This is a genomic window from Streptacidiphilus jiangxiensis (assembly GCF_900109465.1).
Taxonomy (GTDB): Bacteria; Actinomycetota; Actinomycetes; order Streptomycetales; family Streptomycetaceae; genus Streptacidiphilus; species Streptacidiphilus jiangxiensis.
Genome location: NZ_FOAZ01000015.1, coordinates 56,044 through 110,922, shown reverse-complemented (window position 1 = coordinate 110,922; position 54,879 = coordinate 56,044). Strand labels below are relative to the sequence as shown.

Sequence of the window (54,879 nt, the reverse complement as noted above, 5' to 3'; positions counted from 1 at the left end):
GCCCGCCGGACCCCGCCTTCGTCGGGGAGCGCTGGCTTCCCCTGTGGCGCGAGCGCCTGGAACACCTCGACCCGCTGGTCCACACCTGGCTGGCCCACCAGCGGCGCGACGCCTACTGGCGGCACGGCAGCGTCTGCGAGGACTACGACGCGATCACCGCGCCGGTGCTGGCCGTCGGCGGCTGGGCCGACCCCTACCGCGACACCGTGCTGCGCCTGGTCGAGCACCTGCCGCCGGAGCGGGTCCGCGGCCTGCTGGGCCCCTGGTCGCACCAGTACCCCGACCGCGGCCTGCCGCCGGGCCCCGCGATCGGCTTCCTGCAGGAGACGCTGCGCTGGTGGGACCACTGGCTGCGGGACGCCGACAACGGCGCGATGGACGAGCCGCTGCTGCGCGCCTGGATCAACGAGTCCGCGCCGCCCGCGACGACCTACCCCGAGCGGGAGGGCCGCTGGGTGGGCGTCGACGCCTGGCCGTCCGAGGATGTCGAGAGGGCGATGTATCGACTCGACGGCACCATGCGGCACGGCGAGCCCGGACCGGTCGAGGTCGTCTCCCCGCAGCAGACCGGCGTCGACGCCGGGCGCTTCTTCCCGTTCGGCAACGACGCGGACCTCCCGCCGGACCAGCGCGAGGAGGACGGCCGCTCGGCCTGCTTCGACACCGCCGCGCTCGGCCACCGCGTCGAGATCCTCGGCCGCGCCGTGGTCCGGCTGCGGCTGACCTCCCCGGCCCCGCGCGGCCAGGTGATCGCCCGGCTGTGCGACGTCGCCCCCGACGGCTCCTCGACGCTGGTGACCCGCGGCGCGCTGAACCTGCTCAGTCGGGACGGCCGGGAACGCACCAGCGAGTGGACGCCGGGCGCGACCGAGGACGTCTCCCTCGAGCTGTGGGGTGTCGGCCACGCGTTCCCGGTCGGGCACCGGATCCGGCTGGCGCTCTCCTCCGCCTACTGGCCGTGGGTGTGGCCCCACCCCGACCCGCGCGGGTTCACCGTCGATCCGGCGGCGAGCGCGGTGGAGCTGCCGGTCCGCGATCCGGCGGTCGACCGGGGACGCCCGCCGGTCTCCTTCGAGCCGCCCGAGCAGGCGCCGCCGCTCGGCGTGGTCTTCGCCGACCCGACGGAGCAGCCCCGACCGGAGCGGCTGGTCCGCCGCGACGTCGCCCGCGGGATGTGGACGCTGGAGGTCGACCCCCGTTACGGCGGCTCCCGCACCTACCCCGACGGCCTGGTCTTCCGCGAGGACGCGCTGGAGCGCTACACGATCCAGGAACGGGACCCGCTGAGCGCCCGCACCGAGTCCCGCTGGACCTCCGGCCTGGCCCGGGAAGCGCTGGGCTGGGACGTGGAGATCCGAACCCGCTCGGAGATCCGCACCAAGGCGGCTCCGGAGGGCGCCGACTTCCTCACCGAGAACCAGGTCACCGCCCTGAGCAGCGGCGAAGTGATCTTCGAGCGGACCTGGCGGCAGCGGATCCCCCGCGACCACGGCTAGGGCTCGGCTAGGGCCTGTCCGGGGCCCACGTTCGCGTGATGCATCTCTCGGAGCCTTGGCGAAACCAGCCTGAACCCGGACAGTGGAGGAAGAAACGCCCCTGCCGTCTGCCCGGAAGAGCCCCTTATGACCGACCGCCGCATCCGCACCGCACCCGCAGCCGCGGCGGCGCTGGCCGCCGTCGCGTCGGTGGCCCTCGCCGCCTGCGGCGGCGCCGCCTCCACCGCCAAGGCCGGCGCCGCCGCACCCGCCGGCACCCCTTCCGGTGCGAGCGCCACGGCGAGCGCCGGGAGCAGCGCGGGGGCGAGCACGGCCCCGCACGCCGCACCCTCGACGCCCCGGACGCAGCCGACCAAGAGCGCCTCACCCACGTCCGGCTCGCAGGACGTGGCCGCCTGCACCAACACCTCCAAGCTCGCCGGCTGGTCCGACCGACGGCTGGCGATGCTGACCCTGGCCGTGCCCGTCGACGAGAACAGCACGTCCGACGTGACCTCGGAGGTCGCCGCCGGCGCGGGCGGCGTCGTGCTGTTCGGCAACTCGGCCCCCGCCGACCTCGGCGCGCGACTGGCGGCGCTGAAGGCGAACGTGCCCGGCCATCTCGGGCTGCTGGTGATGACCGACGAGGAGGGCGGCGGCATCCAGCGGATGGCCAACCTCGTCGGCAACCTGCCCTGGCCGGCCTGGATGGGCGGCAACTGGAGCGCGGCGCAGATCCAGCAGGCCACGACGGCGGTCGCCCAGAAGATGGCCGCCGCCGGCGTGAACATGGACCTCGCCCCCGTCGTCGACGTCGACGGCACCGACGCCGCGCCCAGCGCCACCAACCCCGACGGCTGGCGCGCGTTCAGCGGCGACCCGTCGGTGGTGTCGCAGGACGGCGTCGCCTACCTCAAGGGCATGATGGCCGGCGGCGTGATCCCCGTGGTCAAGCACTTCCCCGGGATCGGCGGCTCCAACTACAACTCCGATCTCGGCCCCGCGCACACCATCCCGTGGTCGAGCGAGCAGCAGGTCGGCATGCCCCCGTTCGCGGCGGCGGTCGCCGCCGGCGCTCCCGCGGTCATGGTCTCCAACGACACCGTCCCCGGTGTGACGTCGACGCCGGCCGGGCTCTCGCCCACGATCATCAACGACGAGCTGAAGGGCCGACTGGGCTTCCACGGGCTGGTCGTCACCGACGCGCTCGACGCCAAGGCGATCTCGGCCGCGGGCTACTCCGTCCCCGCTGCCACGGTCCAGGCCCTGCGGGCCGGCGCGGACATGGTGATGTTCAGCCTCGGCCCGGACGTCCCCGGCGTCACCTCGGCCACGGCGACGGCGATCACGACGGCGGTCGCCGACGGCCAGCTGTCCCGCGCCCGCCTGATCGACGCGGCGAACGCGGTCCTGACCGCCCGCCACGTGAACCTCTGCCAGGGATAGTGGCGCAGGCGAGGTAGTTGCACCCTCCAGGGGCGCGGGGCTCTTCCGATATGCGGCTCCGCCGCGTGGGCGCGACAAGCCACTGCGAGCGGATGGTCCCCCAGTAACAGGCCCATCCGCACAGGGTGGTTGCTCGCGCAGTTCCCCGCGCCCCTGGAGGTGCAACCAGAGGTAGGCTGACCAGCGATGTCCTCCTCATCCGCCGGCTCCGCCTGGTACCGCTCCTGGTACCGCTCGCTCAAGACCGCGACGCGGTCCGGGCTGACGGTGGAGCGGGCGACCAACCAGCCGCTCGCGGCGCTCCGCGGGGCCGTCGGGGTCGCGATCGCGCTCTTCGGTGCGCTCGCGATCGGTGGACCGGCGATGGCGACGTCCGCCGCGCTCGGCGCGCAGCTGTCCGGGATGGCGACGTTCCAGCGCAGCTACCGGCCGCGGCCCTGGCTGGCGTTGGCGACTGCGCTCGCGCTCTCCGTCAGCACCTTCGTCGGCTACTGCGCCTCCCCGTACCACGTGCTCTTCCTCGCGGTGCTCGCGGTGTGGGCGTTCGCGGCGGGCATGGCCTGGGTCGCGGGTCAGACCGCGGGCATCCTGGCCTCGATGGCGGTCACCGTGATGCTCGTCGTGGTGACCCTGCCCGCGAGCGTGCCGCAGGCGGCGCAGCATGCTGGTGTGATCGCGGCGGGCGGGCTGGTCCAGGCGCTGCTGGTGCTCGTCTGGCCGGTGGACCGGTGGGGCGCGCACCGGGAGGCGCTCGCCGAGGCCTGCGCCTCGATGGCCGACTACGCGCGGCGGCTGCGGCACGACCCGTTCGCCGCGTTCGACCCCGATCCGCTGATGCTGGCGCGCGAGGCCGCGATCGTGACGCCCGGTCAGGCCCGGAGCCGGCCCAACGAGCTGACCGGCGTCCGCTCGCTGGTCGAGCGCCTGCGGCCCGCGCTCGCCGCGCTCGCCGATCCGCGGGTCGGCGCCGCCGAGGAGGGGCGCGAGCGGGACCGGGCGCGCGAACTGCTCGCGGCCGCCGCCGAGATCCTGGACGCCGCCGCCCGGTCCATCCGCAGCGGCGAGGGTGCGCAGGTCCCCGAACGCACCTACCGCGCGCTCGCCCTGCCGCCCGACGGACCCGTCCTGCAGGGCCTGGCCCGGCACACCGCGCTACGCCTGATCGGCCTGCTGGCGGAGGTCACGGACGCGCTCGACTCCCCCGCCGACGACGACCAGCCGCGCTTCCTGCGCCGCCCCGGCGTCCGCGCGCTGCTGCCGCTGACGGTGGAGGCCGTGCGCCGTCACTGGACCCGGCGCTCGCCGGTCATGCGGCACGCGGTGCGCGTCGCGGTGGTGGTGACGCTGGCCGAGGCCATCGGCATGGCGCTGCCCTTCGGGCACGGCTACTGGGCGGCGATGACCGTCATGATGATCATGCGGCCGGAGTTCTCGCAGACCTACAGCCGCGGGGTGGCCCGGCTGGCCGGCACGGTCATCGGGGTGGGCCTCGCCTCCGGCGTGATGGTGCTGGCCAAACCCGCGCCGTGGGTCTGCGGCCTGCTGGCGGTGATCGCGGTCGGCTGCGCGTACCTGACCATGCGGGCCGGCTACATGGCGCTGAGCGCGCTGGTCTCCGTCTATGTCGTCTTCCTGCTCTCCATGGACGGCCTGGTCCTCCGCTACACCGCGGAGGAGCGCGTCGGCATGACCCTCCTCGGTGGTCTGCTCGCCTTCGCCGCGTACGCGGTCTGGCCGACCTGGCAGACGGTCCGCCTGCCGGACCGCCTCGCCGACTACATCGCCGCGGCGGGCGACTACTCCGCCGCCACGCTGGAGGCGTACGGCGAGCCGTCCGCGCAGACGCGCCGCGCGCTGCGCGAGGCCCTGCTCGACCACCGCGGCGCGAGGGCGGCGCTCGCCGCGACGGAGGCCTCCGCGGCGGCGGAACCGGTCCGGGACCGGGGCCTGCGCCCCTCCCAGCTGACCGACGCACGGGCGGCGATCTCCGCCGTGGGCCGGACCTCCATGCTGATCGAGGCCCATGTCCCCGCGGCGCAGGGCACTTGCCCCGGTGCGACGGCCTTCGCCTCCGTCGTCCGCGAGGAACTGTCCCGCGCGGCCCTCGCGGTCCGCGCGGGCGGCCCCGTCGACCTCGGCGGCGTGCAGGCCGCGTTCCTCGCGTGGTCGGACGCGGCGGACGGCACACCCCCGGAGATCATCTTCGACGCGTCGATCCTGACCGAGGCCGTCACCGGTCTCGGGGACGCCCTGCAGTAGCAGCGGCGCGGCATAAATAGAAACCTGGCCTTGCAATGTCGGACTTGGAATCCTAGTCTTCTATTCATGGACGCCCGTGATGCCCTGAACCAGTCCACCGCCACCGCGATCCGGGTGGCGGTGGGGATGATCAAGCGCCGCACCCGCGAGGTCGTGGACGGGCAGTTGACCACCCCCGAGTGGTCCACCCTCGCGCAGATCGCCCGCAGCGGTCCGTGCACCGTCGCCGGTCTCGCGCGTGAGCAGCAGATCACCCCGCAGGCGATGGGCTCCACCGTCGCGTCCTTGGAGAAGCACGGGCTCGTCACGCGGTCCGCCGACCCCGACGACCGGCGGCGGTCGCTGCTGACCGTCAGCGACACGGGCGCCGCCGCCCTCCGCTCCGGCCGGGACGCCCTGTCCGACCGCATGGCCGCCGCGCTCGGCGAGTCCTTCACCGACGCGGAGGTCGCCACGCTGGCCGCCGCGGCCCCCCTGCTGGAACGCCTGGCCCAGCACTTCTGACCCACTCGTACGCCCCAGCTCCCACGCCACGCGTGCGGAGGCGATGACGCACGCCCTCGCCCAGCCGCGCACACCGCTCCGAAGGAGCGCGCATGTCCGTGACCCAAACCCAATCCGCGATAGTGCCCGCTGCCGGGGGGCGCCCGTTCTCCTGGCGTTTCACCACCCCTCTGTTCGTCGGCTCGGCGCTCAACCCGATCAACAGCTCCCTCATCGCGACGGCGCTGCTGCCGATCGCTCACGGCCTGGGCATCCAGATCGGTCGGACCGCCGCCCTGGTGGCCGCCCTCTACCTGGCGAGCGCGACCGCCCAGCCCACGGCGGGCAAGGCCGCCGAGGTGTTCGGGCCCCGACGGGTCTTCATGTCCGGCATCGCGATGGTCGCCCTCGGGGCCGTCCTCGGCGGCCTCGCGCAGGGCCTGTCGATGCTGATCCTGAGCCGGGTCGTGATCGGGCTGGGCACCTCGTGCGCGTACCCGACGGCGATGCTGCTGATCCAGCGTCGGGCCCGGGACGCCGGCCTGACCAAGCCGCCGGGCGGCGTCCTCGGCGGACTCATGATCGCCGGCATCGCCACCGCCTCGCTCGGCCTCCCCCTGGGCGGCGTCCTGGTGAACGCCCTGACCTGGAGAGCCGTCTTCCTCGTCAACGTGCCGGTCGCCGTCATCGCCTTCGTCGCGGCGGTGGCCTGGATCGAACCCGACCCGAAGCGCGCCGAGCGGATGTCCGCGCGCGAGCTCGCGTCGAGGCTCGACCTGCCCGGCATCGTCGGGTTCGTCTCCGGCATGCTGACGCTGCTGGTCTTCCTGTTCGACCTGCCGACCGCGCGCTGGTGGGTCCTCGCCCTGTCCCTCGCGCTCTGGGCGCTGCTGGTGCTCTGGGAGCTGCGAGCCCGGACCCCCTTCCTCGACGTGCGACTCCTGGCCGCCAACAGCGGACTCGCCAACACCTACCTGCGTTTCGGGTTGACCCAGCTCTGCGTCTACGTCGTCCTGTACGGCATCACCCAGTGGATCGAGAGCGTCCGCGGGTTCAGCGAGTCCGCCGCCGGACTGCTGCTGCTGCCGATGACCCTGGTCTCCGGTCTGCTCATCGCGCCGCTCTCCCGGCGCGGACTCGTCCGGGGACCGGTCCTCGCCGCCGCGGCCACCTGCCTGCTCGGCTCGGTCGGCGTGCTGGCGCTCGGCTCCGGCAGCTCGATCGGGGTCGTGGTCGCGGTGACGCTCGTCTTCGGTCTCGCCATCGGCTTCTCGACGGCCGGCAACCAGATCGCGCTCACCGAACACGCACCGGCGGACCAGTTGGGCACCGCGTCAGGACTGCTGCGCACCTTCGGGTACGTCGGCTCCATCGGCGCCAGCGCCGTCACCGGCCTGGTCTTCCACCACAACGTCACCGACCAGGGCGTGCACCGGATCGGCTGGATCATGACGGCCGTCAGCCTCGCCCTGGTGGCGCTCACTCTCGCCGACCGCACCCTGCGACCGGCCCGGCACCACTGAACCGAGAAGGAGATCACCCATGCCCATCACCACGATCGACCCCACCACGGCCCTCGTCGTCGTCGACCTCCAGGGCGCCGCTCCGCACATGCCGACGGTCCACCCGTTCGACCAGGTCCTCGCGAACGCGGTCGAACTGACCGACGCGTTTCGGGCCAAGAAGCTGCCCGTCGTCCTCGTCAACGTCGCGGGCGGCGCCCCGGGCCGCACCGAGCAGGGTTTCGCCGCCTCTGCGGCGGCTCTCCCCGACGGCTGGACGGACCTGCTCCCCGAGCTGGGGGCGCAGCCCGGCGACAAGACCGTCACCAAGTACACCTGGGGCGCGTTCCACCGCACCGATCTGGCGGAGCACCTCCGCGGCCTCGGCGTCACCCAGGTCGTCGTCTGCGGCATCGCCACCGCGATCGGCGTCGAGTCCACCGCCCGCCAGGCCCACGAGCACGGCTTCCACGTGACGCTGCCGCTCGACGCCATGACCGACCTCGACGCGGCGGCGCACGAGAACTCGGCCACCCGCATCTTCCCCCGCCTCGGCGAGACCGGCACCACCTCGGAGGTTCTGGCTCTGATCGGCGCATAGTCGCACTGCCCCTCGGGCGTGCACCTACCCGCCGAGTTTCGCGAACAGCGGGGTCGATTCCGGCAGGACGCCGTTCACCGGCGTGCAGCGGCGGACGACCCGGTCCGCGGCGGCCGGGAGGAACGGGCTGAGTTCCTCCCCCAGCGCGCGGCAGGCCGCGACCAGCGCGGCCAGTGCCGCGTCCAGCGCCGCGGAACGCGCGCCACCGCGCTCGGACTTGGCGAGTTCCCACGGACGCGTCCGGTCGATGCAGCGGTTGGCCTCCTCGACCAGGGTCCACACCGCTGCTGCCGCCGCACGGTAGTCGAACGCGTCCAGGGCCGCGTCGACCCGGCCGGAGGCCCGCGCGCAGACCGCCCGGAGTTCCGCGGTCGCCGTGGTCTCCACCGTGGGCTGCGGGACGACGCCGTCCCGGTAGCGGTGGACCATGGTGACCACCCGGTGCACGAGGTTGCCGAAGCCGTCGGCCAGGTCCGCGTCCGCGCGGGCGACGAGGCGTTCCTCGGTGAAGTCCGCGTCCCCGACACGCGGGACCTCGCGCAGCAGCCACCAGCGCACGGCGTCGGTGCCGTAGCGGGCGACCAGCGCCGCCGGGTCGACGACGTCGCCGGACGACTTGCTGATCTTGCGTCCGGAGACCGTCAGGTAGTCGTGCACGAGGACCCGCGTCGGCAGCGGCAGCCCCGCCGACAGCAGCATCGCCGGCCAGTAGACGGCGTGGAACCGCAGCACGCCCTTGCCGACCAGGTGCACGCGCTCGCCGTCCCCGGCCCACCAGCGCGCGAAGTCCTCCGTCGGCGCGTCGTCGCCGAGGCCGAGGCTGGTCACGTAGTTGCCGAGCGCGTCCCACCACACGTAGACGACCTGGTCCTCGTCGCCCGGCACGGGGATGCCCCAGCCGCGCGCCCGGGCGCGGCTGCGGGAGACGGAGAAGTCGCGCAGGCCGGAGTCGATCAGCGCCAGCACCTCGTTGCGGCGTGAGACGGGTTCGATCCGCAGTTCGCCGCTGGTGACGAGCTCACGCAACCGGTCCTGGTACCGGGAGAGGCGGAAGAACCAGTTCTCCTCGCTGACGGTCTGCGGCTCGGTGCCGTGGTCCGGACAGCGGCCGTCGACGAGCTCGGCCTCACCGTAGAAGGCCTCGCAGCCCACGCAGTACAGGCCGGTGTAGGCCTTGCGGTAGAAGTCGCCGGCCTCGGCGCAGCGCTGCCAGAGCTGGGCGACGCCCTCGCGGTGGCGCGGGTCGCGGCTGGTGCGGATGAAGTCGTCGAAGGAGAGCGCGAGCGGCGTCGCGAGTGCGGCGAAGGCGGCGGCATTGCGGTCGACGAGGTCCTGCACGGCGACGCCCTCGGCCTCCGCCGCGAGCACGTTCTTGAGGGAGTTCTCGTCGGTGCCGCTGAGGAAGCGCACCGCGCCGCCGCGGGCTCGGCGGTGGCGGGCGAGGACGTCCGCCTGGACCAGTTCCAGGGCGAAGCCGAGGTGGGGGCGGGCGTTGACGTAGGGGATGGTGGTGGTGACGTAGTAGCTCATCGGGCTGCTTCTCCTGCGCCGGGCGGGAGGGGCCTCATGCCGACATGCGAAAGGCCCCTGGGTCGGGGCCTTGGTCACACACACGCGCGCGTGCGTCGCTCAGCAGCCCCGGGAGGGGCGCATCATTCGACGGGACGGCGCGTAGATCATGAACGCAGGCTAGCAGAGCCCGCTGCGCGCGGGCCCTGCCTTTTCTGCCGTTCCGCCGTGTGGGCTACAGGTGGCCGCGGATGAAGGCGCCGACCTCGGCGGCCCAGTGGGCGTACTCGCCGCGCATCGCGGCGTCGCCACCGCAGAGCTTGGCGACCTGCGGGTCGGTCATCCGGTCGGCGTCGTCGGCGGCCAGCATCTCCGACAGACGCCGCATGGTCTCGGCGAGTCGTTCGGCGTCGTGGTGGCTCAGCATGACCAGCCGCTCGGTGCGGCCGATGGTGGTGGAACCGGGCATGGATGCCTCCCGGGGTGGCTGCGAGGTGCCTCGGATCGTTCCCCCACCACGGTAGATCCGCTCGGTAGGGTGTGCACGCCGCGACGGAGCGGCACCGACGGGAGGGGCGGTATGGGCGCGGTCACGCTCTTCGCGATGGGCGGCACGATCTCCATGTCCGGTCTCGACCGACTGGACGGAGCGGCGCTGACGGCGGCCGTCCCGGGGCTGGAGACCCTTTCGGCGCCGCTGGAGATACGGGACCTGGAGCCGATCGGCAGCGGGAGCCTCACCTTCGAACGCGTGCTGTCGGTCGCCGCGGACGCGGCCGAGGCCGTAAGGGCGGGCGCACCGGGCGTCGTGATCACGCAGGGGACGGACACTCTTGAGGAGACGGCCTACCTGCTGGACCTGGTCTGGGCCGAGGACGCCCCGCTGGTGGTGACGGGCGCGATGCGCAACCCGACGCTGGCCGGCCACGACGGTCCGGCCAACCTGCTGGCGGCGGCGCGGGTCGCCGAGTCGCCCGCGGCGCGCGGGCTGGGCGTGCTGGTGGCGTTCAGCGACGAGATCCACGCCGCGCGCTTCGTCCGCAAGACGCACAGCACCTCGACGGCGACGTTCGCCTCCCCCGACGCGGGCCCGATCGGGCACCTCGTCGAGGGCCGGGTGCGGCTGCTGACCGTTCCGCCGCGCCAGCCGCCGCTGCCCCCGCCGACGGCATCGGCGCGGGTCGCCCTCTATACCGTCACCCTCGACGACGACCCGGCGACGCTGGCCGCGCTCGCCGCGGGGCAGGACGGACTGGTGGTCGCCGGGTTCGGTGTCGGGCACGTCCCCGCCGTGCTGGTGGAGACGCTGGGTGAGCTGGCGGCGCGGATGCCGGTCGTGCTGACCTCCTGCACCGGCGCGGGATCGGTACTGCGCGGCACCTACCACGCGCCGGGCTCGGAGATCGAGTTGCTGGGCCGGGGCCTGATCGACGGCGGGTTCGTCCACCCCTACAAGGCCCGGGTCCTGCTCAAGGTGCTGCTCGGCAACGCCGCGACCCGCGAGCAGGTCGCGGCGGCCTTCGAGCTCCGCTGAGCGGACGTCAGGCGACGTCGATGTAGCTCATCATCCCGTTGTCCTCGTGGGCCGCGATGTGGCAGTGGAACATGTAGCGACCGGTGAAGTCCTCGAACGCGATCCGGATGACCACCACGCCGGGCTTGCCGTTCTGCTCGTACGGCACCGGGATGATGTCCTGCCGGTTGGTGTAGGGCTGCGGCACCCCGTTGATCGACATCACCTGGAAGTCCGAGGTGTGCAGGTGGAAGGGGTGGATCTCACCGGAGGTGTTGTAGATGGTCCACTCCTCGACCGTGCCGAGCCGGGCCGGCGTGGCGAAGACGGAGCCGTTGCCCATCATGAACTGCTGCCCGTTCATGTAGAAGCTGTTGCCGTCGGCGCTCTCCGACAGGACCAGCTTGCGGTGCTGCGCGATCTTCGCGTGCGCCAGGTCGGGCTGGGCGGTCGGGATGCGGCCGCTGACGCCGGGCAGCCGCGTGGTGCCGGCGCCGTGCACGTCGAGGCGGAGCAGCCGGGTGTCCGGGTAGTTGTCACCCTGCGGGCCGTTGGAGTAGGCCAGTGTGCGCAGCCACGTCGCGCCGGCGTGGGCGCCGGCGGTGACCAGCACGTCGAAGCGCTTGCCGGGCGGCAGCAGCAGGTCCGACTCGGTGCGGACCTTCGCGACGGGGGTGCCGTCCTCGCCGATCACGGTGAAGCGGTAACCGTCGAGGTGGAGGCGGTAGAAGATGTCCGCGCCGGTGTTGGCCAGCCGCCACAGCTGGGTCTCGCCGGGACGCATCGAGAGCACCGGGCGCAGCTGGCCGTTGACCAGGCGGACGGTCGGGGCACCGGAGTTGATCGAGGTGGTGGCGGTGTTCTGCACCAGCGCGCCGCCGGCGTCGATCTGCGCGTCCTTGAACACCAGCGTGTGCGTGGTGATGTGACGCAGCTTCGGCGGCAGCAGGGTGCGGTCGTCGCCGACGATGAGGGCGCCGGACAGGCCCGCGGAGATCTGGTTCTCCACGTCCCCGGGCATGAACGGCATGGGCTTGGCGACCGAGGGCGACGAACCGGGCGCCATGGCGGGCATGTCGCCCATCGAGTCGTCGACCATCTGGCCGGGCTTCGGGCAGGTCGTGCCCATCGCGTGGCTGTGGTACCAGAAGGTGCCCTGCGGGTGGTTCTTCGGGATCGCCAGCTCGTAGGTCAGCGACCTGCCCGGGGCCACGCACAGGAACGGGTCGTCGGAGACGCCGGTGGGCGACACGTGCAGACCGTGGAAGTGCAGGTTGGTGGCCACCTTGAGGTGGTTGACCAGCCGGATCGACACCGAGGAGCCGGGGGCGACGCGGATGGTCGGGGCCACGAAGGAGCCGTTGTAGGACTCGCCCCGGACGCTGCGGCCGGAGAGGTCGAAGCGGGTGCGGTGCGCGTCGAGCGTGATGGTGATCCGCTGGGTCGCCGAGGTGTCGGCGTCCACCGGGTCGTGGAAGGGACGGCCGGCGACCATGCCCTTCTCCTGCTGCGCCGTGGTCGGCGGCTTCGGCGTGGACGAGGCCAGCGCCTGCCCCCCGAACACCGCACCGGTCAGGACCGCGGCGGCGGTCAGCGCCTGGACGAGGCGTCTCGGCTGTCGTATTCGTCGCATCGCGGGCACGGCGGTGCCCGTGGACTCACTGCCCATCATGTCCCCCCAAGGACTGGAATCCGGGCAGGGCTGATGAGCCCCCCGGCTCAGAAGAATTTCAGAGAAAGCATGACAACAGTTGGCTGCACAGACAAGACTCAGCTGGCTCCTGAACACTCCCCGGGCGTTGACAGCGAGCCGTCATGGTCTTCGTTGCGGCGTCAACGCGTGTCCGGTTCAGGCGGATCCGCCGCCACCAGCCCCTCCGCAACCGGTTCTCCGCCTTCTAGGCTGGCCGACGTGGCAGACCTGACCTCCTCCCCCGGCCGACTCCTCGCGACCTGGAACACCGCGCTGGCCCGGTACCGGGGTCTCGTCGGTCTGCTGCTGACCCAGGCGCTCTCCCTCACCGGCACCCGCGTCTCGGCGGTGGCACTGCCGTGGCTGGTGCTGACGTCCACCGGCAGCACCGCGCTGACGGGCCTCACCGCCTTCTGCGAACTCGGCCCCTACGTGCTGGCCAAAGCGGCGGCCGGGCCCTTCATCGACCGCATCGGTCCGCGCCGGATCAGCCTGCTCGGTGACCTGGTCAGCGCGGCGGCGGTGCTGGCGGTACCGATCGCGCACGCGGCCGGCGCCCTGCCGATCTGGCTGCTGCTGACACTCGTCGCGATCACCGGCTCGGTACGTGGCCCGGGCGACGCGGCCAAGGTCGCGATGACCCCCGACGCGGCGGACGACGCGCGGGTGCCACTGGAGCGGGTCACCGGCCTGTCCGGCGCGGCCGAGCGGCTCGCCATCACCGCCGGGCCCGCGCTGGGCGCGGCGGCGGTCGCCGCGTTCGGCCCGGCGACGGCCCTGGTCTTCAACGCCGCCACCTTCCTGCTCAGCGCCGCCGCCACGGCCGCGGCCGCGCCACGCCGCCGCGAACAGCCCGCGACGCCGCTCGCGGACGAGGACGCGGGCTACTGGAAGCGGCTCGGCCAGGGCTTCACCTTCCTGCGCACCGATCCGCTGCTGGCCACGGCCGTGGGCCTGACGGTGGTCACCAACTTCCTCGACGCCGCCTGGTCGGCGGTGCTCGTCCCGGTCTGGGTCCATCAGCACCAGCTCGGCGTCGGCGCGGTCGGCGCGATCTTCTCCGTCATGAGCGCGGCGTCGGCGGCGGCCGGCCTGTGCGCGGCCTGGCTCGGGGAGCGGCTGCCGCGCCGGGTCACCTTCCTGGCCGGCTTCGTCGTCGCGGGCGCCCCACGCTTCCTGATCCTCGCCCTGGGCGCCCCGCTGGCCGCGGTGCTGACGGTCAGCGCTGTCTCCGGCTTCGCCGCGGGCTTCCTCAACCCGATCCTGGCCGCCGCCGTCTACGAGCGCATCCCCCGGGACCTGGTGGGCCGGGTCATCTCCGTGGCCGACGCGGTCTCCTGGGCCGCCGTCCCGCTCGGCGGGCTGCTCGCCGGCGCGGCGCTCGGCTCCGTCGCGCTCGCCCCGGTGGCCGCGGTCGCCGGACTGGCCTACTGCGCCGTCACCACCCTCACGGGCCTGCGCCCGCAGTGGCGCGAACTCGACGCCACCCCCCAGCCCGGCCTGCGCCCGGTGCCGGCCGGCACCGGGTGACGTGCCCGCCGGGTCAGGTGCGGACGGCGGCGTCGACCTGGGCCTTGACGGTGCCGGTGAGGGAGCGGTGGCTGGTGGCCGTCGCGGTGCCGGTGCCCCCGGCCCGGACGTTCTCGACGGTGACGACGTCGACGTCCAGGATGTTGCCGCTGCTGTCCCGGAAGGAGACGGTGACCAGGAAACTCGCCTGCGAGCCTGAGGAGTTGGTGACCTTGACGGTCGAGCTGACCTTGCCGCCGGAGGCGGCCGCGGGCTCGCTGACGGTCACGTCCTTCTTGACGTCCAGCCCGGCCGCCGCGGAGGCCAGGGCGGAGGAGACGGCCGCGCTCGCCGAGGCCAGCGCGCTCTGACCGGCGGACTGCGCCGCCGAGACCGCGGCGGAGGCGGCGGCGGACGCGGCCGAGGCGGCGGCGCTGCCCGCGGGGGAACTACTGCTGCAGGCGCTCGCCGAGGCCAGGGCCGTGACGGCGAGGACCAGGGCCGCTGTCGTCCGCTTCGCATCCATGGGAGAACCTCCTCGCTCCTCACCGCAACGCTAACCGCCGTCGGCGGCCCCGGCCGCCCGAGCGCGGCCGGCAGGGGGAAGGCGAGAGCGGCGGCCCCGCGCTCCGCAGTGCGCAGGGGCCGCCGCTCGTCCCGAGGGCCTGTCCGGCGTTACCGGATCGGCAGGCCGGAGAGGGTGCGGGCGATGACCAGGCGCTGGATCTCGCTGGTGCCCTCGAAGATGGTGTAGATCGCGGCGTCGCGGTGCATCCGCTCGACCGGGTACTCGCGGGTGAAGCCGTTGCCGCCGAAGATCTGGATGGCCTGGCCGGTCACCCACTTGGCGGTCTCACCGGCGTAGAGCTTGGACATCGAACCTTCGGCGGCCTCGAACGGCTGGCCGGTCGCGGCCATCCAGGAGGCGCGCCAGACCAGCATGCGGGCGGCGTCGATGCGGGTGCGCATGTCCGCGATGGTGAAGGCGATGCCCTGGTTGTCGATGATCGGGCGGCCGAACTGCTCGCGGGTCTTGGCGTACTGCAGCGACTCCTCGTACGCGGCCCGGGCCAGGCCGACCGCCTGGGCGCCGACGGCCGGACGGGAGGCCTCGAAGGTGGCCATCGCGGCGTTCTTGACCTGCTCGACCCGCTCGCCGCGGGCGACGGCGGCGGCCCGCTCGCGGGCCTTGGCCAGGCGCTCGTCGAGCTTGTCCTTGCCGCCGAGCAGGCAGTCGTTCGGCACGCGCACGTTGTCGAGGACGACCTCGGCGGTGTGCGAGGCGCGGATGCCGTGCTTCTTGAACTTCTGGCCCTGGCTCAGACCCGGCGTGTTCGGCGGGATGATGAAGGAGGCCTGGCCGCGCGCGCCCAGCGCCGGGTCGACGGTGGCGACGACGACGTGGACGTGGGCGATGCCGCCGTTGGTGGCCCAGGTCTTGGTGCCGTTGATGACCCACTCGTTCGTCGCCTCGTCGTAGACGGCGCGGGTGCGCATCGCGGCGACGTCGGAGCCGGCGTCCGGCTCGGAGGAGCAGAAGGCGGCGAGCTTCGGGTCCTCCGGGGTGCCGAACATCTCCGGCGCCCAGGTGCCGACCTGCTCCGGCGTGCCGTTGGTGACCACGCCCGCCGCGGCGAGCGCACTGCCGACGATCGCGAGGGCGATTCCGGCGTCACCCCAGAACAGCTCCTCCATGGCGATCGGGATGCCGAGACCGGTGGGGTCGAACTGCTGCTGGGCGAAGAAGTCCAGCGAGTAGATGCCGACCTTGGCCGCCTCCTGGATGATCGGCCACGGGGTCTCCTCGCGCTCGTCCCACTCGGCGGCGGCCGGGCGGATCACGTCACGCGCGAAGCCGTGCAGCCAGTCGCGGACCGCGATCTGGTCGTCGTTGAGAGCGAGGTTGAAGCCGGTCATAGGTGTGTCTCCCCGGGCGCGACGCGCTGGCTGGATTGTGGACCGCGAGGTGTTACCGTCGGTAACGTGACCACAGTTTGTTACTAGGCAGTAAGGATGTCAAGGCATGTCGAGCCCCGACCGCGCCGACCGCGCCGACCGGCGCGAGGAGCTGCTGGACGCCGCGGACCGAGTGATCCGGCGGGAGGGTCCGCGCGCGAGCATGAACGCCATCGCGGCGGAGGCGGGCATCACCAAGCCGATCCTCTACCGGCACTTCGGGGACAAGAACGGCCTCTACCGCGCGCTGGCCGAGCGCCACAGCTCGACGCTGCTGACCCGGATCCACGAGGCCCTGGAGGCCCCGTTGGGCCGGCGCGAGCTGGTGGAGAACGTCATCGACACCTACCTCGCCTCGATCGAGTCCGCCCCCCAGGTCTACCGCTTCCTCGCCCACCCCGACCCGGCCTCGGAGGGCCTCTCCCCCGCCGGCCCGCTGGCCCCGACGCTTCAGGCGATCGCCACCGAGCTGAGCGCGGCGATCGCCGGGCAGATCGACCTCGGCCCCGACCGCGCGCTCCTCGCGGAGGCGTGGGGCCAGGCGATCACCGGCATGGTCCTGGCCGGTGGCGACTGGTGGCTGGAGCAGCGCGACTACCCCCGCGAACGCATGGTGCAGACCCTCGCCGACCTCCTCTGGGGCCGCCTCGCCGCCGCCGCGGACAACCCGGCCGCGACCAACAACCACAACGGCACTCACGCAACGGACGGCTGAGGTGCGCTGCGATGTGTGCGGGCACGAGATGTCCCTGTGGCCGACGGACGAGGAGCTCGATTCCGTTCCTTTGATGGACACCTGGACGTGCCTTTGGTGCCACGCCGACACTTTCCGCCACGTCGAATCCGGCAAAATCGAGCGGGTGCCCTATTGGCCTCTCGATTCACGATGGGAACGGGCGGTCTTCCCGCACTTCGACTCGGCGGGAATCCATGCGCGGGCTTTTGCCACCACAACCCTGTGTGGAATCGAAGCGGCGGACATGCTGAGTGATGACTCCATCATGTGGAATCCCGACGAGTCCGCTTCATGCCAGGCATGCAAAGAGATGGCTGAGCTCGTCGATTCCCGGTGGCCGCGGAACCTCCGCGGCCTCGAGGACCGCGGCTGACTACCGCGGCAGCCTCATGGCGACCGTGCTGTGGGCGTGCGTGAAACCTGTGCGTTCGTAGAGGGCGCGGGCCGGGTTGCCCTCCGTCACGGTGAGCACCAGGGACGGGGCGCCCTCCTTCGCGGTCAGGGCCAGCGCCCGGCGGAGCAACGTGCCGCCCACCCCCGGAGGGGCGTGCTCGGGGTCGCGGAAGAGGTCGACGACGGCAGGCCCGGTCAGGGCGAGGTCGGCGACGGAGTGGCCGGCGCGTGGGAGGACCGAGGCGGAGAGGGAGGAGTCGCCGTTCTCCTGGCCGATCATGATCGCGGCCACCGGGCGGCGCCCGACCAGGGCGACCGCGCTGCCGGGCAGCAGGCCGCCGAACAGCTCACCGCCGGCCAGCTGCGCGACCCGGTCGAAGTCCCCGGCGGGGTGGTCGGGGTGACTGCGGGGATACGCACGGCGGTGGACGCGGTGCAGGCGCCGGGGGCTGACCTCCTCCGGCGGGGCCAGCGTCAGCTCCGGCGGGAGGGCCGGCTCCGCCCACGCGGGGTCGGGGGCGTGGAGCGCGAAGTCCCAGACGTAATGGTGCGCATACCGGCCCCGGCTCAGCGAGGCGTCCAGCAGCAGCCGGGCGAAGGCGTCCTGCGGGCCGGTGACCCGCAGCTCCGCCATCCAGCCGGGCAGGCGCCGCAGCACCGCGCCCGCCGCCCGCGCGGGGTCCACCCCGGCCACCGGGCGCAGGTCCGCCGCCCACCAGAAGTCGTGGCCGCCCAGCACTCCGCGGACCTGGACGAAGTCGGCGACCGGCGCGCCGTCGTCGTCGACGACCGACCAGCGTTCGGGGGAGGCGTACCACTCGTCCGTCACGCGTCGTGCCTACCCTCGACGGCCGGGACGTACCACTCGGCGCGCCGCATCGCGCGCCGTGCGCGGGCGCGGCGCCAGCCGCCGAGCTCGTCGAGGAAGACGCCGCCGTCCAGGTGCGCGGTCTCGTGCAGCAGGCAGCGGGCGAAGAAGCCGGTGCCCTCGATCTCGATCGCGGCGCCGGTCAGGTCCTGGCCGCGGACCACGGCACGGTCGGGGCGGGGCGTCTGCGCGCGCAGGCCGGGCAGCGAAAGGCAGCCCTCCTCACCTGCGACGACGACGCCGTCCGCCTCGACCAGGACGGGGTTGACGACGTGCCCCAGATGGCGCTCGTCCTCGTCGTCGGGGCAGTCGTAGACGAAGACCCGCAGGCCGACCCCGATCTGATTCGCCGCCAGCCCCACCCCGTCCTCGGCGTACATGGTCGCGAACATGTCCTCCACCAGTCGGGCCAGCTCCGCGTCGAACGACTCGACCGTCGCGCAGGGGGTGCGCAGCACCGACGAGGCCCAGGGGGTGACGGGGTGCACGACGCCGGCGCTGCCGGGGATACGGGAGAGCATGGGAGGACTCTATGGCTCCGGAACGACCTCGGAACGCGCCCCCGGGTCCGGGTCGCTCCGTGGACGCCATCGACGCCCGAACCGATCGTGCCGGTAGGCTACGGGCAGCCGGGGGCACACCTGTCCCGCAGGCCGGTCCCGCAGGAGGAAAGCAACCGATGTCAGCGCATCCCGATTCGGCCGCGCCCTCGGGCTCGCTGAACGCCCGTGCCAAGCTCGCCGTGACCGCAGGCAAGGCCGCGGCCGCCGTGTCGCGCGCCGCGGGACGCGGCAGCGGATCGGTGATCGGTGGACGCGTTGCGCTCAAGCTCGATCCGGACCTGCTGCGCCAGGTCTCCGCGGGCCTGGACGTCGTGCTGGTCTCCGCGACCAACGGCAAGACCACGACCACGCGCCTGATCGCCGAGGCCCTGAAGGCTGCCGGTCCGGTCGTGTCGAACGCGCTGGGCGCCAACATGCCGGCCGGCATCACCTCGGCGCTGGCCGACAGCGGCGAGGCGCGCTTCGGCGTGATCGAGGTCGACGAGAAGTACCTGAACATGGTCGCCCGGGACACCAACCCGAAGGCGATCGCGCTGCTCAACCTCTCCCGCGACCAGCTGGATCGTTCCTCCGAGACGCGCATGCTCGCGGAGAAGTGGCGCGAGGGCCTGGCCGGCACCGAGGCCGTGGTCATCGCCAACGCCGACGACCCGCTGGTCACCTGGGCGGCCTCCTCCTGCAAGAAGGTCATCTGGGTCGCGGCCGGCCAGGCCTACAAGGAGGACGCCTGGTCCTGCCCGAGCTGCGGCGGCGTCATGCAGCGCCCGGACGAGGAGTGGTTCTGCCCCTCCTGCGGCTTCCGCCGCCCCCAGCCGCACTGGGCGCTCCAGGGCGAGTTCGTGGTGGACCCGCAGGGCCAGCCGTGGCCGATCCGGCTGCAGCTGCCGGGCCGGGCCAACCTGTCCAACGCGACCAGCACCGCCGCCGTGGTCTCGGTCTTCGGGGTGCACCCGCAGATCGCGCTGCAGCGGATGGAGTCGGTGCAGGCCGTCGCCGGCCGCTACGAGTCGGTGCTGGTGAACGGCCGTGAGGTGCGGCTGCTGCTGGCGAAGAACCCGGCCGGCTGGCTGGAGACGTTCAGCCTGATCGACCCGGCGCCCGCGCCGGTGGTCCTCTCCGTCAACGCGCTCTCCGCCGACGGCACCGACACCTCCTGGCTGTGGGACGTCGACTACGAGCGGCTGGTCGGCCACCCGGTCTTCGTGATGGGCCAGCGCAAGCTGGACCTCGCGGTGCGGCTGGAGGTCGCGGGCGTGCAGTTCCAGGTGATCGACTCGATCCAGCAGGCCGTGGCGATGGCGCCGCAGGGCCGGATCGAGGCCATCGCCAACTACACCGCCTTCCAGCAGCTGCGTCGCGACGTCGCGACGCCGAACTGACGCCGCCCGGGACACCAAGGGACTAGGAAGAGGACTCCCCGCCATGACTGACAGTGCCCTGCGGCTCGTCTGGATCTACCCCGACCTGCTGTCCACCTACGGTGACCGCGGCAACGTGCTCGTCGTCGAGCGCCGCGCCAAGCAGCGCGGCCTCCAGGTGGAGCGCATCGACGTGCGTTCCGACCAGGCCGTGCCGACCAGCGGTGACATCTACCTGATCGGCGGCGGCGAGGACCGTCCGCAGCGGCTCGCCGGAGAGCGGCTGCGGCAGGACCCGGGCCTGGGCCGGGCCGTGGAGAACGGCGCGATCGTGTTCGCGGTCTGCGCCGGCTACCAGATCCTCGGTCACGAGTTCATCGACGACCGCGGCGAGCGCACGGCCGGTCTCGGCCTGCTCGACGTCTGGTCGACCCGCGGCGAGGGCAAGCGCAACGTCGGCGACATCGTCGCCGAGCCGGACCCGCGCCTGGGCGTCCCGACGCTGACGGGCTTCGAGAACCACCAGGGCATCACCCACCTGGGTCAGGGCGTCTCGCCGCTCGCGCAGGTCTCCGTCGGCGGCGGCAACGGCACCGGCGACGGCACCGAGGGCGCCTGGCGCGACACCGTCTTCGGCACCTACCTGCACGGCCCGATCATGGCGCGCAACCCGCTCGTCGCGGACCTGCTGATCAAGCTGGCCCTCGACGTCAGCGCGCTGCCCCCGGCGGACAACACCTGGTACGACGCCCTGCGCGCGGAGCGCATCGCGGCGGCCCAGGCGACCGCCTGACCGCAGCGCCCCCGGAGCGGCAGCGCGGCCGCACCCACCACAGACCTGGAGCACCGGCCCACCCAGCCGGGGCTCTAGCACACACCCTCACACTCCCCCGCAGGGCGCCGACGGCGCCGCCCTGGCGACCGGGCCGGCCTGACCGGAAGCCGACGCTCGGTATCATCGCGATAGGGTTGTTTTGTCCGATTTCCGGTCACCGCGCTCTGCTCGGGAGTAGTTGAACGATGCGTATTGGTGTGCTGACCAGTGGTGGGGACTGCCCCGGTCTGAACGCCGTGATCCGATCCGTGGTCCATCGCGGTGTGGTGGACCACGGCGACGAGATCATCGGCTTCGTGGACGGCTGGCGCGGTCTGCTCGAAGAGGACTACCGCGAGCTGACGCTGGACTCCGTCTCCGGCATTCTCGCGCAGGGCGGCACGATCCTGGGCTCGACCCGGGTGCAGCCGAGCAAGCTGCGCGAGGGCGTGCCCGCGGCGAAGGCCATGTGCGAGCGCCTCGGCCTCGACGGCATCATCCCGATCGGCGGCGAGGGCACCCTCAAGGCCGCCCGGATGCTGTCCGACGCGGGCCTGCCGATCGTGGGCGTGCCCAAGACCATCGACAACGACATCGCCTGCACGGATGTCACCTTCGGCTTCGACACCGCCGTCTCGGTGGCGACCGAGGCCCTGGACCGCCTGAAGACCACGGCCGAGTCGCACCAGCGCGTCATGGTCGTCGAGCTGATGGGCCGCCACACGGGCTGGATCGCGTTGAACGCGGGCATGGCCGCCGGCGCCCACGCGATCGTCGTCCCGGAGCGCCCGTTCGACATCGACAAGCTGACCGCCGTCGTCGGCGAGCGCTTCCAGCGTGGCAAGAAGTTCGCCATCGTGGTCGTCGCCGAGGGCGCGAAGCCCGAGCCCGGCACCATGGAGTGGGAGCAGGGCAGCATCGACATCTACGGCCACGAGCGCTTCGCGGGCGTGGCCACCCGCCTCTCCGGCGAGCTGGAGCGGCGCCTGGGCAAGGAGGCCCGCCCGGTCATCCTCGGCCACGTCCAGCGTGGCGGCACCCCGACGGCGTACGACCGCATCCTCGCCACCCGCTTCGGCTGGCACGCGGTGGAGGCCGTCCACAAGGGCGCCTTCGGCCACCTGACGGCGCTGCAGGGCACCAACATCAACCTGGTTCCGCTGGCCGACGCGGTCGCCGACCTGAAGACCGTCCCCGCGGAGCGCTACGCCGAGGCCGAGACCGTCATCTGAGGACGCACTCGGCGGGCGTTGTGCGAAATGTCCGCTTAGCGTGGCCTCATGGAGATCCTCGCGTACGGCGTCCAGGCCGACGAGAAGCCGTTGCTGGAGGCCGCCTGCGCCGGCCGTCACGAGGTGCGGTGTCTGGAGGTGTTCCTCAACTCCGACACCGCACCGCTGGCCGCCGAGCACGAGGTGATCAGCACCAGCGTCAACGCCGAGCTCGACGCGACGACCCTGCGCACCCTCGCCAAGGGCGGCACGCGGATGATCGCGCAGCGCTCGACCGGCTTCAACAACATCGACCTGGACGTCGCGGCGGAGCTCGGCCTCACCATCAGCCGGGTCTCCTACTACTCCCCCTACTCGGTCGCCGAGTTCGCCTGGACGCTGGCGCTGTCGGTCAACCGCCGGATCATCCGCGCGGCCAACCGCACCCGCGAGTTCGACTTCCGCCTGGACGGCCTGATGGGCGCGGACGTCCACGGCACGACCGTCGGCGTGGTCGGCACCGGCAAGATCGGCGAGTGCTTCGCACGGATCGCGCACGGCTTCGGCACGCGCCTGCTCGGCTGGGACGTCGCGGAGAACGCGTACTGCCGCGACAAGCTCGGCATGGAGTACACCTCGCTGGAACGGCTGCTGGCCGAGTCCGACCTGATCTCCCTGCACGTCCCGCTGCTGCCGGACACCCATCACCTGATCGACGAGTCCGCGCTCGCCCGGATGAAGCACGACGCGATCCTGATCAACAGCAGCAGGGGCGGACTGGTGGACACGCACGCCCTCGTCGAAACCCTCCGCGCCGGGCGACTGCGCGGCGTCGGGCTGGACGTGTACGAGGAGGAGACCGGCCTGTTCTTCTTCGACCGCTCGCTGGAGGGCGTGGCGGACGACACACTCGCCCGGTTGATGACGTTCCCCCAGGTGCTGGTGACCTCGCACCAGGCCTACTTCACCGCCACGGCGGTGGGCCAGATCATCGAGACGACGGTCGACAACGTCGACGACTACGTGGCGGGTCGTAGGACGGAGAACACTCTCGTCCCACGCTAGGTCGCACTTTGCCAGGGGCGCGAGGAACTGCGCGAGCAACCACCGGCGTGCGGATGGCCCTGCGCGTTGAGGACCATCTGCTCATCAGTGGTTGCTCGCGCAGTTCCTCGCGCCCCTGAGGTACCCGGTGACTGAGGACAATCCGGGCAGTTCTACTCTGGTGCGGTAGCTGTACGCACCGCCACGCAGGAAGCAGGAACCGCCATGGGCGACATGCCGGGGATGGGCCACGAGCTCGCGCCCTTCACCTTCGGCCGGGCTCTCGCGTTCCACCCCTCCGTCGACTGGGCGTTCCTCGCACTCGCGACGCTGCTGCTGGTCGGCTACGTCGGCGGCTGCGTCCGGCTGTGGCGCCGTGGCGACAAGTGGCCCGTCGGGCGGCTGATCGCCTGGGTGCTGGGCCTGGCCACGATGGTGATGGTCACCTGCACGGGGCTGGCCCAGTACGGGATGGTGCTGCTCAGCGCGCACATGATGCAGCACATGATCCTGTCCATGCTGACGCCGATCCTGCTGCTGCTCGGCGCGCCGATCACGCTCTCGCTGCGCGCCCTGCGTCCGGCCGGGAAGGGCAAGCGGGGGCCGCGCGAGCTGCTGGTCGCCCTGCTGCACTCGCGCTACGTCAAGGTGATCTCGCACCCGGCGTTCACCATCCCGCTCTTCATCGCCAGCCTCTACGGGCTCTACTTCACGCCGCTGTTCGACTTCCTGATGAAGTCGCAGTGGGGCCACTTCGCGATGATGGTGCACTTCCTCGCCGTCGGCCTCGCCTTCTTCTGGCCGATCATGGGCGTGGACCCGGGCCCGCACCGACCCGGCTACGTGATGCGGATCCTCGAGCTGTTCATGGGCATGCCGTTCCACGCCTTCTTCGGCGTGGCGGTGATGATGGCCTCCGGCCTGCTGGTGAACACCTTCGCGCACCCGCCGGCGTCGCTCGGCGTCAACCCGCTGACCGACCAGCACCTGGCCGGCGGGCTCGCCTGGGCGTTCAGCGAGATCCCGACGGCCGTGGTGCTGATCGCCCTGACCTTCCAGTGGGCGAAGTCCGAGGAGCGCGTCTCACGCCGCAAGGACCGCATCGCGGACCGCAACGGCGACCAGGAGCTGGAGGCCTACAACGCCTACCTGGCCCGCCTGGGCCGTCAGGGCTCGGCGGGCTGACCGCACACTCCCGCGTGCTCAGCCGCTGATCATGCTCTCGTAGGGGACCTGCCGCAGGTAGAGCGCGCCGCAGGTGTGGCAGACGGGCTCCTTGGTGTGCGACCAGGCCGAGTCGTGCTCCAACGGGGCGGCGGCGTCGAGGTCGTGACCGCACAGGGCGGTCAGGGCGCCGTCCTTCATCATGTGCCAGGTCTTCACCGACCCGTCACGGCCGAGTTCCGCACGCATTCCGTAGACGTTCATGGGCGAACCTCCTTCGCACCAGCATGCGCCTCAGTCGAAGGTGCGGCCAGCCTGGGCGACCAGCCCGTCGAGCAGCAGGTCGAGGCCGAACTCGAAGCGCTCGTCGCCGACGTTGCGGGTGAGCGGCCCGGCCATCGCCACGATCAGCGGGTAGCGCTCCGCCGGGAGTGATCCGAAGAAGCCACGGATGCCGTCCAGGTACGGCTGGGCCGACCCCTCGCCGCGCTGTTCGCCCGGCTTGGTGCGCGAGCTCTCCTCCACCGCGGTCGCGACCATGTAGAGGCTGATCACGTCCACGCCGTAGGCGCAGACCTGCTCGGGCAGGCCGCCGGCCCGCAGCAGCGCCAGCATGGCCTCCGCGGAGTCGAGCGCGGCGGGTGAGGTGGGGATGTTCTGCTCCATCGCGGCCCGGGCGAGGTCGCCGTGGGCGACGAGGTTGTTCCGCGCCTGCCGCAGGAAGTCCTTGGCCTGCTCGCGCCAGCGCTCGGGGTCCGGCGCGGGGTGGCGCAGGTCTGCGTAGACGCGGTCGAGCAGCAGCGAGAGCAACTCGTCCTTGTTGGCGACGTGCGCGTAGAGCGAGGCGGCGCCCGTCCCGAGCTCCTGCGCGACGCGGCGCATGTTCAGCGCGTCCAACCCCTCGGTGTCGACCACCCTGAGGGCGGTCTCGACGATCAGCTCACGGCTCAGGGTGCGCTTCTTGCGCTTGGGCTCCGTACCGAAGGAGCCGGGCCAGGTGGGCGCGGAGGTCATGGCCCCACCCTACTTGACACGAACAGCGTTCGTAAGTAGAACGGTGTTCGTCATCACGAACACCGTTCGTCCAACCGAGGAGAGCCTCCCATGTCCACCACCACGGTCCGCGCGGATCCCCGACCCGCCGTCGCCGGGCACCCCCTGCGGCGGTTCGCACTGGGCGCGATCCTGCTCGCGGAGATCATGGATCTGCTCGACACCACCATCGTCAACGTCGCGGCGCCCTCCATCCGCCACGCCCTCGGGGGCGGCGACAGCCAGATCCAGTGGGTCAGCGCCGCCTACACCCTCGCCTTCGCCATGCTGTTGATCACCGGCGCCCGCCTGGGCGACCTCGTCGGCCGCAAGCGGATGTTCCTGCTCGGCACCGTCGGCTTCACGCTCTGCTCCGCGCTGTGCGCGGCCTCCGACGGGGCCGGGATGCTGATCGGTGCCCGCGCCTGCCAGGGGGCCTTCGCGGCACTGGTCATCCCGCAGGGGCTCGGCATCATCCGCGCCGTCTTCCCCGCCGAGGAGATGGGCCAGGCCTTCGGGGCCTTCGGCCCGGTGCTGGGCCTGTCCTCCGTGCTCGGCCCGACCCTCGGCGGACTGCTCGTCGGCTCCGACCTGTGGGGCACCGGCTGGCGCATGATCTTCCTGATCAACCTGCCGGTCGGCCTCGCCGCCACCCTGCTCGGCGCCCGCGCCATCCCCGCGGACCACGGGACGGCCGGCGCCCGACGCCTCGACCTGCCCGGAGTGGCCGTCCTCAGCGCGGCCATGGTGCTGCTGGTCTACCCGCTGATCCAGGGACGCGAGCTCGGCTGGCCCGCCTGGACCTTCGCCTCCATGGCCCTGTCGCTGCCCCTTTTCGCCGGCTTCGCCGCGCTCCAGCGCCGCCGAGCCGGGACCGGTCGCGCACCGCTGGTCGAGCCGGGCCTCTTCCGGGGCCGGGCCTTCCGCTCCGCCATCGTCGTCGTCGCACTGTTCTCGGCCGCGATGTCCGGCCTGATGCTCACCTTCACGCTCACCCTCCAGCTCGGCGCGCACTGGACACCGCTGCACGCCGGGCTCACCTTCGTCCCGATGTCGGTGGGCATCGTCGCCGGAGCGGTCGCCAGCGGCGCCGTCCTCGGCGCACGCTTCGGCCGCCGGGTCATCCACGCCGGCGTGGTCGTCATGGTCCTCGGCGTGCTGGGCCTGTGGGCGAGCCTCGGCCACTGGGGCCTGACCGTCACGACCTGGGAGCTGCTGCCCGCCCTCCTGGTGAGCGGCGTCGGCATGGGCCTGCTGATGGGTCCGCTCTTCGACATCGCCCTCGCGGGCGTCGCCGAGGAGGAGTCGGGCTCGGCCTCGGGCGTCCTCAACGCCCTGCAGCAGCTCGGCGGCTCGGTCGGCGTCGCCGCACTCGGCACGGCGTTCCTGTCCTGGGCGCCGACGCACGGCCCGGTCACCGCGGCCGGATGGACGCTCGCCGCGACGGCCCTCGTCCTCGGACTCGTCGGCCTCGCCGCCTTCGCACTGCCGCGCATGCCGCGCGCCGAGCAGCAGCACTGAGCATCGACGCGGGGGGCGTCAGGCGGCGGTCGGCACGGGCTCCGGGTCGTGCTGGTGCAGGGCGGCCCGGCGGGGCAGCAGCAGCGGGGTCGCCAGCATCAGCGCACCGACCAGGGCGATGACGCTGCGCGGCCCGATCGCGGCCGCCAGCAGGCCGCCGAGACCCGTCATCAGCGCGACCGAACCCTTGGTCCCGACCGACCAGGCCGAGAGGGTCCGGGCCACCCGGTCCGACGGGGTGAGCTCCAGTCGGGTGGTCGCGAACACCGGGTTGTAGACCGCACTGCAGGTGATCAGCCCGAACTCGACCACCATCACCAGTGCGAGCCCGGCCACGCCGGGACCGACGAACGCCAGGCCGAGACTCCAGCAGGCGCGCAGCACGCCCGAGACCCGCAGCACGCGCGCCCGACCGTAGCGGGCGACGAGCGGCCGGGCCAGCCGGGAGCCCAGCAGCCCGCCCAGGCACGGCAGGGCGAAGGCCAGCGCGTACTGCCACGGCGCGAAGCCGAGCCGGCCCAGCATCAGCACCGCCAGCAGTGGCAGGCTCGCCATGATCAGCCCGTTGACCAGCAGGTTGTTGAAGAACAGCGGCCGCATGGTGCGGTGCCCGAGGATGAACCGCCAGCCCGCCAGCAGGTCCGCGCGCGACAGTCCCGGCGCCGCGGCACGCGTGGGTGGCGGTTCGGAGGTGCGCATCGCGCTGATCCCCAGGGCCGAGAGCAGATAGCTGACGGCATCCGCCAGCAGGGTGACGACCGGGCCGAACATCCCGATCATCGCACCGCCCAACGGCGGCCCGATCACCGAGGAGGTCCACATCGTCGACTCGAACCGGGCGTTGGCGCGCAGCAGGTCTGCGCGTGGGAGCAGCGCCTTGAGGCAGGCGCCGCTGGCGGCGTTGAAGGTGATGTCCGCCGCCCCGACGACGACCTGGGCGAACAGCAGCTGCCCGAAGCTCAGCCATCCGAACACGTAGGCCAGCGGCAGGCTGACCAGCACGACGAACCGGATCAGGTCCATCGCGACCATCACCGGCCGCTTGCGGCGGAACTCCACCCACGGCCCCAGCGGCAGCGCCAGCGCCGCGCCGACCGCGGGCCCGGCCGCGGCCAGCAGCGACACCTCGACGGCCCCCACGTGGAGCGCCCGGATCGCGACGATCGGGAACGCCTCGAAGGCGAGCCACGTCCCCATCGTGCTGACCGCGTACGCGGTCCAGAGCCACCCGAATGCCCGCCCCAGCGACCCGCGTTTTCCGTCCGACACGGGGATGCACTCTATGCCACGCCACTGACAACCCCGGCCGGCGTCCCGACGGGCCGCTACCGGTCGGGCCATCCCTCCGGCGGTACCAGCCGGCCGTCGTGGACGGTGAAGCCGAGGTCGCGCAGGTAGGGACGGGCCTGTTCGAGCAGGGACACGACGCGGAAGCAGGTGCGGAAGCAGAGCGCCGCCAGCGGCAGTTCCACCAGGCAGGCCATCAGCAGGGCGACGACCGTGTCCTGGGTCGTCGCGGCGAGCATCACGTCGAACCACGCGTCGGTGACCAGCAGCGTGCCCGCGACCGCCGTCACGATCGCGCTGCGCGGCGACAGCCGCAGGATCCGGACGGCGCAGCCGGTGAAGACGACGATCAGCAGCGCGTCGAAGCCGCCCCAGGCGACGTCCCAGTGGGCGGCGCGCTCCCGGCCGGGGAGGGTGAGGAAGAGCAGCACGGTCCAGGGGACGAGCCCGACGGCGGCGCAGAAGTAGAGAAGCGCCAGCCGTGGCCGCACCACGCGCTCGCTGTGCTCGAGGGCGGGGGTCAGGAACGCCGGAGGCTGCAGGAAGCGCGGCAGCCGACGTTCCCAGTGCTCAGTGTCCATCGCGACGGTCTTCCGGGTCGGGGCCCGTGTGGTTCGGCACGTAGCCGAGGTCGACCGCCGTGGCCGGCGGGCCGTCACGGCGCAGGTCCGCGAGGAGGGAGACGAGCTGGGGCGGCCACAGGGTCTCGGTGACCTCACCGAGCTCCTGGGGGGTGAACCAGCGGCAGCCGAGGATGCCGTCCGCGGCGAACGACTCGGTCAGGTCGCCGACCGGGTCGCGGCGCGGCGCCGAGGCCAGGAAGATCACCTCGTGCTGGCGGACCAGACCCACGTCGCCGCGGTGGTAGTCGTGTTCCCAGCGCCACAGCTCCGGGCCGGTCACGACGTCGGTCCAGCCGGTCTCCTCGGCGGTCTCGCGCAGCGCGCCCGCGAGTGGGTCCTCGCCCTCGTGCAGACCGCCGCCGGGGAGGACCCAGTGCGGGCCGACCTCGGCGTCGTGGTGACGCTGCAGGAAGACCGCGCCGTCGGGGTCCAGGACGAGCAGGCGCGCGGCGGGACGGCGGGGACGCTCGGCGAGCGAGGGACGCTCGGCGAGCAGGAATCCGTAGCCGTCCATGACGCGGTCGGAGCCGTAGCGCTCGCGCAGCTCCGCCTCGCCGGTCTCGTGGACCAGCCAGCCGTGGCGCCGCAGCCACTGCGCGTGGTTCTGGCGCAGCCCGCCGCGCCACAGGCGCGTCGCCGCACTCATCGACGGGTCGTGCAGTGCGAGTTCGCGGGTGCGACGCAGAGAGCCGTCGCGGACGAGCGACAGGCGGCTGCCGGGGGCGGAGAGTTCGCCGATCCGCTCCAGGAGCGCGGCGGCGTCCGCGGCCTCCAGGTAGACGAGCAGTCCCTCGACCAGCCAGGCGGTGGGCTGCGCGGGGTCGAAGCCGGCGGCACGCAGCGGCGCGGCCCAGTCCTCGCGCAGATCGGCCGTCACCACGTGGCGCTCGACCCGGGGTCGGGCTCCCTTCTCGGCGAGCGCGCGCTCCTTGAAGGCGACCATCTCGGGCAGGTCGAGCTCGAAGAGGCGGACTCCGGCAGGCCAGTCGAGGCGGAACGCGCGCGCGTCCAGGCCCGCCGCGAGCAGCACCACCTGGGTGCAGCAGCCGTCCGGGCCGACGGCCTCGCGCAGGTAGTCGTCGAACCAGGCGGTACGCAGCACCAGGTGCGCGGACATGGCCACCCACGCCTCGCTGCGCTCCTCGGGGCGGCTCCGGGGGCGGTCCTCGGGGCCCGGCACCCAGGAGGCGACGGCGGCGCGCAGGAAGTCGGCGGCGTAAGGGTCCTCGAAGAGCCGGTCCGGGCGGGCGGACTCGGCCGCGCGGGCCATGGCGACGCCGAGCGCGGTGCGCCCGACCCCCTGCGGAAGCGGGCTCTCCGTCTGTCGATCATCAGTCACATGCCCCAATCTAGGCGGCGTGTCGCGCGCCACGGAAGGGGAACCGGATCCAGCCACTCGGGGGCCACCGAACGGCGTGGACCGTTCGAGTGAATGCATTCTTCCGATTGCCGCATTTCCGCAGGTCATTGAATGTTCCCAGCTCGGAAAACCGATTTATGCAATCCGTTCGGCGTTACTCCGGACGCCGCAAGAATTGCGACCCAAACGTTGCGTGACAAGAATCACAAAGGTCCGGCGTAACGTGAAGACGGCATAAAAACATGCCAATACTGTCCGCCGAACGAACAAGTCCTCGCCACCCTGGCGGGGCGGTCCGGCCGGACGCCTAGTCTCGCCACCGGTCGGACGCCAGGTGCTCACACACACCTGACAGGCGAGAACGGGAGACCCAGGCACGACGGCACGGCGTCAGGGAAACGCCGAGCCTTGGGGTGAAGCCGAAACGCACGGACGGTGCGCGGCCGGGCAGCTTCTGGAGCCCGAACCCGACAGGGACAACTTTCGTAGGCGGTTCCGGAAGGGCTTCCGCATGTCCGCGTCCCATGATTCCGCGCGCCACCATGCCCTGAACGAGATCCAGAACCACCATTCTCGAGGGCCCCGCCGCGGTCGCCATGCCCGCCCCTCGCAGCACGGCGTCAACCGGCTTCTCGGCGTCCACCACGGCTCGACCGGTCGGCGGCTCAAGACGGGGCTGACCACCCTCGCAGCCACCGGCGCCTTCCTCGGCGCCACCGCCGTGGCAGCCCCCTCCGCCGACGCCGGCGCGCTCACCATAGGGCAGAAGGCCCTCAGGATCGCCGAGTCCAAGCACGGCGACCCCTACCGCTGGGGAGCCACCGGCCCCAACTCGTTCGACTGCTCCGGACTGACGTACTACGCGTTCCGCCACGCCGGCCGCCACCTGCCGCGCACGGCGCAGGACCAGTACAACCGCGTCCAGCACATCTCGTTCCGTCAACTGCGGCCCGGCGACCTGATCTTCTTCCACTACGGCTCGTACGTCTACCACGTCGGCATCTACGCCGGGCACTGGGAGATCTGGCACGCGCCGCACTCCGGCAGCTACGTGAAGCTGGAGCACATCTGGACCGACTCGGTCTGGTTCGGCCGCGTCAACTGACGTCGTCAGCCGAGGTCGTCGGACGGCGCGGTGGCGAGCAGCACGGAGAGCAGCCGCCCGAGCGCGTCCGGGTCCTCGCCCGCCGCCACGAGCGGCGCGAGGAACCCGCGCTCGACGTCCGCCCGGACGGCCTCGGCATGCAGCAGCAGGGCCGCGCCGCCCTCCGTGACATGGAGCGCGTTGCGGCGCCGGTCGGTGGGGCTGCGTCGACGCTCGACCAGCCCCTTGGCCTCCAGGGCGTCGGCCAGCGCCACCATCGTGGTGCGGTCGACGCCGAGGGCAGTGGCGGCCTCCGCCTGCGACAGCGGCTCCCCCCGGTCACCACCCCCCAGCACGGCGAGGACGGCCAGCTCGCGCCCGTCGATGCCGAGCGGCGCGAGCGCGCGGGTGCTCGCCTCGGCGAAGCGGTGGTGGGCGTGCTTGAGCAGGTAGCCCAGGCGGGCCCGCAGGGCGTTCGGCGTCGCGTCGTCGGTCATGGCCGTATGGTAATCGCCTTGACTGATAGTCAGTGGCGCTGATGATTGGCTAGGCTGACGGCATGGAGCTGAGCTTCGGTCTCAAGACCACCCCCATGCGCGTCGACTACCACGAGATCCTGCGCGTCTGGCAGCAGGCGGACGAGGCATCGGAGATCCAGGACGCCTGGCTCTGGGACCACCTGATGCCCGTCGCCGGCCCCCCCGACGGCGCGATCCTCGAGGGCTGGACGCTGCTGAGCGCCCTGGCCGCGCAGACCCGCCGCCTGCGGCTCGGCCTGCTGGTGACCAGCAACCGGATCCGACCGCCCGCCGTCCTGGGCAAGATGGCCACCACCGTCGACGTGATCTCCGGTGGGCGCCTGGTCATGGGCCTGGGCGTCGGGGGCACCCACCAGCCGCCGGGCACCGGCGGGATCGCCGGCCCCAACCCGGCGGAGGCGGAGTACGCCGCCTACGGCATCCCCTTGGTCTCCCCGGGCGAGGGCATCACCCGCCTGGAGGAGACCATCGCGATCCTGCGCGCCATGTGGCGCGACGACTGCTTCGACTTCGCTGGCCCGTACACCAGCCTCACCAGCACCCGGAACGAGCCCAAGCCGGTCCAGGCGGGCGGCCCTCCCCTGCTGATCGGCGGCTGGGGCGACCGCACCCTGCGCGTGGTCGCCGAGCACGCCGACATCTGGAACATCCCCGGCCCACCGCACAACCCCGTCGAGCACCTGGCCCGACGCGCCCGCGTCCTGGACGCGCACTGCGCGGAGATCGGTCGCGATCCGCGGACCCTCACCCGCTCGGTGCAGTACATCGTCGACTACGCCGACCCCGCCGCCGACCGCGCTACCCTCGCACGCCTTGTCGAACTGGGCTTCTCGCACCTGGTGCTGAGCCTGCGCAGCCCCTATCCCCCGGACGTGGTGCGGTGGTTGGTCGACGAGATCATCACCCCGCTCCGCGAGTCGGGCTTGGGCCTGCGCGGGAACACGGTGTAACTGAACGACCAGAGGAAGTCGATCCCGAGGACGACACCCCAGGCGCCCATCCACTGCAGCAACGGCTGCGCACGGTGGACGTCCCCGATGACCGCCGTGTCGACCGCCACGAGCGCGGCGCCGATGCACCAGGCCAGCAGGTGCCGCAGCCACATCCGCCGCTCGTGCGCGGCGTGGGCGGGCCCGCTCTTCGGCGGGCGCCGCACGGCGGCAGCCGCCGCCTCCTCCGGCGTCCCGAAGCGGGCGGCGAAGCGGATGTCCGCCCAGCGCACCATCGTGGTGCCGAAGGCGAGCGAGACGGCGATGTAGACCGCCGCCAGCGCGTGCGCCTCGGTGGGCGCCGCACCACGCGCGAGGTCGACCAGCGAGGCCACGAAGAGCAGCAGGTCGATCACGGGCAGCCCGAGCAGCAGAGCCGCTCCGGCGCGGGGCCGCCGCAGCGGGTAGCGGACGAGCAGCGCCGCGCAGAGCACCACCCAGAAGGCGATCTCGCAGCCGGCGATCAGGAGGTAGAGCATTCCGGACGCACTCCCTTGGTAGTACGTGCGTACCAAAACAAGTTAACACGACTGTGCTAAAAAGAGGCATGCCCAAGGTCGTGGACCCCGAGCAACGCCGCGCCTCCGTCGCGGAGGCGGTCTGGCGCGTGGTGCTGCGCAACGGCCTGGACGGCGTCTCCGTCCGCACCGTCGCCACCGAGGCCGGCCTCTCGGCCGGCTCCCTGCGCCACTACTTCGCCACCCAGGCGGAGGTGCTGACCTTCGCCATGCAACTGGTCATCGATCGGGTCCGGGCGCGCGTCCACGTGGCGACCACGGTCCGCGACGTCATCGGGGAGCTGCTCCCCCTGGACGCGGAACGCCGCGCCGAGGCGGAGGTGTGGCTCGCCTTCAGCACCCGCGCCCAGGTCGACCCGACCCTCCGCGCGCTGCGTGACACCAGTTACGACCTGCTGGAAGCCCTCTGCGGTCGGCTGGTCGAGGCGGTGGCCCCGGGCGCGCAGGACGTCGAGGTGGAACGCCTCTACGCCCTCATCGACGGCCTGGTCCTCCACGCGGTGATGCGGCCGGACCGTGCGACTCCGGAGCTGCTCCGGACCGTCGTGGACCGGCATTTGGAGGAGCTTGTGCACTAAGGCCCAGTTGCACTGTCCAGGGGCGCGAGGAACTGCGCGAGTAACCACCCCGTGCGGATGGCCCTGCGCGTTGAGGACCATCCGTATATGGGTGGCTTGTCGCGCCCCGCGGCGGAGCCGCTCATCGACAGAGCCTCGCGCCCCTCACGCGGCTATCGCCGTGCGGTCTCGGCGATCAGGTCCACCGCCCAGGCGATCTGCTCGTCCGTCAGGTCCGCGCGAGCGGTCAGCCGGAGGCGGCTGAAGCGGTCCGGCACGGACGGCGGGCGGAAGCAGCCGACACCGAGGCCGCGGGCGCGGAGCTCCGTCGCCCAGGCCAGCGCCGCCTCAGGGGAGGGCGCGCGGACGCCGACGACCGCCGCGTCCGGCACGCTCGCCGCCAGGCCCCGCTCCAGCAGGCCCGTGGAGAGGGCGTGCGCGACCTCCCGCGCGCGCTCCGCGCGCGAGGGCTCTGCCCGCAGCGCCCGCAGCGCGCCCAGCGCGGCTCCCGCCGCGGCAGGGGCGAGGCCGGTGTCGAAGATGAACGTGCGGGCCGCCTGCACCAGGTGCTCGATCACCCGACGCGGGCCCAGCACCGCGCCGCCCTGCGAGGCCAGGGACTTGGACAGGGTCACCGTCGTCACCACGTCCGGCGCGCCGGCCAGGCCGGCCGCCGCGGTCGCGCCCGCACCGCCGGGGCCGAGGACACCGAGGCCGTGGGCATCGTCCACGACCAGCGCCGCACCGTGGTCACGACAGGCCGCGGCCAGGGCGGCCAGGGGCGCGGCGTCCCCGTCGACGGAGAAGACGGAGTCGCTGACGGCGATCGCCCGCTCCTCACTGCGTGTGGCCAGCTCGGCGCGGAACGCGTCGGGATCACGGTGCGCGGCGCGGGCGACCCGGGCACGGGAGAGGCGGCAGCCGTCGATCAGCGAGGCGTGGTTGAGCGCGTCCGAGACGATCAGCGCGCCGGGGCCGGTGAGCGCGGTGAGCGCGGCGAGGTTCGCGGTGTAGCCGGAGGAGAAGACGAGCGCGGCCTCGACCCCGCAGAAGTCGGCGAGCTCCTGCTCCAACTCGGCGTGGAGCTCCGTCGTACCGGTCACCAGGCGTGACCCGGTGGCCCCGCCGCCCCAGCGCAGGGCCGCGTCCGCGGCGGCCCGGGTGACCCGGGGATCGTGGGTGAGGCCGAGGTAGTCGTTGCTCGCGAGGTCCAGCACGTCGCCGACGGCCGGACGGGGACGCAGTGTCCGCACCAGCCCGGCGCTGCGGCGCTGCTCGGCGGCGGCGTCGATCCAGGCGAAGGGGTCCGCGGTGGCGATGCTCATGCGCCGACCCTTTCAGCTCCGCCCCGGCCCGGACAACTCGCCACGGGTGCGAGATCGATCACGGATGCGGCGGCGGGAGGGGTCACGGTGGTTTAATAAATGAACAGCCGTTTATAAATGGGAGCGCCTCATGGGAAGCCCGGACAAGCCGCTCGCGGGTCAGGTCGCCCTCGTCGCCGGGGGCACGCGCGGCGGGGGCCGCGGCATCTCCGTCGAACTCGGCGCGGCGGGCGCGACGGTCTACGTCACCGGCCGCAGCAGCCGAGACGGTGGCGCGTCGGACCTGAACCGTCCCGAGACCGTCGAGGAGACCGCGGACGCCGTCACCGCCGCCGGCGGTGTCGGCATCGCCGTTCGCGTCGACCACAGCGACTCCGCTCAGGTGCGGGAGCTGGTCGCCCGGATCGACGCCGAGCAGGGCGGTCGCCTCGACGTGCTGGTCAACTGCGTCTGGGGCGGTGATCCGCTGACGGAGTGGGGGCGCGCGCTCTGGGAGATGGACCTCGACCAGGGACTGCGCCTGCTGCGTCGTGCCGTCGAGACGCATGTGATCACCAGTCACCACGCACTGCCACTGCTGGTCGCCCGCGGACGCGGCCTGGTGGTCGAGGTGACGGACGGCAACACCGCGCGCTACCGGGGCTCCTTCTTCTACGACCTGGCGAAGGCGTCCGTCATCCGCCTCGCCGTCGCCCAGGCGGAGGAGCTGCGCCCCCACGGGGTGACGGCGGTCGCGCTCACACCGGGCTTCCTGCGCTCGGAGGCGGTACTGGACCACTTCGGCGTCACCGAGGCAGCGTGGCGCGACGGCGTGGCACAGGATGTCGACTTCGCGGCGTCCGAGAGCCCCGCCTACCTCGGCCGCGCGGTCGCTGCGCTGGCGGCGGACCCCTCGGTCCAGGACCTCACCGGCCGCTCCCTCGCCACCTGGGACCTCGCCCCTCGCTACGGCTTCACGGACGCGGACGGCTCCCGACCCGACTGGGCCGCGCACTGGCACACCCATCTGGAAGCCAAGCTGGGACCGCTCTGAGTCTCGCGGCTCAGCTGTCCCAGAGAACCGTGTCGCCGAGCTCCGCGGAGAGCGTGAACTCCGTCGAGGCCAGCCCGCCCGCCGTCGCCTGGGCGGTGCCGTTGACCGCCGCCGCCTGGACGACGGTGACGAAGCGGCCGACCTGTTCGACCCGCTGCTGTTCCGTGCCGATCGCCGAGGTGACCGAGGGCAGCTCGTTGCCGGGCTCACGGAACACCGCGACCCCGCCGGCCTGGCTCGCGTTGCCGAACAGCGGCTTGGCGTGCCGCGCGGTCGCGGCGTCGGGGTAGCCGAAGACCGTGACGGAGGCCACGACACTGTGGTCCGCACTGACGTAGGACGCGGTCACATATCCCTGGCAGGACGTGGTCACGCCGCTCGGCGACGCCGTGCCGAGGACGTCCGCGCAGTTCGCGGACGAGCCGAGCGCGTAGCGGGTGGCCTGGAACGGGCTCGGGTTGTTCGGACCCGCGGGGATCTCGACCGTGGCGGGAAGGAGCGACGCGGACTCCGGCAGGGCCGACGGCGCGGCTGACGCGCCGTCCGCGCCCACCGGGGCGGACAGGCTGTCCTGGGAGACGCTGCTGCCGGTGGCGTTCGCGGATCCGGCGTCGCCGCCGGTGTAGTGGACCTCCATCCAGGTGGCAGCGGCCGCGGAGACGGCGAGCGCACCGAGCAGCGCGATGACGCGCGTGCGGCGCGGCCGTTGGTCCGGGGCCGGCTCTCCCCTGTGGGTCATGCTCCAGAGTGTAGGGGTCAAACGCACGTCCGAACGAGTGGGGGCGAGCCGGAAACGGAACCCCGCCAACCGCTGCCACCAGGGACGATTGTTGTCGGAACCGGTTGATCCAGGACAACACACCCAGCTCTGTGTGAGATGTTCTATGCACTTCGGCTATGGCGAGGCTCGAGCTCGGCAAGGCAGGATCGCTGCCATGGACCTGCTCGACACACTCGTCTCCAAGGCGCTCGACCGCGAACTTCCCACGCGTGAAGAGGCCCTCGCCGTCCTTGCCACCACGGACGACGAGCTTCTCGACGTCGTCGCCGCCGCCGGCCGGGTGCGCCGGGCCTACTTCGGTCGGCGCGTCAAGCTCAACTACCTCGTCAACCTCAAGAGCGGCCTCTGCCCCGAGGACTGCTCCTACTGCTCGCAGCGGCTCGGCTCCAAGGCCGAGATCCTGAAGTACACCTGGCTGAAGCCGGACCAGGCCGCCGCCGCGGCGAAGGCCGGTGTCGCGGGTGGCGCCAAGCGGGTCTGCCTGGTGGCGAGCGGTCGCGGGCCGACGGACAAGGACGTGGACCGGGTCACCGACACCATCGCGGCGATCAAGGAGGAGAACGAGCAGGTCGAGATCTGCGCCTGCCTCGGCCTCCTCTCCGACGGCCAGGCCGAGCGCCTGCGCGACGCGGGCGTGCACGCCTACAACCACAACCTCAACACGTCCGAGACCACGTACGAGGACATCTGCTCCACGCACGACTTCGCCGACCGCGTCGACACCGTGCAGAAGGCGCAGGGCGCCGGCCTGTCCGCCTGCTCCGGTCTGATCGCGGGCATGGGCGAGAGCGACAACGACCTGGTCGACGTCGTCTTCGCGCTGCGCGAGCTGGGCTCGGACTCGGTGCCGGTCAACTTCCTGATCCCGTTCGAGGGCACCCCGCTGGCCAAGGAGTGGAACCTCACCCCGCAGCGCTGCCTGCGCATCCTGGCGATGGTCCGGTTCTGCTTCCCGGACATGGAGGTCCGCATCGCCGGTGGCCGCGAGGTGCATCTGCGCTCGCTGCAGCCGCTGGCGCTGCACATCGCCAACTCGATCTTCCTCGGCGACTACCTCACCAGTGAGGGCCAGGCCGGGCAGGCCGACCTCGAGATGATCGCGGACGCGGGCTTCGTGGTGGAGGGCTCCGACGAGGCGACCCTGCCGCGCGACCGCGAGCACGCGGACGTGGCCGTGCGACGTCGTGGCGCGGGCACCGACCTGCCGCCGAACGCGTGAGCACTGACTCTTTCGAGGTCATGGACGTCGACCGGCTGCTGGAGCTCGACCGCGCCCACGTCTGGCACCCCTACGGGGCCATGCCGGGCGCGGCCGAGCCCTACCCCGTCGCCTCGGCGAGCGGGGTCCGGCTGCGGCTGGCCCGGCCCGTCGAGGGCCGGGACGAGCTGGTCGACGGCATGTCCTCGTGGTGGTCCGCGATCCACGGCTACGGGCACCCGGTCCTCGACGAGGCGGTGCGCGACCAGCTCGGGCGGATGAGCCACGTCATGTTCGGCGGGCTCACCCACGAGCCCGCGGTGCGGCTGGCGGCCAAGCTGGTGGAGTTGACGCCGGAGCCGCTGCAGCACGTGTTCCTGGCGGACTCCGGCTCGGTCTCGGTCGAGGTCGCGGCCAAGATGTGCCTGCAGTACTGGCGTTCGCAGGGCCGCCCGGAGAAGCACCGGCTGCTGACCTGGCGCGGCGGCTACCACGGCGACACCTTCCACCCCATGTCCGTGTGCGACCCCGAGGGCGGGATGCACGAGCTGTGGACGGGTGTGCTTCCGCGTCAGATCTTCGCGGACGCCCCGCCGGACGGCTTCGACGCTCCCGTCGACCCGGCCTACGTCGCGCACCTGGACGAGCTGCTGTCGCGCCACGCGGCGGAGGCGGCGGCGGTGATCGTCGAACCGGTGGTCCAGGGCGCGGGCGGCATGCGCTTCCACTCCCCCGCGTACCTGCGGGTGCTGCGGGAGCTGTGCGACGCGCACGACGTGCTGCTGGTCTTCGACGAGATCGCCACCGGCTTCGGCCGCACGGGCGCGCTGTTCGCGGCGGACCACGCGGGTGTCTCGCCGGACGTCATGTGCGTCGGCAAGGCGCTGACCGGGGGTTACCTGACGCTCGCCGCGGCGCTGTGCACGACGCGCGTCGCGGAGGGCATCAGCCGCGGCGAGGTCCCCGTGCTGGCGCACGGCCCGACGTTCATGGGCAACCCGCTGGCGACGGCGGTGGCCAACGCCTCCATCGACCTGCTGCTGGGCCAGGACTGGCAGCAGGAGGTCAAGCGGATCGGCGCGGGCCTGGACGCCGGCCTCGCCCCGGCCCGCGACCTGCCGGGCGTGCGGGACGTCCGCGTCCTCGGCGCGATCGGCGTGGTCCAGCTCGACCACGACGTCGACATGCGCGCGGCGACGGCGGCGGCCGCACGGGAGGGCGTCTGGCTGCGCCCGTTCCGCGACCTCGTCTACACGATGCCGCCGTACGTCACCTCCGACGCCGACCTGGCCACCCTGTGCGCGGGCGTCCGCGCGGCGGCGGCCGCGGGCTAGCCCGCTTGCCCGCGGGCCGCGCGTGCGCCTGCACGGACGGCCCGCGCGCGGCACTGCGCCGGCGGGGCACCTCGCCCCGGAGCCGTCCGCCGCAGGCGGCCCGGCTTGCGGCACGCGGCGCGCGGCGGTCCGCCGCTGGGCGGTCCGGCTCCACGGGCCGGTTCGCTCCCGCCGGCTCGCCGCAGGCGGCTTGCCGCCAGGCGACCATCCCGCCCCGGCAGGGTCGGCGGGTCGGCCGTCCGGCCGGGCCGGCAGCCCGCGACGGTCCGCCGCGGAGCTGCCTGCCGCAGAGCCGACTGCGCCAGGCGGCCCGGCTCCGCAGACCGGTTCGCCGCAGGCGGCTTGCCGCCGGGCGACGTTCCCGCTCCAGCGGGGCCGTCGGGCCGGGCCGGCGGCCGCACCCGGCAGCCCTGTTCGCCACCGGCGGGCCAAGGCCGGGGCCCCGACCCCGCCATCGTCCACCCCACCCCCTACGAGAAAGCGACCCCGCAGCGTGAGCACCATCCTCCTGGTCACCGGCACCAACACGGAGATCGGCAAGACCGTCACCACCGCGGCCGTCGCGGCACTGGCCGTCGCCGACGGCCGGAAGGTCGCCGTGATGAAGCCCGCGCAGACGGGCATGGCGCCCGGCGAGCCCGGCGACCTGGAGGACGTGCGCCGGCTCGCGGGTGAGCTGACCTTCAGCGAGCTCGCGCGCTACCCGGAGCCGCTGGCCCCCGGTACGGCTGCCGCGCGGGCCGGCATGCGGCCGATCACGCCGGCGGAGATCGCCGCGGAGGCGGCGCGGCTCGCGCAGACGCACGACCTGGTCCTGGTCGAGGGCGCGGGCGGCCTGCTGGTCCGCTTCGACGCCGAGGGCTCCTCGCTGGCCGACGTCCCGGCCGAGCTGGCGAAGCTGGGCCACGCGGCGGAGGCGCTGGTCGTGGTGACGGCCGCGCTCGGCACCCTGAACCTCACCGAGCTGACCGCGGAGGCCCTGCGCGCCCGCAACATCCCGCTCCGCGGCATCGTCATCGGCGGCTGGCCGCAGGAGCCGGACCTCGCCATGCGCTGCAACCTCCTCGACCTCCCGCTGGTCGCGGACGCCCCTCTCCTCGGCGCCCTCCCGACCGCCTGTGCCGGCCCGGACGTCACCCCGGAGACCTTCCTCCCCATCGCCCGTGCCTCCCTGGCCCCCGCGCTGGGCGGAACCTGGTCTCCCTGATCCCCCGATCCGGCCCGCCACGGCGGGAGAACGATCCAGAATGCCCGTATGACGGAGCAGTCGGACGAGGCGATCGCGGCGGAACGGGCCGCGCGCGCACGCGCCTTCCTCGCGTGCACGCAGGAACTGACGCACCTGCTGGGGATCGAACCACCGGAGGTCGACGCGGACGCACCGGACCGAAAGCGTGCGCGGCACCTCGCCATCGGCATCAGAAAGACGCTGAAGCACGCGACGCACCTCCCCGAAGCACTCTTCGAGCCGATCATGGCCGCAGGCGTTCACGATCCGGACCCGAGTTTCTGCGGCTGGTTCGTCGTGCCCGCGGTGCACGTCTTCGGTCGCCGGCGCGTGTTGGAGCGGCTGGTGGAGTACCTGCGCTCGGGCACCGACGCCCAGCGTTCGGGCGCGACCCGCGCCTGGTACCAGGCGCACGTTCCGGTGGGCGGGAACTCCTCCGACACACCTCGCGACCCGGCCCTGGACGACGCCGACGAGGCCACCGAGGCGTGGCTCGAGGAGTCCCTTCGCGTCTACCTCGACGAGAGCATCCACCCCTCGGTCCGGTACAACGTGCTGCACATGATCCCGCCCGTGCGGGAGCAGTACCCGGTCCGGCTGCACGACCTCTACCTGCGGGCGGTCGACACCGCCCGGGTCGACCCCGCGGAGGGAATCCGGCACTGGGCCGGTTACGCCGACCGCGACCCCGCCTGACGCTCGTCAGGGTCGGGCTCAGGGTCGCGCTCCGTCGTGCGGCGGATGCCGTGGCCCGGGCACCCGCCTAGGCTCGTGCTGGACGCAGTTCCATCTGCCGGCCGGGGGAGCCGAACATGGCAGCACAGGACAGATCCGCGCCCGCCGCGAGAGCGGTCGGGTTGAGCAAGGCGTACGGGAGCGGTGACACCGCCGTCCTCGCGTTGGACCGTGTCGACGTCGAGATCGACGCCGGGCGGTTCACCGCGATCATGGGGCCGTCGGGGTCGGGGAAGTCGACGCTGATGCACTGCCTCGCGGGGCTGGACAAGCCCACCGGCGGGGAGGTGTGGGTCGGGGACACGGAGCTTTCGCGCCTGGGCGACAAGCAGCTGACACGACTGCGCCGCGACCGGATCGGGTTCGTGTTCCAGGCGTTCAACCTGCTGCCGACGCTGACCGCCGAGGAGAACATCACGCTCCCCGGCGACATCGCGGGGCGCAAGGCCGACGCCGGCTGGCTCGCGCAGGTCGTGGAGACGCTCGGGCTGCAGGACCGGCTGCGGCACCGACCGCACGAGCTGTCCGGCGGGCAGCAGCAGCGCGTCGCGGTGGCGCGCGCCCTCGCCGCGCGGCCGCAGCTGATCTTCGCCGACGAGCCGACGGGCAACCTGGACTCGCGCTCCGGCGCGGAGGTGCTGGGCTTCCTGCGGCGCAGCGTGGACGAGTTGGGGCAGACGGTGGTGATGGTCACCCACGACCCGAACGCCGCCTCCTTCGCCGATCTGGTGCTCTTCCTCGCGGACGGCCGGATCGTGGACCGGCTCATGGGGCCGACCGCCGACACCGTGCTGGAGCGGATGCGCCGCTTCGACTCCCGCGGCGCGAAGCCGACCACGGCGACCACGGACTGAGCGGCCGGGAGACACGCGATGTTGAAGGCGACCTTCCGCAGCTTCCTCGCCCACAAGGGCCGGCTCGCCCTGTCGATGCTGGCCGTGCTGCTCTCGGTGGCGTTCGTCGCCGGGACGCTGATGTTCACCGACACCATCGGCTCGACCTTCGATGAGCTCTTCCGCTCGACCTCGCCGGACGTCAGCGTCACCGCCCACAACGACGTCGCCGGGCGCAACGACCAGAACTTCTCCGGCACCGTCCCGACGGTGCCGGAGTCGCTGATACCGACGGTGCGGCAGGTCCCCGGCGTCGCGTCGGTCGTCGGGCGGGTCCAGCTGGCCGGGATCGTGCTGACCGATGCGAACAACAAGAGCATCGGCGCGATCGGCGGCGCCCCGACCATCGGCATCAACTGGGACCTGCGGCCGAACTCGCCGGTCGACCTCACCTCCGGCAGCGCCCCGCACGGCGACGGCCAGGTGGTCGTGGACGCCGACACCGTCCACAAGCACCACCTGGTGCTGGGGCAGCAACTGCACGTCATCGCCGCGACGGGCGGGTTCCCGGTGACGCTGACCGGCATCGCGACGTTCAACACCACCAACCCCGGTGCCACGCTGGTGTTCCTGGACACCCCGACGGCGCAGACGCGGCTGCTCGGCCACGCGGGCGTGTTCACCTCCATCGACCTGACCGCCGACAAGGGCGTCACCCACGAGCAGCTGCGTGACCGCGTCGCGCCTGTGGTCGGCAGCGCCTATGACGTGAAGACGGCCGAGCAGACCGCCAAGGACGCGGCGCAGACGCTCGGCGCCTTCCTGTCGGTGATCAAGGACGCGCTGCTCGGCTTCGCCGGCATCGCCGTCCTGGTCGGTGTCTCGCTGATCCTCAACACCTTCTCGATGCTGGTGGCTCAGCGCACCCGCGAGCTGGGGCTGATGCGGGCGCTGGGAGCCAGCCGGGAGCAGGTGAACCGGTCGGTGCTGGTGGAGGCCGCGCTGCTCGGGCTGGTCGGTTCGACGCTCGGGCTCCTGCTCGGGGTCGCGCTCGCCCTGGGCCTGATCAAGCTGATCGCGGCGGGCGGCATGGTGCTGAAGGGCAGCCAGCTGGCGGTGCACTGGCCGACGATCGTCGCCGCCTACGCGGTCGGCATCATCGTCACCACCGTCTCCGCCTACCTGCCGGCGCGTCGCGCGTCGCGGATCTCGCCGATGGCGGCGCTGCGCGAGGCGGACACCCCGGGCCGCGGCGCACCGCTGCGAGTGCGGGCCGTCGTCGGCCTGGTGGTGCTGGCCGTGGCCACGGGCGCGCTGGTCGGGGCGGCGACCGACAAGAACCTCGGACAGGCGGGCCTGCTGCTCGGCGCGGGGGTGCTGCTGAGCCTCGTGGGCCTGATCGTCGTCGGGCCGCTGCTCGCGCGGCCGGTGATCCGGGCGATCGGCGGCTGGTTCCCGCGCGTCTTCGGTCCGGTCGGCACGCTCAGCCAGCGCAACGCGCTGCGCAACCCGCGCCGCACCAGCGCCACCGCGTCCGCGCTGATGATCGGGCTGGCCCTGGTGGCGTCGCTCTCGATCGTCGGCTCCTCGCTCGCCGCCTCCTTCGACGCGCAGATCGACAAGACCATCGGCGCGGACCTGATCGTGCAGAACAGCACCGGTCTGCCGTTCCCGAACGAAGTCGGCGACACGGTCGAGGCCACGCCGGGCGTCGGCCTGGCGGTGCGCGGCCAGGGCACCCGCGGCGCGCTGGTGGCGGCGGACGGGACGCAGCAGAAGACCGTCGTGGTCGGCACCAGCCCTGGGTTGGAGAAGGTGGTGCGCATCGAGATGCGCGCCGGCACCGTCGCGGCAGGCACCGCGCCCGGCCACGTGATGATCGGCTCCAACTACGCCGACGCCCACGGCCTGCACCTGGGCAGCCCCGTCAACATCCTGTTCCAGAGCGGGCAGACGGGCACGCTGACGGTCGGCGGCATCGACGTCACGGACACCAATCCGGGCGGGCTGGGCGACGAGCCGGTGCTCGCCACCTCCACGCTGCGGCAGTACGTGCCGGGCGCGCTCGACGACATCGTCTTCGTCAACGTCGCGCCGGGCGCCGACAAGGCGCAGGTCAAGAGCGCCCTGACGACCGCGCTGGCCAAGGACCCGCAGGTGCAGGTGCGGGACCAGACGGACTACAAGAAGTTGATCCGCGGGCAGATCGACCTGCTGCTCAACCTCGTCTACGGGCTGCTGGCGCTGGCCATCATCATCGCGATCCTGGGCGTGGTGAACACCCTGGCGCTGTCGGTGATCGAGCGGACCCGCGAGATCGGGCTGCTGCGCGCGATCGGCCTGGGCCGGGCGCAGTTGCGCCGCATGGTCCGACTGGAGGCCGTGGTGATCTCCCTGTTCGGGGCCGTACTGGGCCTCGGGCTGGGCCTCGGCTGGGGGCTGACGGCGCAACGGCTGCTGGCCGCCAAGGGGCTGCAGGCGCTGGCCATCCCCTGGGCGACGATCATCGCGGTCGTCGTCGGCGCGGCGGTGGTCGGCCTGCTGGCCGCCCTCGGCCCCGCACTACGCGCCTCGCGCCTCGACGTGCTCGACGCGATCGCCCACGAGTGACTCCACTGCCGTGAGCAGCCGGGGCAGGGTGAGGGCCAGCTCCCAGAGCTCCTCCCCCTCCCCCGGCGCAGGATCGACACCGTCCAGCAGCGGTTGGAACCGCTCCGCGGCCTGCCACAGCTCCGGTGGCACGCCCACGTCGCGCTCACGCAACTCGGCAAGACGCGTCAGCAGCGCGCCGCCGATCGCGCGCAGCTCCGCGACGTCACCGGCGTCGGTGTCGGTGTCGGTCTCGGTGTGCGGTAGTTGAGCCACCATGCCCTCGACCGTACGCCCGGGGACTGACAATTGGGACCTCAGGCCAGCGGCCTGACCCAGCGCCGCCAGTGCTCCTCGCGCTCGTACCCGGCGGCCGCCCACGCGGCCTGGCCGGTCTCGTTCTCGACCAGCACCATCGCGTCCGCGCGACGCCCGCCTGCGGCGAGGAAACGGGCGTGGGCGGCGTCCAGCAGCACCCGGGAGACTCCCTGACGGCGCTGGTCCGGGTGCACGGCCAGCCGGTAGAGGCTGGCACGCCAGCCGTCCCAGCCCGCGATGACCGTCCCGACGAGCCGCCCGTCCCGCTCGGCCAGGATCAGCGCCTCCCCGTCGCGCTCGATCAGCCGGGTCACCCCGGCCACGTCGTCGCTGATGCTCGTCCCCTCGGCCGCCTCCTTCCAGAAGGCGAGGACGGCGTGGACGTCGGACGGCAGCGCGGTCCGTGTGCGCAGGTTCTCCATGCCGTCCAGCCAAGCAGCGCGGCGCCTGGCCGCGCCGCGGATTCCGCCGGTCGAGACGACAGGCGAACTACAGCCCGGCAAACCCTCGTTGACGGTGTGACGGATGTTGCAGGAATGAGACCGGGAACCGTTCCCGAAGCCGAACAAGATCACTACACTCTGCGCGTCAGTTCTGGATCACGGGGGCCATCGTCGACAGGAGCGCGGCGTGACCGCCGAAACCGCAGAGATCATCTCCTACCAGGCCCCCGACACGGCGGACGACTACCGCCGCTGGGACGACTCCGCGTCCTGGCTGCTCGGGTACTCCTTCCTCCCCCTGGCCCTGGGCCTGACCGAGGGCCGGGCGACGCGCCTGCTGGATCTCGGCTGCGGCCCCGGCGACGTCACCCGCTGGCTGGCGGAGAGATCCGACGCGGTCATCACCGCCGTCGACTCCTCCGCCGCAATGATCGACTTCGCCCGCGCCGACGCCCCCCACCCGCGCATCGACTACCGCCACAGCGAGGACGGCCTGCCGTTCCTCGCCGACGGCTCGATGGACGCGGCAATGGCCTGCTTCCTGTTCACCTGCGTCGACGACGAGTCCACGATCCGCGACCTGATCACCGAGGTCGCCCGCGTGGTCCGCCCGGGCGGCCGGTTCACCATCCTGGTCCCCAACCCCGACCACGCCTCCGGCGCGGAGTTCGAGGGCTTCCGCCGCGGGGACGCGGGCGCCGCGTACCGGGCGGGCGAGCTGATGCCGGTGCACGTCCAGCGCACCGACGGCACCTGGACGACCATCACGAACCGCTACTGGACCCGCGAGACGTACCGCACCGCGCTGACGAAGGCAGGCTTCGAGGGCCCCGTCCGCGAACTGGCCCCCGTCCACGCGGACGCGGTGGACCTCGCCGACCCGGAACTCTTCGCGGGGCGGGCCTGGATCAAGGAGCGGACCGCCGCCCCCTTCCTGCTGATAACCGCGGTGAAGTAGCCGCACCACCCCCAGGGGCGCGAGGTGGTTTCTCGCGCAGTTCCTCGCGCCCCTGAGGTGACTGCAACGATCCCTTTAGCATGTCTTCGTGACCGATACGGGAGGGGAGCAGACGCCGGCGCGCGTCGGGGAGCTGCTGCCCTGGTCGGTGCGGGGGATCAGGACCGGGCGGCCGTGGGTCGTCTCCGCCGACCCTGAGGTGCTGGAAGAGCGGTGGCGCAGGCTCGTCGCCGCCCCGGCGGACGAGCGCTCCGCGCTCTTCGAGCCGTCGCGGGCGCGGACGCTCGACTCCGCCGTGCCGGGCCTGCCCGGCCAGCGGACGAGCACCCGAAGGCTGTCCCGGGAGCCGGGCGGGCAACCGCCGCTCGTCCGCGTGCGCACCCGCCCGTTCGACCGGGCCTGGCTGCTCGCCGACCACCGGCTGCTCGACCAGGCCCGACCGGAGCTGTGGCGCGCGGACGGCCCGCACCAGCGGTACCTGCTGGTGCATCCCGAGCCCGCCCCGCCGAGCGTCAGCGCCGAGCTGCCCGTCGACCCGCGTGTGCGCGTCCACCCGCTGCACCGGCGGCCTGACGGCAAGGAACCCAATCTCGTGCCGGGGCTGCTGCGCCACCTGCGGCGCGCCTACGCCGCGCCCGTCACCGCCGAGTCCGTCCTGGCCTGGATCGCCGCCGTCTCCGCCCACCCCGGCGCCGCGCGCGACGCCGTGCCGCTGCCGCGTTCCGCCGCGACCTGGGCGGAGGGGGTCGCGCTGGGCCGTCGCGTGATCGAGCTGCACACCTTCGCCCAGGGCGGCGGACTGCGACTGCCCGACGGCCGGAGGACGTTCGTTCGTCAGCCCGTCGATCGGCAGCCGGAGGACCTCGGCTACGACGCCGACGAGGAGACGCTGATCCTCGGTGAGGGCCGCCTCGCACCCGTGCCGCCGCAGACCTGGGCCGCGGAGACCACGCTGCGCGAGTGGTTCGCCGACCGCAGCGCGTTCCGCGGCGCGCCCAGCGGCACCCTCGCCGCACTCGGCCTGACGGCGTGGCCACAGCGGGCGACGACGGAGCTGGTGGAGCTGACCACGACACTGGCCCGGCTGGCGGAACTGCTCCCGGCGCAGCGCGCCCTCGCGGCCGACGGAGGGCCCTGGTTCACCCGCGCGGACCTGCGGGAGGCCGCGATCCTCCCGGTCCCGCCGGCGGCCCGACGCCCGGCATCCGTCCTGGACCGACTGGAGGAAGGCCCCGAAGGCCAGTACGCACTGTTGTGAGCAGGGGCCGCAAGTGTTGCCGTTTGATACCGAAGCCCCGACTGAGCTGCGATGACGCTCGCCGACGCCTCCTCGGCCCGGCTACCATCCGGCTTTGGGTCGACCATCGAGTCGAACGGATTCGGGAAGCACGGAAGGACGGAGCGTGGCCCAGCTCATCGGTGGTGATTCCTCACTGCTGCGGCGGATCAACTCCGCGGTGACGCTGCGTGCTCTCCGCGACGGTGCGGTCCTGACGCTCACCCAGCTGGTGGGCGAGACCGGGCTGTCCCGTCCCACCGTCGAGGGCGTGATCGAAGGCCTGATCGAGTCCGGTCTGGTCGCCGAGGTCGAGCCCGCCGACGAGGGCGTACGGCAGCGTGGCCGTCCGGCCCGGCACTTCCGCTTCCGCGCCGAGGCGGGCCACCTGCTCGGCGTCGAGATCGGCACGCACGGCGCCCGCGCGATCGTCTCCGACCTGCGCGGCCGCACGCTGGGCGCCTACGGCCGCCCCATCGACGAGACCACCGAGGCGGACGAACGGCTCGCCCTGGTCCGCGCGACCGTCGCGGAGCTGCTGAGGCGCGGCGGGATCTCCCGCGAGTCACTGTGGGCGGTCGGCGTCGGCACGCCCGGCGTCGTGGACGCCGAGGGCGTGGTCCAGCTCGGCACGGCCCTGCCCGGCTGGACCGGGCTCGACCTGGCCAACCGGCTGCGGCGCTCGTTCCGCTGCCCGGTGCTGGTCGAGAACGACGCGAACCTGGCGGCGATCGGCGAGCACTGGAAGGGCGCGGCGATCGGCAGGGGCGACGTGGTCTTCGTCCTGGCAGGCCTCAGCCCCGGCGCCGGCTCCCTGATCGGCGGCCGCCTGCACCGCGGGTTCGGCGGCGCGGCCGGCGAGATCGGCTCCCTACACCTCCTCGGCCAGGAGGACGAGCCCTCCCGCCTCCTGTCCACGACGGAGAGCGCGCTGCGCGACCCCCTGGACGAGGCCGCGGTCGCCCGGGTCCTACGCCGCGCGCAACAGGGTGACCATGTCGCGATGGACGTCCGCGACCGCTTCGTCGCCCGCCTGGTCCGCGACGTCGCTGCGCTGGTCCTGGCGATCGACCCGCAGATCGTCGTCATCGGCGGTTGGGCCAGCGGGTTGGACGGCGTCGTGGAACCGCTGCGCAAGCAGCTGGGTCGGCTGTGCCTGCGCCCCCCGGAGGTCCAGCTCGCCGCGCTGGGCGACGCGGCGATCGCCATCGGCGCGGTGAAGTTGGCCTTCGACCACGCGGAGCAGCAACTCTTCGCCGTCGACCAGTAGCTGCTCCCGCATCAGGGGTCGAAGGCCTCAGGGGCGCGAGAAGCCACCCAACGAGGTGGAGCCCAGAAGGCGCAGGGCCAACTGAACGTCGCTGCCTAGGAGGCGGCGCGGACCTCGACTCCCGCCTCACCGAAGGTGAGCTTGCAGTTGTCGGCCCGGTACGTGGAGACCGCGGCGGCGAGGATGCCGTCCTCGCCGGCGTAGCGGGTGGTGAGGACCAGGACGGGGATGCCCGGGGGGCGCTCCAGGAGGCGGGCCTGCTCCTCCTCGGCGACGCCGAGCTCGACCGCGCGGGACTCGCCCTCGATCGGCAGGGCCTGGAACTGCTTCAGCATCGCGCGGGCCCGGCTGGACTCGGCCAGGAAGCCGGGGACGTGCGGCATGATCTCGACGGGCACGTAGAGCGTCTCGGTGCCGACGGCCGTGCCGGCCATCATCCGCACCCGGCGGACACTGTGGACCTCGACGCCGGCCTCGACGCCCAGCGCCGCGGCGACGCCCGCGGTGGCCGGGACGGTGCCGCAGTCGACGATGCGCCAGGTGTCGCGCGCGGAGGCCTCGGCGACGGGGACACCCATGCGCGGGGCGGCGATCAGGGTGCCGATGCCGCGACGGCGCACCAGGCGGCCTTCGAGTTCGAGCTGGTCGAGGGCCTGCCGGAGGGTGGCCCGGGCGACACCGAAGCGCGCGGCGAGGTCACGCTCGTTGGGGAGCACCTCGCCGGTGTGGAACTCCTGCTCGATGGTTCGGACCAGAACAGTGCGCAGCTGCCAGTACTTGGGCTCCGGTACCGACTCGGTCGCCGTGGTCCCCACCCTTGCCTCCGCCTGTGTGCGCCCTGCTGGGCAGGGGCGAGATTACGTTCCCTTATTTATTAAAGGACGTTGCGTTATGGTGACCATAGGGGCAGCGGGGGCATTGGTCAAGACCAATGGCAGAGGGCCAGGTAGTGGGCCAGTCCGAGGCGTCCACAGCGCATCATCCAGGCGTGATTCGCCCGGAATGCCGGTCTTCCGGGCAGGGCGAGCAACCGCATCAGGGGCTTGCGCACCTCGACGTCCTCCTCGAAGACGGCACGTGCATGACACTCACCGACCGGGCTGACGGTCCACCGGGTGACACCGTGCAGATCACCGACGAGCCGCGCCTCCAGCACCCCCGCCCCGGGATCGTTCCGGGTGGCGTGGACGGTGACGCCCAGTTCGTACGGGAGCAGCGAGCGGAAGCGCATCCGCCCGCTGTCGTCCGTCAGCCGCCGGACCTCCAGGATCTGCGGCCACCACAGCGGGTAGGTGAGCGGGTCGGCCAGCACCCCGAGGACGCGCTCGGCGGGGGCGGCCAGCTCCCAGGCGGAGCGGAAGCGATAGCGGTGAAGTTCGCCCATGCCGCCAGTGTCGTCAAGCCGCCCGAATCAGGCGGGCATCTCGACGCGTCCGTCGCCCGTGAGCGTGAAGCCCGGCGCGTGGACGAGCTCCCACAGGTGGCCGTCCGGGTCCGCGAAGTAGCCGCTGTAGCCGCCCCACTCGGCCGGGACGGGGGCCTTCACCAGGTCAGCGCCGGCGCCGAGGGCGACGGCCATCGCGGCGTCCACCTCCTCGCGGCTGCCGAGGTTGACGGCGAGGGTGACCTCGCGGAAGACCGGCTCGCCGCCCTCCGGCACGCCCGCGTCGGCGGCCAGCGCCTCGGTCGGGAAGAGACCGAGCGTGGAGCCGGCCGTCCGGAACCAGGCGATGGTGCCGGGCTGCGAGGTGGAGGAGAGAGGCCAGCCGAGGGCCTGGTAGAACGCGATGCTCCGGTCGAGGTCGGTGACGCCGAGGGTCACCACGCTGATCGCCGCGGGAAGAGTCATGGCGCCAGGCTAAGCAGGGGGCGGAGGAGAAGCCGGGTGCGACATCCGGCAGGATCGACCCCGGTCACGACCCTCGCAGCCGCAGGAGAGCCTCATGTCCCAGTCCCCCAACCCGCTGATCGCCTCCGTCGCCGGGCGCACGCCCGAGGTCAGCGAGACCGCGTTCGTCGCCGTCAACGCGACCGTCCTCGGTGACGTCCGCCTCGCCCCCGGGGCGAGCGTCTGGTACGGCGCGGTGCTGCGCGGCGACTGCGACACCATCAGCATCGGTCCGGACAGCAACGTGCAGGACAACTGCTCGGCGCACGCCGACTTCGGGTTCCCGGTCAGCGTCGGGGCGCGGGTGTCGGTCGGGCACAACGCGGTGCTGCACGGCTGCACGGTCGAGGACGACTGCCTGATCGGGATGGGCGCCACCGTGCTGAACGGCGCCACGATCGGCGCCGGCTCACTGGTCGCGGCCAACGCGCTGGTCCCGCAGGGCATGCAGGTGCCGCCGGGGTCGCTGGTGGCGGGCGTCCCGGCGAAGGTGCGCCGGGAGCTGACGGACGAGGAGCGCGCGCACCTGAAGCTGAACTCGGAGTGGTACGTCGCGCTGTCGGCGCAGCACCGGGAGATCCGACCGGTCTGAGCCGTGATCGCATAGTGTCGTCGCCATGAGCGACGACACCCTGCGTTCCGTCCGGATCGACCGCACCGCCGAGGGCCACTACACCGCGACCAACGTCCGCGGCGGCACCCTCACCTTCGGGGCCGCCGGGGGCGCCGAGTTCACCCCCGTCGAGCTGCTGCTGGCCGCGATCGGCGGCTGCACGGCGGTCGACGCCGACATCGCGACCAGCCGTCATGCGGAGCCGGTGGAGTTCACCGTCTCGGTGCAGGGGGACAAGGTCAGCGACGAGCAGGGCCAGCACATGACCAACCTGGCCGTCACCTTCCGCGTCAGCTTCCCCGAGGGCGAGGCGGGCGACCGGGCCCGCACGATCCTGCCCCGCGCGGTGAAGACCTCGCACGACCGGCTGTGCACCGTCAGCCGCACGGTCGAGATCGGCACACCGGTCACCTCGACCATCGAGGGTGCCTGAGCCCGGGACCCCGCGCCCGCACAACCCGTCCGACCGGCCGCTATGCTGACGGCCGGTCGACGGGGAGGGCGGTCCATGGGTGAGTTCGGCGCCCCGGTCGGCGTGCACCAGGAGGAAGGCCACTCCCCCGCCCTCGACGAGCTCCTGCCGCTGCCCGCGCGTTCACGGCTCGTCGTGTGGTGCCAGTTCCTGGCCCAGTGGTTCTACCTGCCCATCGGCTCCGTGATCGCGCTGATCGTGATCGTCTTCCTCGTGGTGTCCGGCGGGGACGCGGACATCCCGGCGGGCCAGGAGAAGATCTTCGTCGACGTCCGGCTGCGGCGCGGCCTCGTGCTGGGCTGGAACCGCTGCCGCCTGGAGCGGGTCGGGACGCCCGAGGAGTGGGCCGCCCACACCGAGCGACGCCTGCACGAGGTGCTGCGGCGGCTGGCGAAGAAGGAGGCGAAGGAGGCCCGGCTGATGAAGGACCGCCCGGTCGGCTCCCGCCCGCGCGTCGTCGCGCTGGCCGCGGCGAACTACCGGGGCGCGGGGATCGGGGTGGTGGCGCAGCTGGCCGCCCCACTCGGCTGGTCCGTCGACTGGCCGGCCACGCGCGCGGCCGAGCTCCGCACCGTCTACCTCCGCCGCCCGGCCGACCAGGTCAGTGCTCAGGCGTTGAGGTAGGCCAGCACCGCCAGTACCCGCCGGTTGTCGTCGTCGGAGGGCTGCAGGTCCAGCCGGACGAAGATGGACGCCGTGTGCTTGGCCACCGCCCGCTCGGTGATCACCATGTGCTGCGCGATCGCCGCGTTGGAGCGGCCCTCCGCCATGAGCGCCAGCACCTCGCGCTCACGCGGGGTGAGCGCGGCGACCGGCCCGGCCGCGGCGTTGTGGGTGAGCAGCCGACCGATGACCTCGGGGTCCATCGCCGTACCGCCGGCGGCGACCCTGCGCACGGCGTCGATGAACGAGGTGCCGTCCAGCACCCGGTCCTTGAGCAGGTAGCCGACGCCGCCGCTGCCGTCGGCCAGCAGCTCGCGGGCGTAGAGCTGCTCGACGTACTGGGAGAGCACCAGCACCGGCAGGCCGGGCAGCTCGGCACGTGCGGTCAAGGCGGCCCGCAGGCCCTCGTCGGTGAAGCTGGGCGGCAGCCGTACGTCGACCACCGCCACGTCGGGACGGTCCTTGCGGATCGCCTCCAGCAGTTCCTCGCCGTTCTCGGCCGCCACCGTGACCTCCATGCCGTGCGCCTGCAGCAGGCGGGTCAGCCCGTCCCGGAGGAGGAAGAGGTCTTCGGCGATGGCGACGCGCAAGGGATCTCCAGACTCGCGATGGTGGGACCGCCGACCGGGCTGCTGACGGCCAGCACTCCGTCGAAGGACGCGAGCCGGCGCTCGATGCCGCGCAGCCCGCTCCCCCGCCCGGGGTCGGCCTCGCCGCGCCCGTCGTCGGTGACGACGATCCGCAGCATCCCGTCAGTATGGCCGATCTCGATCCAGCCCCGCCTGGCCTCGGCGTGCTTGACGGTGTTGGCCAGCAGCTCGCTGACGGCGAAGTAGGCCGCCGACTCGACCGCCGCGGGTGGGCGGGTCGCCAAGGCTCCACTCACCTGCACGGACAGCGGCAGGTCCAGCACCAGGGCCTGGACCGCGTCCACGAGCCCACGGTCGGCGAGGACCGGCGGGTGGATGCCGCGCACCAGGTCGCGCAGTTCGACCAGAGCCTTGGCGGACGCGCTCTTGGCCTCCGTCACCAGGGCGCGGGCGGCCGCAGGATCGGTGTCGAAGAGCTGCTCGGCCGCGTTGAGGGCCATGCCGAGCGCCACCAGCCGGGCCTGGGCGCCGTCGTGCAGGTCACGCTCGATGCGGCGCAGTTCGGCAGCGTTGTGGTCGATGGTCTCGGCGCGGGTCTCGGCGAGGTGCTGCACGCGGGCGGTCAGTTCGTGCCGCTGGGAGGGGCCGATCACGAGGCGCGCGGCGCGGGCGTGCAGGTCGAGCACGACGGGCGCGCCCCACAGCACCAGGGCCGGGGACATCGTCAGGGCCATGCCGTAGAGGACCGCCGGCTGGGCGAACCGCCCGTTCGGGCCGAGCTGGTCGAACAGCCACGGCGAGAGGACCAGCAGCACCAGTCCGCCGACGGCCACCGCCCCGGAAAGCAGCACCCACGCCACGTCCCGGCCGAGCGCCGGGTCGGCCAACCAGCCCACCGTCGCGGCTCGTGGACGGACCCACCAACGGCCCTGCTCGGCGTCCGGCAGCGGGCGGTAGGGGTTCGGGATCGGCCGTCCGAACCAGCTGCCGACGAGCCGCCGCTGCTCCGAGGCCACCCAGCGCGCGGCCAGCACGCCGACGATCAGCAGGAACGGCGTCAGCAGCACCACTCCGTGGCTGCCGCCGGGCGTGTTGCCGGGGTAGAAGAACGCCGCCGCGACCGACAGCACACCGGGCAGGGTCAGCACCGCCCCGGCCGCGCGACCACCGCCGCCGCTCGCCCAGGCCGCGCCCCAGACGAGGCAGGGGCCGAGCGTGAGCAGCAGTCCGAAATAGATGTGCAGGTGGTCGCTCGGAGAACTCTGCGCGGCGTTCAGCAGGTGGACCACCACCAGGACCGGTCCGCCCGCCAGCGCGACAAGACCGCACCCCGTGAGCGCGAGAAGGTAGGCGACGCGGAACGGCGCCAGCAGCGTGCGGGCGAGCCGCGCCGCGAACGTCCCGTCCTGCGCGAGTTCCAGCTCCAACGGCGGGACGGTGGTGGCGCGGCCGCGCTCGGAGCCCGGGCCTGGGGTCATGTCGCTCTCCACAGTTCGGTGATCATCGCCGCCAAGTCTGCCCACGCACCACCCGGCTCGGCGCTGGGCGTGGACACCCGATCCGGGGTGTACGTAAGTACACCCCGCACTCACCGTTCACACGTATATCGACCCTGACGTGCGAGTTCGTAGCTTCGTTCCCGTCAACGAACCGTCCGACGCACCGGAGGACCCGTGTCCGCGCCGATCATCGAGATCCGCGACGTCAGCAAGACCTATGACGCAT

The 54,879-nt window shown here is 72.7% G+C and carries 55 protein-coding genes and 1 pseudogene (2 of these 56 cut by a window edge); 33 read left to right on the top strand and 23 right to left on the bottom strand.

All coding sequences use genetic code 11. The annotated features are described in order from the left end of the window. From BMY61_RS26510 to BMY61_RS26485, 6 genes and pseudogenes are all read left to right on the top strand, one after another. A pseudogene (locus BMY61_RS26510) lies at positions 1–1,496 on the top strand (CocE/NonD family hydrolase); it begins 540 nt to the left of the window's first position. A gap of 126 nt (positions 1,497–1,622) precedes the next feature. Beyond that, complete coding sequence (locus BMY61_RS26505; protein ID WP_042450580.1) at positions 1,623–2,921, top strand: glycoside hydrolase family 3 N-terminal domain-containing protein; 1,299 nt, start codon at positions 1,623–1,625, stop codon at positions 2,919–2,921. 186 nt (positions 2,922–3,107) lie between these two features. Then, positions 3,108–5,180 (top strand): FUSC family protein, encoded by a 2,073-nt coding sequence (locus BMY61_RS26500; protein ID WP_042450581.1) that lies wholly within the window; start codon positions 3,108–3,110, stop codon positions 5,178–5,180. 66 nt (positions 5,181–5,246) lie between these two features. Beyond that, entirely contained in the window at positions 5,247–5,684 is a 438-nt protein-coding gene (locus BMY61_RS26495) for a MarR family winged helix-turn-helix transcriptional regulator (protein ID WP_042450582.1), read from the top strand. Positions 5,685–5,776: 92 nt separating this feature from the next. Continuing rightward, positions 5,777–7,186, top strand: coding sequence for an MFS transporter (locus tag BMY61_RS26490; RefSeq protein ID WP_052438889.1), 1,410 nt, complete (start codon positions 5,777–5,779; stop codon positions 7,184–7,186). A 19-nt stretch (positions 7,187–7,205) separates the two neighbouring features. Next, entirely contained in the window at positions 7,206–7,766 is a 561-nt protein-coding gene (locus tag BMY61_RS26485) for an isochorismatase family protein (RefSeq protein ID WP_042450585.1), read from the top strand. Positions 7,767–7,790: 24 nt separating this feature from the next. On the opposite strand, the gene metG is transcribed toward BMY61_RS26485, so the two are convergent. Next, positions 7,791–9,296: a methionine--tRNA ligase gene (gene metG / locus BMY61_RS26480; RefSeq protein WP_042450588.1), complete on the bottom strand. Its 1,506-nt coding sequence runs from the start codon at positions 9,294–9,296 to the stop codon at positions 7,791–7,793. Positions 9,297–9,510: 214 nt separating this feature from the next. Next, entirely contained in the window at positions 9,511–9,744 is a 234-nt protein-coding gene (locus BMY61_RS26475) for a hypothetical protein (RefSeq protein WP_042450589.1), read from the bottom strand. Positions 9,745–9,855: 111 nt separating this feature from the next. On the opposite strand from BMY61_RS26475, the gene BMY61_RS26470 reads away from it, so the two are divergent. Beyond that, positions 9,856–10,809 carry an asparaginase gene (locus tag BMY61_RS26470; RefSeq protein WP_042450593.1) on the top strand — a complete coding sequence of 318 codons (954 nt, stop codon included), beginning with the start codon at positions 9,856–9,858 and terminating at the stop codon, positions 10,807–10,809. A 7-nt stretch (positions 10,810–10,816) separates the two neighbouring features. Here BMY61_RS26470 and BMY61_RS26465 read toward each other — a convergent pair whose 3' ends face one another. Beyond that, a complete protein-coding gene (locus tag BMY61_RS26465) occupies positions 10,817–12,421 on the bottom strand; it encodes a multicopper oxidase family protein (RefSeq protein WP_236656094.1) in 1,605 nt (534 codons plus the stop codon). A gap of 279 nt (positions 12,422–12,700) precedes the next feature. Here BMY61_RS26465 and BMY61_RS26460 point away from each other — a divergent pair, with 279 nt between their 5' ends. Next, complete coding sequence (locus BMY61_RS26460; RefSeq protein WP_342342537.1) at positions 12,701–14,011, top strand: MFS transporter; 1,311 nt, start codon at positions 12,701–12,703, stop codon at positions 14,009–14,011. A gap of 13 nt (positions 14,012–14,024) precedes the next feature. On the opposite strand, the gene BMY61_RS26455 is transcribed toward BMY61_RS26460, so the two are convergent. Then, complete coding sequence (locus tag BMY61_RS26455; protein ID WP_042450596.1) at positions 14,025–14,516, bottom strand: hypothetical protein; 492 nt, start codon at positions 14,514–14,516, stop codon at positions 14,025–14,027. Between the two features lie 149 nt (positions 14,517–14,665). Next, entirely contained in the window at positions 14,666–15,907 is a 1,242-nt protein-coding gene (locus BMY61_RS26450) for an acyl-CoA dehydrogenase family protein (RefSeq protein WP_042450597.1), read from the bottom strand. Between the two features lie 106 nt (positions 15,908–16,013). On the opposite strand from BMY61_RS26450, the gene BMY61_RS26445 reads away from it, so the two are divergent. Together BMY61_RS26445 and BMY61_RS26440 are read left to right on the top strand one after the other, a co-directional pair. Next, a complete protein-coding gene (locus BMY61_RS26445; protein WP_042450599.1) occupies positions 16,014–16,661 on the top strand; it encodes a TetR/AcrR family transcriptional regulator in 648 nt (215 codons plus the stop codon). Between the two features lie 73 nt (positions 16,662–16,734). Next, on the top strand, positions 16,735–17,055 hold the full coding sequence (locus BMY61_RS26440; protein ID WP_042450696.1) for a hypothetical protein: 321 nt from the start codon (positions 16,735–16,737) through the stop codon (positions 17,053–17,055). On the opposite strand, the gene BMY61_RS26435 is transcribed toward BMY61_RS26440, so the two are convergent. Then, positions 17,056–17,904 carry a GNAT family N-acetyltransferase gene (locus BMY61_RS26435; RefSeq protein WP_042450601.1) on the bottom strand — a complete coding sequence of 283 codons (849 nt, stop codon included), beginning with the start codon at positions 17,902–17,904 and terminating at the stop codon, positions 17,056–17,058. Further along, the gene (def, locus tag BMY61_RS26430; RefSeq protein ID WP_042450603.1) at positions 17,901–18,464 is read right to left on the bottom strand and encodes a peptide deformylase; all 564 of its coding nucleotides are present in this window, start codon (positions 18,462–18,464) and stop codon (positions 17,901–17,903) included. The genes BMY61_RS26435 and def overlap by 4 nt, the downstream gene beginning before the upstream one ends. Positions 18,465–18,622: 158 nt before the next feature. Between def and BMY61_RS26425 the strand changes: the two genes are divergently transcribed. The 5 genes from BMY61_RS26425 to BMY61_RS26405 all read left to right on the top strand — a co-directional run bounded on the left by BMY61_RS26425 (position 18,623) and on the right by BMY61_RS26405 (position 24,118). Beyond that, a complete protein-coding gene (locus BMY61_RS26425) occupies positions 18,623–19,885 on the top strand; it encodes a MurT ligase domain-containing protein (protein WP_042450604.1) in 1,263 nt (420 codons plus the stop codon). A 43-nt stretch (positions 19,886–19,928) separates the two neighbouring features. Next, positions 19,929–20,657 carry a type 1 glutamine amidotransferase gene (locus BMY61_RS26420; protein WP_042450605.1) on the top strand — a complete coding sequence of 243 codons (729 nt, stop codon included), beginning with the start codon at positions 19,929–19,931 and terminating at the stop codon, positions 20,655–20,657. 227 nt (positions 20,658–20,884) lie between these two features. Continuing rightward, positions 20,885–21,910 carry a 6-phosphofructokinase gene (locus tag BMY61_RS26415; protein WP_042450606.1) on the top strand — a complete coding sequence of 342 codons (1,026 nt, stop codon included), beginning with the start codon at positions 20,885–20,887 and terminating at the stop codon, positions 21,908–21,910. 48 nt (positions 21,911–21,958) lie between these two features. Then, a complete protein-coding gene (locus BMY61_RS26410) occupies positions 21,959–22,954 on the top strand; it encodes a 2-hydroxyacid dehydrogenase (protein WP_042450607.1) in 996 nt (331 codons plus the stop codon). Positions 22,955–23,167: 213 nt separating this feature from the next. Further along, on the top strand, positions 23,168–24,118 hold the full coding sequence (locus BMY61_RS26405; protein ID WP_042450698.1) for a cytochrome c oxidase assembly protein: 951 nt from the start codon (positions 23,168–23,170) through the stop codon (positions 24,116–24,118). Between the two features lie 18 nt (positions 24,119–24,136). Here BMY61_RS26405 and BMY61_RS26400 read toward each other — a convergent pair whose 3' ends face one another. After that, complete coding sequence (locus BMY61_RS26400) at positions 24,137–24,361, bottom strand: hypothetical protein (protein WP_042450608.1); 225 nt, start codon at positions 24,359–24,361, stop codon at positions 24,137–24,139. Between the two features lie 30 nt (positions 24,362–24,391). Then, on the bottom strand, positions 24,392–25,111 hold the full coding sequence (locus BMY61_RS26395; RefSeq protein WP_042450610.1) for a TetR/AcrR family transcriptional regulator: 720 nt from the start codon (positions 25,109–25,111) through the stop codon (positions 24,392–24,394). A gap of 90 nt (positions 25,112–25,201) precedes the next feature. Between BMY61_RS26395 and BMY61_RS26390 the strand changes: the two genes are divergently transcribed. Continuing rightward, positions 25,202–26,650 carry an MFS transporter gene (locus BMY61_RS26390; protein ID WP_042450611.1) on the top strand — a complete coding sequence of 483 codons (1,449 nt, stop codon included), beginning with the start codon at positions 25,202–25,204 and terminating at the stop codon, positions 26,648–26,650. Between the two features lie 18 nt (positions 26,651–26,668). Here BMY61_RS26390 and BMY61_RS26385 read toward each other — a convergent pair whose 3' ends face one another. Genes BMY61_RS26385 through BMY61_RS47910 form a run of 3 tightly spaced genes read right to left on the bottom strand, consistent with a single transcriptional unit; the run spans position 26,669 to position 29,899 of the window. After that, on the bottom strand, positions 26,669–27,919 hold the full coding sequence (locus BMY61_RS26385; RefSeq protein ID WP_236656095.1) for an MFS transporter: 1,251 nt from the start codon (positions 27,917–27,919) through the stop codon (positions 26,669–26,671). A 56-nt stretch (positions 27,920–27,975) separates the two neighbouring features. After that, positions 27,976–28,518: a hypothetical protein gene (locus BMY61_RS26380; RefSeq protein ID WP_052438891.1), complete on the bottom strand. Its 543-nt coding sequence runs from the start codon at positions 28,516–28,518 to the stop codon at positions 27,976–27,978. Next, entirely contained in the window at positions 28,508–29,899 is a 1,392-nt protein-coding gene (locus BMY61_RS47910; protein ID WP_236656096.1) for an SAM-dependent methyltransferase, read from the bottom strand. The genes BMY61_RS26380 and BMY61_RS47910 overlap by 11 nt, the downstream gene beginning before the upstream one ends. 532 nt (positions 29,900–30,431) lie before the next feature. Here BMY61_RS47910 and BMY61_RS26370 point away from each other — a divergent pair. Beyond that, entirely contained in the window at positions 30,432–31,025 is a 594-nt protein-coding gene (locus BMY61_RS26370) for a C40 family peptidase (RefSeq protein ID WP_082015174.1), read from the top strand. Positions 31,026–31,030: 5 nt separating this feature from the next. Here BMY61_RS26370 and BMY61_RS26365 read toward each other — a convergent pair whose 3' ends face one another. Next, positions 31,031–31,501 carry a MarR family winged helix-turn-helix transcriptional regulator gene (locus BMY61_RS26365; RefSeq protein WP_042450612.1) on the bottom strand — a complete coding sequence of 157 codons (471 nt, stop codon included), beginning with the start codon at positions 31,499–31,501 and terminating at the stop codon, positions 31,031–31,033. Between the two features lie 62 nt (positions 31,502–31,563). On the opposite strand from BMY61_RS26365, the gene BMY61_RS26360 reads away from it, so the two are divergent. After that, positions 31,564–32,493, top strand: a complete 930-nt coding sequence (locus BMY61_RS26360; protein ID WP_042450614.1) for an LLM class flavin-dependent oxidoreductase — start codon at positions 31,564–31,566, stop codon at positions 32,491–32,493. On the opposite strand, the gene BMY61_RS26355 is transcribed toward BMY61_RS26360, so the two are convergent. After that, positions 32,403–33,011 carry a hypothetical protein gene (locus BMY61_RS26355; protein WP_075004076.1) on the bottom strand — a complete coding sequence of 203 codons (609 nt, stop codon included), beginning with the start codon at positions 33,009–33,011 and terminating at the stop codon, positions 32,403–32,405. The two genes, BMY61_RS26360 and BMY61_RS26355, sit on opposite strands and share 91 nt — an antisense overlap. A gap of 68 nt (positions 33,012–33,079) precedes the next feature. Here BMY61_RS26355 and BMY61_RS26350 point away from each other — a divergent pair, with 68 nt between their 5' ends. After that, entirely contained in the window at positions 33,080–33,628 is a 549-nt protein-coding gene (locus tag BMY61_RS26350; protein ID WP_042450618.1) for a TetR/AcrR family transcriptional regulator, read from the top strand. A gap of 152 nt (positions 33,629–33,780) precedes the next feature. Here the strand turns inward: BMY61_RS26350 and BMY61_RS26345 are convergent, their stop codons facing one another. Continuing rightward, a complete protein-coding gene (locus BMY61_RS26345) occupies positions 33,781–34,932 on the bottom strand; it encodes an 8-amino-7-oxononanoate synthase (RefSeq protein WP_042450619.1) in 1,152 nt (383 codons plus the stop codon). Between the two features lie 130 nt (positions 34,933–35,062). Between BMY61_RS26345 and BMY61_RS26340 the strand changes: the two genes are divergently transcribed. Next, the gene (locus BMY61_RS26340) at positions 35,063–35,965 is read left to right on the top strand and encodes an SDR family oxidoreductase (RefSeq protein ID WP_042450621.1); all 903 of its coding nucleotides are present in this window, start codon (positions 35,063–35,065) and stop codon (positions 35,963–35,965) included. Between the two features lie 10 nt (positions 35,966–35,975). On the opposite strand, the gene BMY61_RS26335 is transcribed toward BMY61_RS26340, so the two are convergent. Next, positions 35,976–36,704: a hypothetical protein gene (locus BMY61_RS26335; RefSeq protein ID WP_042450623.1), complete on the bottom strand. Its 729-nt coding sequence runs from the start codon at positions 36,702–36,704 to the stop codon at positions 35,976–35,978. Positions 36,705–36,900: 196 nt separating this feature from the next. Between BMY61_RS26335 and bioB the strand changes: the two genes are divergently transcribed. From bioB to BMY61_RS26305, 6 genes are all read left to right on the top strand, one after another. Beyond that, positions 36,901–37,965, top strand: a complete 1,065-nt coding sequence (gene bioB, locus BMY61_RS26330) for a biotin synthase BioB (RefSeq protein WP_075004075.1) — start codon at positions 36,901–36,903, stop codon at positions 37,963–37,965. Between the two features lie 20 nt (positions 37,966–37,985). Further along, a complete protein-coding gene (locus tag BMY61_RS26325) occupies positions 37,986–39,278 on the top strand; it encodes an adenosylmethionine--8-amino-7-oxononanoate transaminase (RefSeq protein ID WP_042450625.1) in 1,293 nt (430 codons plus the stop codon). A gap of 493 nt (positions 39,279–39,771) precedes the next feature. After that, positions 39,772–40,485: a dethiobiotin synthase gene (gene bioD / locus BMY61_RS26320; protein ID WP_174514558.1), complete on the top strand. Its 714-nt coding sequence runs from the start codon at positions 39,772–39,774 to the stop codon at positions 40,483–40,485. Between the two features lie 48 nt (positions 40,486–40,533). Beyond that, positions 40,534–41,202 (top strand): hypothetical protein, encoded by a 669-nt coding sequence (locus BMY61_RS26315; RefSeq protein ID WP_052439226.1) that lies wholly within the window; start codon positions 40,534–40,536, stop codon positions 41,200–41,202. Positions 41,203–41,318: 116 nt separating this feature from the next. Next, positions 41,319–42,095, top strand: a complete 777-nt coding sequence (locus BMY61_RS26310) for an ABC transporter ATP-binding protein (RefSeq protein WP_042455484.1) — start codon at positions 41,319–41,321, stop codon at positions 42,093–42,095. 18 nt (positions 42,096–42,113) lie between these two features. After that, positions 42,114–44,684, top strand: coding sequence for an ABC transporter permease (locus BMY61_RS26305; RefSeq protein ID WP_042455481.1), 2,571 nt, complete (start codon positions 42,114–42,116; stop codon positions 44,682–44,684). On the opposite strand, the gene BMY61_RS26300 is transcribed toward BMY61_RS26305, so the two are convergent. Both BMY61_RS26300 and BMY61_RS26295 read right to left on the bottom strand, forming a co-directional pair. Further along, entirely contained in the window at positions 44,637–44,942 is a 306-nt protein-coding gene (locus BMY61_RS26300; protein WP_042455478.1) for a hypothetical protein, read from the bottom strand. The two genes, BMY61_RS26305 and BMY61_RS26300, sit on opposite strands and share 48 nt — an antisense overlap. Positions 44,943–44,980: 38 nt before the next feature. Then, positions 44,981–45,403: a GNAT family N-acetyltransferase gene (locus tag BMY61_RS26295; RefSeq protein ID WP_042455475.1), complete on the bottom strand. Its 423-nt coding sequence runs from the start codon at positions 45,401–45,403 to the stop codon at positions 44,981–44,983. 208 nt (positions 45,404–45,611) lie between these two features. Here BMY61_RS26295 and BMY61_RS26290 point away from each other — a divergent pair, with 208 nt between their 5' ends. The 3 genes from BMY61_RS26290 (at position 45,612) to BMY61_RS26280 (ending at position 48,928) form a co-directional block, all read left to right on the top strand. After that, positions 45,612–46,382 (top strand): class I SAM-dependent methyltransferase, encoded by a 771-nt coding sequence (locus tag BMY61_RS26290; RefSeq protein ID WP_052439225.1) that lies wholly within the window; start codon positions 45,612–45,614, stop codon positions 46,380–46,382. 88 nt (positions 46,383–46,470) lie between these two features. Continuing rightward, positions 46,471–47,640 (top strand): type ISP restriction/modification enzyme, encoded by a 1,170-nt coding sequence (locus tag BMY61_RS26285; protein ID WP_042455473.1) that lies wholly within the window; start codon positions 46,471–46,473, stop codon positions 47,638–47,640. Positions 47,641–47,785: 145 nt separating this feature from the next. After that, entirely contained in the window at positions 47,786–48,928 is a 1,143-nt protein-coding gene (locus tag BMY61_RS26280) for an ROK family protein (RefSeq protein WP_042455469.1), read from the top strand. Between the two features lie 95 nt (positions 48,929–49,023). Here BMY61_RS26280 and BMY61_RS26275 read toward each other — a convergent pair whose 3' ends face one another. From BMY61_RS26275 to BMY61_RS26265, 3 genes are all read right to left on the bottom strand, one after another. Next, a complete protein-coding gene (locus tag BMY61_RS26275; protein WP_042455466.1) occupies positions 49,024–49,743 on the bottom strand; it encodes a GntR family transcriptional regulator in 720 nt (239 codons plus the stop codon). Between the two features lie 107 nt (positions 49,744–49,850). Beyond that, positions 49,851–50,312: an SRPBCC family protein gene (locus BMY61_RS26270; RefSeq protein WP_042455462.1), complete on the bottom strand. Its 462-nt coding sequence runs from the start codon at positions 50,310–50,312 to the stop codon at positions 49,851–49,853. A gap of 27 nt (positions 50,313–50,339) precedes the next feature. Beyond that, positions 50,340–50,777 (bottom strand): VOC family protein, encoded by a 438-nt coding sequence (locus BMY61_RS26265; RefSeq protein WP_042455460.1) that lies wholly within the window; start codon positions 50,775–50,777, stop codon positions 50,340–50,342. Positions 50,778–50,871: 94 nt separating this feature from the next. Here BMY61_RS26265 and BMY61_RS26260 point away from each other — a divergent pair, with 94 nt between their 5' ends. The 3 genes from BMY61_RS26260 (at position 50,872) to BMY61_RS26250 (ending at position 52,525) form a co-directional block, all read left to right on the top strand. Beyond that, positions 50,872–51,408: a gamma carbonic anhydrase family protein gene (locus BMY61_RS26260; protein WP_042455455.1), complete on the top strand. Its 537-nt coding sequence runs from the start codon at positions 50,872–50,874 to the stop codon at positions 51,406–51,408. Between the two features lie 25 nt (positions 51,409–51,433). Continuing rightward, positions 51,434–51,862, top strand: coding sequence for an OsmC family protein (locus tag BMY61_RS26255; RefSeq protein WP_042455452.1), 429 nt, complete (start codon positions 51,434–51,436; stop codon positions 51,860–51,862). Positions 51,863–51,937: 75 nt separating this feature from the next. Next, positions 51,938–52,525 (top strand): hypothetical protein, encoded by a 588-nt coding sequence (locus BMY61_RS26250; protein WP_042455450.1) that lies wholly within the window; start codon positions 51,938–51,940, stop codon positions 52,523–52,525. Here BMY61_RS26250 and BMY61_RS26245 read toward each other — a convergent pair. Both BMY61_RS26245 and BMY61_RS26240 read right to left on the bottom strand, forming a co-directional pair. Continuing rightward, the gene (locus BMY61_RS26245; protein ID WP_042455448.1) at positions 52,510–53,154 is read right to left on the bottom strand and encodes a response regulator transcription factor; all 645 of its coding nucleotides are present in this window, start codon (positions 53,152–53,154) and stop codon (positions 52,510–52,512) included. The two genes, BMY61_RS26250 and BMY61_RS26245, sit on opposite strands and share 16 nt — an antisense overlap. Next, positions 53,106–54,632, bottom strand: coding sequence for a sensor histidine kinase (locus BMY61_RS26240; RefSeq protein ID WP_052439224.1), 1,527 nt, complete (start codon positions 54,630–54,632; stop codon positions 53,106–53,108). The genes BMY61_RS26245 and BMY61_RS26240 overlap by 49 nt, the downstream gene beginning before the upstream one ends. A gap of 195 nt (positions 54,633–54,827) precedes the next feature. Between BMY61_RS26240 and BMY61_RS26235 the strand changes: the two genes are divergently transcribed. Then, a protein-coding gene (locus tag BMY61_RS26235) for an ABC transporter ATP-binding protein (RefSeq protein WP_042455445.1) crosses the window boundary here: on the top strand, positions 54,828–54,879 show its 5' end (the start). It continues 659 nt past the right edge of the window; the window shows 52 of its 711 coding nt (coding positions 1–52); it begins with the start codon at positions 54,828–54,830; the stop codon falls past the right edge of the window.

What these genes read in the sequence shown, in the direction of transcription:
- bioB (WP_075004075.1), top strand. Translation starts at nt 36,901, where the DNA reads ATGGACCTGCTCGACACACTCGTCTCCAAGGCGCTCGACCGCGAACTT.
- BMY61_RS26370 (WP_082015174.1), top strand. Translation starts at nt 30,432, where the DNA reads ATGTCCGCGTCCCATGATTCCGCGCGCCACCATGCCCTGAACGAGATC.
- BMY61_RS26355 (WP_075004076.1), bottom strand. Translation starts at nt 33,011, where the DNA reads ATGCTCTACCTCCTGATCGCCGGCTGCGAGATCGCCTTCTGGGTGGTG.
- BMY61_RS26310 (WP_042455484.1), top strand. Translation starts at nt 41,319, where the DNA reads ATGGCAGCACAGGACAGATCCGCGCCCGCCGCGAGAGCGGTCGGGTTG.
- BMY61_RS26325 (WP_042450625.1), top strand. Translation starts at nt 37,986, where the DNA reads ATGGACGTCGACCGGCTGCTGGAGCTCGACCGCGCCCACGTCTGGCAC.
- BMY61_RS26390 (WP_042450611.1), top strand. Translation starts at nt 25,202, where the DNA reads ATGTCCACCACCACGGTCCGCGCGGATCCCCGACCCGCCGTCGCCGGG.
- BMY61_RS26250 (WP_042455450.1), top strand. Translation starts at nt 51,938, where the DNA reads ATGGGTGAGTTCGGCGCCCCGGTCGGCGTGCACCAGGAGGAAGGCCAC.
- BMY61_RS26475 (WP_042450589.1), bottom strand. Translation starts at nt 9,744, where the DNA reads ATGCCCGGTTCCACCACCATCGGCCGCACCGAGCGGCTGGTCATGCTG.
- BMY61_RS26455 (WP_042450596.1), bottom strand. Translation starts at nt 14,516, where the DNA reads ATGGATGCGAAGCGGACGACAGCGGCCCTGGTCCTCGCCGTCACGGCC.
- BMY61_RS26305 (WP_042455481.1), top strand. Translation starts at nt 42,114, where the DNA reads ATGTTGAAGGCGACCTTCCGCAGCTTCCTCGCCCACAAGGGCCGGCTC.
- BMY61_RS26445 (WP_042450599.1), top strand. Translation starts at nt 16,014, where the DNA reads ATGTCGAGCCCCGACCGCGCCGACCGCGCCGACCGGCGCGAGGAGCTG.
- BMY61_RS26485 (WP_042450585.1), top strand. Translation starts at nt 7,206, where the DNA reads ATGCCCATCACCACGATCGACCCCACCACGGCCCTCGTCGTCGTCGAC.
- BMY61_RS26500 (WP_042450581.1), top strand. Translation starts at nt 3,108, where the DNA reads ATGTCCTCCTCATCCGCCGGCTCCGCCTGGTACCGCTCCTGGTACCGC.
- BMY61_RS26410 (WP_042450607.1), top strand. Translation starts at nt 21,959, where the DNA reads ATGGAGATCCTCGCGTACGGCGTCCAGGCCGACGAGAAGCCGTTGCTG.
- BMY61_RS26340 (WP_042450621.1), top strand. Translation starts at nt 35,063, where the DNA reads ATGGGAAGCCCGGACAAGCCGCTCGCGGGTCAGGTCGCCCTCGTCGCC.
- BMY61_RS26240 (WP_052439224.1), bottom strand. Translation starts at nt 54,632, where the DNA reads ATGACCCCAGGCCCGGGCTCCGAGCGCGGCCGCGCCACCACCGTCCCG.
- BMY61_RS26495 (WP_042450582.1), top strand. Translation starts at nt 5,247, where the DNA reads ATGGACGCCCGTGATGCCCTGAACCAGTCCACCGCCACCGCGATCCGG.
- BMY61_RS26395 (WP_042450610.1), bottom strand. Translation starts at nt 25,111, where the DNA reads ATGACCTCCGCGCCCACCTGGCCCGGCTCCTTCGGTACGGAGCCCAAG.
- BMY61_RS26490 (WP_052438889.1), top strand. Translation starts at nt 5,777, where the DNA reads ATGTCCGTGACCCAAACCCAATCCGCGATAGTGCCCGCTGCCGGGGGG.
- BMY61_RS26450 (WP_042450597.1), bottom strand. Translation starts at nt 15,907, where the DNA reads ATGACCGGCTTCAACCTCGCTCTCAACGACGACCAGATCGCGGTCCGC.
- BMY61_RS26295 (WP_042455475.1), bottom strand. Translation starts at nt 45,403, where the DNA reads ATGGAGAACCTGCGCACACGGACCGCGCTGCCGTCCGACGTCCACGCC.
- BMY61_RS26365 (WP_042450612.1), bottom strand. Translation starts at nt 31,501, where the DNA reads ATGACCGACGACGCGACGCCGAACGCCCTGCGGGCCCGCCTGGGCTAC.
- BMY61_RS26415 (WP_042450606.1), top strand. Translation starts at nt 20,885, where the DNA reads ATGCGTATTGGTGTGCTGACCAGTGGTGGGGACTGCCCCGGTCTGAAC.
- BMY61_RS26360 (WP_042450614.1), top strand. Translation starts at nt 31,564, where the DNA reads ATGGAGCTGAGCTTCGGTCTCAAGACCACCCCCATGCGCGTCGACTAC.
- BMY61_RS26470 (WP_042450593.1), top strand. Translation starts at nt 9,856, where the DNA reads ATGGGCGCGGTCACGCTCTTCGCGATGGGCGGCACGATCTCCATGTCC.
- BMY61_RS26400 (WP_042450608.1), bottom strand. Translation starts at nt 24,361, where the DNA reads ATGAACGTCTACGGAATGCGTGCGGAACTCGGCCGTGACGGGTCGGTG.
- BMY61_RS26255 (WP_042455452.1), top strand. Translation starts at nt 51,434, where the DNA reads ATGAGCGACGACACCCTGCGTTCCGTCCGGATCGACCGCACCGCCGAG.
- BMY61_RS26315 (WP_052439226.1), top strand. Translation starts at nt 40,534, where the DNA reads ATGACGGAGCAGTCGGACGAGGCGATCGCGGCGGAACGGGCCGCGCGC.
- def (WP_042450603.1), bottom strand. Translation starts at nt 18,464, where the DNA reads ATGCTCTCCCGTATCCCCGGCAGCGCCGGCGTCGTGCACCCCGTCACC.
- BMY61_RS26335 (WP_042450623.1), bottom strand. Translation starts at nt 36,704, where the DNA reads ATGACCCACAGGGGAGAGCCGGCCCCGGACCAACGGCCGCGCCGCACG.
- BMY61_RS26420 (WP_042450605.1), top strand. Translation starts at nt 19,929, where the DNA reads ATGACTGACAGTGCCCTGCGGCTCGTCTGGATCTACCCCGACCTGCTG.
- metG (WP_042450588.1), bottom strand. Translation starts at nt 9,296, where the DNA reads ATGAGCTACTACGTCACCACCACCATCCCCTACGTCAACGCCCGCCCC.
- BMY61_RS26260 (WP_042455455.1), top strand. Translation starts at nt 50,872, where the DNA reads ATGTCCCAGTCCCCCAACCCGCTGATCGCCTCCGTCGCCGGGCGCACG.
- BMY61_RS26440 (WP_042450696.1), top strand. Translation starts at nt 16,735, where the DNA reads ATGGACACCTGGACGTGCCTTTGGTGCCACGCCGACACTTTCCGCCAC.
- BMY61_RS26405 (WP_042450698.1), top strand. Translation starts at nt 23,168, where the DNA reads ATGCCGGGGATGGGCCACGAGCTCGCGCCCTTCACCTTCGGCCGGGCT.
- BMY61_RS26300 (WP_042455478.1), bottom strand. Translation starts at nt 44,942, where the DNA reads ATGGTGGCTCAACTACCGCACACCGAGACCGACACCGACACCGACGCC.
- BMY61_RS26425 (WP_042450604.1), top strand. Translation starts at nt 18,623, where the DNA reads ATGTCAGCGCATCCCGATTCGGCCGCGCCCTCGGGCTCGCTGAACGCC.
- BMY61_RS26270 (WP_042455462.1), bottom strand. Translation starts at nt 50,312, where the DNA reads ATGGGCGAACTTCACCGCTATCGCTTCCGCTCCGCCTGGGAGCTGGCC.
- BMY61_RS26465 (WP_236656094.1), bottom strand. Translation starts at nt 12,421, where the DNA reads ATGCGACGAATACGACAGCCGAGACGCCTCGTCCAGGCGCTGACCGCC.
- BMY61_RS26265 (WP_042455460.1), bottom strand. Translation starts at nt 50,777, where the DNA reads ATGACTCTTCCCGCGGCGATCAGCGTGGTGACCCTCGGCGTCACCGAC.
- BMY61_RS26345 (WP_042450619.1), bottom strand. Translation starts at nt 34,932, where the DNA reads ATGAGCATCGCCACCGCGGACCCCTTCGCCTGGATCGACGCCGCCGCC.
- BMY61_RS26350 (WP_042450618.1), top strand. Translation starts at nt 33,080, where the DNA reads ATGCCCAAGGTCGTGGACCCCGAGCAACGCCGCGCCTCCGTCGCGGAG.
- BMY61_RS26380 (WP_052438891.1), bottom strand. Translation starts at nt 28,518, where the DNA reads ATGGACACTGAGCACTGGGAACGTCGGCTGCCGCGCTTCCTGCAGCCT.
- BMY61_RS26505 (WP_042450580.1), top strand. Translation starts at nt 1,623, where the DNA reads ATGACCGACCGCCGCATCCGCACCGCACCCGCAGCCGCGGCGGCGCTG.